The 57,671-nt window shown below is 41.5% G+C and carries 56 protein-coding genes and 1 other annotated feature (2 of these 57 running past the window's edge); of the genes, 43 read left to right on the forward strand and 13 right to left on the reverse strand.

Translation table 11 applies throughout. The annotated features are described in order from the left end of the window. From pdhA to ENLAB_RS15870, 6 genes are all read left to right on the forward strand, one after another. Window positions 1-276 carry the 3' portion of a pyruvate dehydrogenase (acetyl-transferring) E1 component subunit alpha gene (gene pdhA / locus ENLAB_RS15845; protein WP_005231936.1) on the forward strand. 834 nt of this gene lie to the left of the window's left edge, so the window shows 276 of its 1,110 coding nt (coding positions 835-1,110); its start codon lies beyond the left edge, outside the window; its stop codon occupies window positions 274-276. Between the two features lie 2 nt (window positions 277-278). Further along, the gene (locus ENLAB_RS15850) at window positions 279-1,256 is read left to right on the forward strand and encodes an alpha-ketoacid dehydrogenase subunit beta (RefSeq protein ID WP_005230047.1); all 978 of its coding nucleotides are present in this window, start codon (window positions 279-281) and stop codon (window positions 1,254-1,256) included. 25 nt (window positions 1,257-1,281) lie between these two features. Further along, the gene (locus ENLAB_RS15855; RefSeq protein ID WP_005236379.1) at window positions 1,282-2,928 is read left to right on the forward strand and encodes a dihydrolipoyllysine-residue acetyltransferase; all 1,647 of its coding nucleotides are present in this window, start codon (window positions 1,282-1,284) and stop codon (window positions 2,926-2,928) included. 7 nt (window positions 2,929-2,935) lie between these two features. Then, the gene (lpdA, locus tag ENLAB_RS15860) at window positions 2,936-4,342 is read left to right on the forward strand and encodes a dihydrolipoyl dehydrogenase (RefSeq protein ID WP_005230052.1); all 1,407 of its coding nucleotides are present in this window, start codon (window positions 2,936-2,938) and stop codon (window positions 4,340-4,342) included. A 110-nt stretch (window positions 4,343-4,452) separates the two neighbouring features. Then, window positions 4,453-4,706 (forward strand) — a binding site (T-box leader). A gap of 50 nt (window positions 4,707-4,756) precedes the next feature. After that, entirely contained in the window at window positions 4,757-6,028 is a 1,272-nt protein-coding gene (locus ENLAB_RS15865) for an O-acetylhomoserine aminocarboxypropyltransferase/cysteine synthase family protein (protein ID WP_244351960.1), read from the forward strand. A 162-nt stretch (window positions 6,029-6,190) separates the two neighbouring features. Continuing rightward, window positions 6,191-7,390 carry an MFS transporter gene (locus ENLAB_RS15870; protein WP_244351962.1) on the forward strand — a complete coding sequence of 400 codons (1,200 nt, stop codon included), beginning with the start codon at window positions 6,191-6,193 and terminating at the stop codon, window positions 7,388-7,390. A 545-nt stretch (window positions 7,391-7,935) separates the two neighbouring features. On the opposite strand, the gene ENLAB_RS15875 is transcribed toward ENLAB_RS15870, so the two are convergent. Beyond that, window positions 7,936-8,772: an alpha/beta fold hydrolase gene (locus ENLAB_RS15875; protein WP_244351964.1), complete on the reverse strand. Its 837-nt coding sequence runs from the start codon at window positions 8,770-8,772 to the stop codon at window positions 7,936-7,938. 301 nt (window positions 8,773-9,073) lie between these two features. Then, window positions 9,074-9,598: a type 1 glutamine amidotransferase domain-containing protein gene (locus ENLAB_RS15880; RefSeq protein WP_077453782.1), complete on the reverse strand. Its 525-nt coding sequence runs from the start codon at window positions 9,596-9,598 to the stop codon at window positions 9,074-9,076. A 188-nt stretch (window positions 9,599-9,786) separates the two neighbouring features. Here ENLAB_RS15880 and ENLAB_RS15885 point away from each other — a divergent pair, with 188 nt between their 5' ends. The 25 genes from ENLAB_RS15885 (at window position 9,787) to ENLAB_RS16000 (ending at window position 33,780) form a co-directional block, all read left to right on the forward strand. Continuing rightward, window positions 9,787-10,692, forward strand: a complete 906-nt coding sequence (locus tag ENLAB_RS15885) for a hypothetical protein (RefSeq protein ID WP_244351967.1) — start codon at window positions 9,787-9,789, stop codon at window positions 10,690-10,692. Between the two features lie 208 nt (window positions 10,693-10,900). Then, the gene (locus tag ENLAB_RS15890; RefSeq protein WP_008381425.1) at window positions 10,901-11,173 is read left to right on the forward strand and encodes a UPF0223 family protein; all 273 of its coding nucleotides are present in this window, start codon (window positions 10,901-10,903) and stop codon (window positions 11,171-11,173) included. 8 nt (window positions 11,174-11,181) lie between these two features. Then, a complete protein-coding gene (locus ENLAB_RS15895; protein ID WP_244351969.1) occupies window positions 11,182-11,949 on the forward strand; it encodes an inositol monophosphatase family protein in 768 nt (255 codons plus the stop codon). A 129-nt stretch (window positions 11,950-12,078) separates the two neighbouring features. Next, window positions 12,079-13,908, forward strand: a complete 1,830-nt coding sequence (gene typA / locus ENLAB_RS15900; protein ID WP_200124991.1) for a translational GTPase TypA — start codon at window positions 12,079-12,081, stop codon at window positions 13,906-13,908. A 244-nt stretch (window positions 13,909-14,152) separates the two neighbouring features. Next, on the forward strand, window positions 14,153-15,520 hold the full coding sequence (gene rlmD / locus ENLAB_RS15905) for a 23S rRNA (uracil(1939)-C(5))-methyltransferase RlmD (RefSeq protein WP_244351970.1): 1,368 nt from the start codon (window positions 14,153-14,155) through the stop codon (window positions 15,518-15,520). Between the two features lie 421 nt (window positions 15,521-15,941). Then, window positions 15,942-17,603, forward strand: a complete 1,662-nt coding sequence (locus ENLAB_RS15910; RefSeq protein WP_244351971.1) for a phosphoenolpyruvate carboxykinase (ATP) — start codon at window positions 15,942-15,944, stop codon at window positions 17,601-17,603. 74 nt (window positions 17,604-17,677) lie between these two features. After that, window positions 17,678-18,106 (forward strand): VOC family protein, encoded by a 429-nt coding sequence (locus ENLAB_RS15915; RefSeq protein WP_194195445.1) that lies wholly within the window; start codon window positions 17,678-17,680, stop codon window positions 18,104-18,106. 335 nt (window positions 18,107-18,441) lie between these two features. Continuing rightward, on the forward strand, window positions 18,442-19,272 hold the full coding sequence (locus ENLAB_RS15920) for a prenyltransferase/squalene oxidase repeat-containing protein (protein ID WP_244351972.1): 831 nt from the start codon (window positions 18,442-18,444) through the stop codon (window positions 19,270-19,272). A gap of 109 nt (window positions 19,273-19,381) precedes the next feature. Then, the gene (locus ENLAB_RS15925) at window positions 19,382-20,074 is read left to right on the forward strand and encodes a response regulator transcription factor (RefSeq protein ID WP_244351973.1); all 693 of its coding nucleotides are present in this window, start codon (window positions 19,382-19,384) and stop codon (window positions 20,072-20,074) included. Beyond that, window positions 20,067-21,050: a sensor histidine kinase gene (locus tag ENLAB_RS15930; protein WP_244351974.1), complete on the forward strand. Its 984-nt coding sequence runs from the start codon at window positions 20,067-20,069 to the stop codon at window positions 21,048-21,050. The genes ENLAB_RS15925 and ENLAB_RS15930 overlap by 8 nt, the downstream gene beginning before the upstream one ends. A gap of 93 nt (window positions 21,051-21,143) precedes the next feature. Continuing rightward, complete coding sequence (locus tag ENLAB_RS15935; protein ID WP_244351975.1) at window positions 21,144-21,902, forward strand: ABC transporter ATP-binding protein; 759 nt, start codon at window positions 21,144-21,146, stop codon at window positions 21,900-21,902. A 2-nt stretch (window positions 21,903-21,904) separates the two neighbouring features. Next, window positions 21,905-23,878, forward strand: coding sequence for an ABC transporter permease (locus tag ENLAB_RS15940; protein ID WP_244351977.1), 1,974 nt, complete (start codon window positions 21,905-21,907; stop codon window positions 23,876-23,878). A 320-nt stretch (window positions 23,879-24,198) separates the two neighbouring features. Then, window positions 24,199-24,891, forward strand: coding sequence for a M23 family metallopeptidase (locus ENLAB_RS15945; protein WP_244351979.1), 693 nt, complete (start codon window positions 24,199-24,201; stop codon window positions 24,889-24,891). Between the two features lie 134 nt (window positions 24,892-25,025). Continuing rightward, entirely contained in the window at window positions 25,026-25,562 is a 537-nt protein-coding gene (locus tag ENLAB_RS15950) for a CDP-alcohol phosphatidyltransferase family protein (RefSeq protein WP_244351981.1), read from the forward strand. A gap of 140 nt (window positions 25,563-25,702) precedes the next feature. Continuing rightward, window positions 25,703-26,686 carry a serine hydrolase domain-containing protein gene (locus tag ENLAB_RS15955; RefSeq protein ID WP_244351983.1) on the forward strand — a complete coding sequence of 328 codons (984 nt, stop codon included), beginning with the start codon at window positions 25,703-25,705 and terminating at the stop codon, window positions 26,684-26,686. A gap of 283 nt (window positions 26,687-26,969) precedes the next feature. Next, a complete protein-coding gene (locus tag ENLAB_RS15960) occupies window positions 26,970-27,317 on the forward strand; it encodes a hypothetical protein (RefSeq protein ID WP_244351985.1) in 348 nt (115 codons plus the stop codon). A gap of 171 nt (window positions 27,318-27,488) precedes the next feature. Next, window positions 27,489-27,791, forward strand: coding sequence for an antibiotic biosynthesis monooxygenase family protein (locus ENLAB_RS15965; protein ID WP_244351987.1), 303 nt, complete (start codon window positions 27,489-27,491; stop codon window positions 27,789-27,791). A gap of 59 nt (window positions 27,792-27,850) precedes the next feature. Further along, window positions 27,851-28,339, forward strand: coding sequence for a hypothetical protein (locus tag ENLAB_RS15970; protein WP_200124951.1), 489 nt, complete (start codon window positions 27,851-27,853; stop codon window positions 28,337-28,339). Between the two features lie 323 nt (window positions 28,340-28,662). After that, window positions 28,663-29,160: a DUF3788 family protein gene (locus ENLAB_RS15975; protein WP_244351989.1), complete on the forward strand. Its 498-nt coding sequence runs from the start codon at window positions 28,663-28,665 to the stop codon at window positions 29,158-29,160. A gap of 36 nt (window positions 29,161-29,196) precedes the next feature. Further along, the gene (locus ENLAB_RS15980) at window positions 29,197-29,658 is read left to right on the forward strand and encodes a DUF3788 domain-containing protein (RefSeq protein WP_244351991.1); all 462 of its coding nucleotides are present in this window, start codon (window positions 29,197-29,199) and stop codon (window positions 29,656-29,658) included. A gap of 80 nt (window positions 29,659-29,738) precedes the next feature. Further along, window positions 29,739-30,017 (forward strand): ATP-binding protein, encoded by a 279-nt coding sequence (locus ENLAB_RS16930; protein ID WP_369522135.1) that lies wholly within the window; start codon window positions 29,739-29,741, stop codon window positions 30,015-30,017. A 232-nt stretch (window positions 30,018-30,249) separates the two neighbouring features. Then, window positions 30,250-31,032, forward strand: a complete 783-nt coding sequence (locus ENLAB_RS15985; protein WP_244351993.1) for a MerR family transcriptional regulator — start codon at window positions 30,250-30,252, stop codon at window positions 31,030-31,032. Continuing rightward, window positions 31,032-31,979, forward strand: a complete 948-nt coding sequence (locus tag ENLAB_RS15990) for an ATP-binding cassette domain-containing protein (RefSeq protein WP_244351995.1) — start codon at window positions 31,032-31,034, stop codon at window positions 31,977-31,979. Before ENLAB_RS15985 ends, ENLAB_RS15990 begins: the two co-directional genes overlap by 1 nt. After that, complete coding sequence (locus tag ENLAB_RS15995; RefSeq protein ID WP_081118944.1) at window positions 31,976-32,761, forward strand: ABC transporter permease; 786 nt, start codon at window positions 31,976-31,978, stop codon at window positions 32,759-32,761. The genes ENLAB_RS15990 and ENLAB_RS15995 overlap by 4 nt, the downstream gene beginning before the upstream one ends. A gap of 158 nt (window positions 32,762-32,919) precedes the next feature. Continuing rightward, window positions 32,920-33,780 (forward strand): AraC family transcriptional regulator, encoded by an 861-nt coding sequence (locus ENLAB_RS16000; RefSeq protein ID WP_244351996.1) that lies wholly within the window; start codon window positions 32,920-32,922, stop codon window positions 33,778-33,780. Window positions 33,781-33,973: 193 nt separating this feature from the next. Here the strand turns inward: ENLAB_RS16000 and ENLAB_RS16005 are convergent, their stop codons facing one another. Beyond that, window positions 33,974-34,858: a LysR family transcriptional regulator gene (locus ENLAB_RS16005; protein ID WP_244351997.1), complete on the reverse strand. Its 885-nt coding sequence runs from the start codon at window positions 34,856-34,858 to the stop codon at window positions 33,974-33,976. A gap of 207 nt (window positions 34,859-35,065) precedes the next feature. On the opposite strand from ENLAB_RS16005, the gene ENLAB_RS16010 reads away from it, so the two are divergent. From ENLAB_RS16010 to ENLAB_RS16020, 3 genes are all read left to right on the forward strand, one after another. After that, window positions 35,066-36,163 carry an alpha/beta hydrolase gene (locus ENLAB_RS16010; RefSeq protein WP_439711690.1) on the forward strand — a complete coding sequence of 366 codons (1,098 nt, stop codon included), beginning with the start codon at window positions 35,066-35,068 and terminating at the stop codon, window positions 36,161-36,163. A gap of 124 nt (window positions 36,164-36,287) precedes the next feature. After that, window positions 36,288-36,800 (forward strand): cyclophilin-like fold protein, encoded by a 513-nt coding sequence (locus ENLAB_RS16015; RefSeq protein ID WP_244351998.1) that lies wholly within the window; start codon window positions 36,288-36,290, stop codon window positions 36,798-36,800. 22 nt (window positions 36,801-36,822) lie between these two features. Then, complete coding sequence (locus tag ENLAB_RS16020; protein ID WP_142962553.1) at window positions 36,823-37,392, forward strand: sugar O-acetyltransferase; 570 nt, start codon at window positions 36,823-36,825, stop codon at window positions 37,390-37,392. A 78-nt stretch (window positions 37,393-37,470) separates the two neighbouring features. Here the strand turns inward: ENLAB_RS16020 and floT are convergent, their stop codons facing one another. Together floT and ENLAB_RS16030 are read right to left on the reverse strand one after the other, a co-directional pair. Next, the gene (floT, locus tag ENLAB_RS16025; RefSeq protein ID WP_096742609.1) at window positions 37,471-38,925 is read right to left on the reverse strand and encodes a flotillin lipid rafts scaffold protein FloT; all 1,455 of its coding nucleotides are present in this window, start codon (window positions 38,923-38,925) and stop codon (window positions 37,471-37,473) included. 25 nt (window positions 38,926-38,950) lie between these two features. Next, window positions 38,951-39,478, reverse strand: a complete 528-nt coding sequence (locus ENLAB_RS16030) for an NfeD family protein (RefSeq protein ID WP_487007065.1) — start codon at window positions 39,476-39,478, stop codon at window positions 38,951-38,953. 428 nt (window positions 39,479-39,906) lie between these two features. Between ENLAB_RS16030 and ENLAB_RS16905 the strand changes: the two genes are divergently transcribed. Then, window positions 39,907-40,035 carry a hypothetical protein gene (locus ENLAB_RS16905; RefSeq protein WP_005236316.1) on the forward strand — a complete coding sequence of 43 codons (129 nt, stop codon included), beginning with the start codon at window positions 39,907-39,909 and terminating at the stop codon, window positions 40,033-40,035. A gap of 75 nt (window positions 40,036-40,110) precedes the next feature. Here ENLAB_RS16905 and spxB read toward each other — a convergent pair whose 3' ends face one another. From spxB to ENLAB_RS16045, 3 genes are all read right to left on the reverse strand, one after another. Then, window positions 40,111-41,844, reverse strand: coding sequence for a pyruvate oxidase (gene spxB / locus ENLAB_RS16035; RefSeq protein ID WP_244351999.1), 1,734 nt, complete (start codon window positions 41,842-41,844; stop codon window positions 40,111-40,113). Between the two features lie 126 nt (window positions 41,845-41,970). After that, a complete protein-coding gene (locus ENLAB_RS16040) occupies window positions 41,971-42,663 on the reverse strand; it encodes an N-acetylmannosamine-6-phosphate 2-epimerase (protein ID WP_223080079.1) in 693 nt (230 codons plus the stop codon). A 171-nt stretch (window positions 42,664-42,834) separates the two neighbouring features. Further along, on the reverse strand, window positions 42,835-43,323 hold the full coding sequence (locus ENLAB_RS16045) for a MerR family transcriptional regulator (RefSeq protein WP_142962549.1): 489 nt from the start codon (window positions 43,321-43,323) through the stop codon (window positions 42,835-42,837). Window positions 43,324-43,460: 137 nt separating this feature from the next. Between ENLAB_RS16045 and ENLAB_RS16050 the strand changes: the two genes are divergently transcribed. Next, on the forward strand, window positions 43,461-44,939 hold the full coding sequence (locus tag ENLAB_RS16050; RefSeq protein WP_034872230.1) for an MDR family MFS transporter: 1,479 nt from the start codon (window positions 43,461-43,463) through the stop codon (window positions 44,937-44,939). Beyond that, on the forward strand, window positions 44,936-45,643 hold the full coding sequence (locus tag ENLAB_RS16055) for a DUF4811 domain-containing protein (RefSeq protein ID WP_244352000.1): 708 nt from the start codon (window positions 44,936-44,938) through the stop codon (window positions 45,641-45,643). The genes ENLAB_RS16050 and ENLAB_RS16055 overlap by 4 nt, the downstream gene beginning before the upstream one ends. Window positions 45,644-45,777: 134 nt before the next feature. Here the strand turns inward: ENLAB_RS16055 and ENLAB_RS16060 are convergent, their stop codons facing one another. From ENLAB_RS16060 to ENLAB_RS16070, 3 genes are read right to left on the reverse strand one after another with little or no spacing between them, the layout of a single operon-like run. Next, window positions 45,778-46,932, reverse strand: coding sequence for a pyridoxal phosphate-dependent aminotransferase (locus tag ENLAB_RS16060; protein WP_077453746.1), 1,155 nt, complete (start codon window positions 46,930-46,932; stop codon window positions 45,778-45,780). A gap of 17 nt (window positions 46,933-46,949) precedes the next feature. Continuing rightward, entirely contained in the window at window positions 46,950-47,672 is a 723-nt protein-coding gene (locus tag ENLAB_RS16065; protein WP_005230134.1) for an amino acid ABC transporter ATP-binding protein, read from the reverse strand. Continuing rightward, window positions 47,665-49,146, reverse strand: coding sequence for an ABC transporter substrate-binding protein/permease (locus tag ENLAB_RS16070; RefSeq protein ID WP_005230136.1), 1,482 nt, complete (start codon window positions 49,144-49,146; stop codon window positions 47,665-47,667). The genes ENLAB_RS16065 and ENLAB_RS16070 overlap by 8 nt, the downstream gene beginning before the upstream one ends. Before the next feature lie 415 nt (window positions 49,147-49,561). Here ENLAB_RS16070 and ENLAB_RS16075 point away from each other — a divergent pair, with 415 nt between their 5' ends. The 5 genes from ENLAB_RS16075 (at window position 49,562) to ENLAB_RS16095 (ending at window position 54,519) form a co-directional block, all read left to right on the forward strand. Then, window positions 49,562-50,224, forward strand: a complete 663-nt coding sequence (locus ENLAB_RS16075) for a 2,3-bisphosphoglycerate-dependent phosphoglycerate mutase (protein ID WP_244352001.1) — start codon at window positions 49,562-49,564, stop codon at window positions 50,222-50,224. Between the two features lie 103 nt (window positions 50,225-50,327). Then, window positions 50,328-50,594, forward strand: a complete 267-nt coding sequence (locus tag ENLAB_RS16080; RefSeq protein WP_005236306.1) for an ACT domain-containing protein — start codon at window positions 50,328-50,330, stop codon at window positions 50,592-50,594. A gap of 8 nt (window positions 50,595-50,602) precedes the next feature. Then, window positions 50,603-51,952, forward strand: coding sequence for a PFL family protein (locus ENLAB_RS16085; protein ID WP_244352002.1), 1,350 nt, complete (start codon window positions 50,603-50,605; stop codon window positions 51,950-51,952). Window positions 51,953-52,092: 140 nt separating this feature from the next. Continuing rightward, the gene (locus tag ENLAB_RS16090) at window positions 52,093-53,685 is read left to right on the forward strand and encodes a TPM domain-containing protein (RefSeq protein ID WP_369522120.1); all 1,593 of its coding nucleotides are present in this window, start codon (window positions 52,093-52,095) and stop codon (window positions 53,683-53,685) included. A 216-nt stretch (window positions 53,686-53,901) separates the two neighbouring features. Next, window positions 53,902-54,519, forward strand: a complete 618-nt coding sequence (locus tag ENLAB_RS16095) for an HAD-IA family hydrolase (protein WP_244352005.1) — start codon at window positions 53,902-53,904, stop codon at window positions 54,517-54,519. 70 nt (window positions 54,520-54,589) lie between these two features. Here the strand turns inward: ENLAB_RS16095 and ENLAB_RS16100 are convergent, their stop codons facing one another. Continuing rightward, window positions 54,590-56,032, reverse strand: coding sequence for a sensor histidine kinase (locus ENLAB_RS16100; protein WP_244352007.1), 1,443 nt, complete (start codon window positions 56,030-56,032; stop codon window positions 54,590-54,592). Beyond that, window positions 56,022-56,690: a response regulator transcription factor gene (locus ENLAB_RS16105; RefSeq protein ID WP_140966298.1), complete on the reverse strand. Its 669-nt coding sequence runs from the start codon at window positions 56,688-56,690 to the stop codon at window positions 56,022-56,024. The genes ENLAB_RS16100 and ENLAB_RS16105 overlap by 11 nt, the downstream gene beginning before the upstream one ends. A 170-nt stretch (window positions 56,691-56,860) precedes the next feature. On the opposite strand from ENLAB_RS16105, the gene ENLAB_RS16110 reads away from it, so the two are divergent. Further along, a protein-coding gene (locus ENLAB_RS16110; protein ID WP_244352010.1) for a penicillin-binding transpeptidase domain-containing protein crosses the window boundary here: on the forward strand, window positions 56,861-57,671 show its beginning. The gene runs 989 nt beyond the window's last position; the window shows 811 of its 1,800 coding nt (coding positions 1-811); the start codon lies at window positions 56,861-56,863; its stop codon lies beyond the right edge, outside the window.

Below are 57,671 nucleotides of genomic sequence, written 5' to 3' on the forward strand. Positions count from 1 at the left end.
CCAACCCGTTACCGTTCAAAAGACATGGACAGCGAATGGCAACAAAAAGATCCATTGGTACGTTTCCGTACTTACTTAACTGAAAAAGGACTTTGGTCTGAAGAAAAAGAAGAACAAGTCATTGAACAAACAAAAGAAGAAATCAAAGCAGCGATCGCTGAAGCGGACCGCGTGCCAAAACAAAAAGTTTCAGATTTCTTGAAAAACATGTTTGAAGTTCAACCACAAAACATTAAAGAACAAATTGCAACTTACGAAGCGAAGGAGTCGAAATAGTCATGGCACAAAAAACAATGATTCAAGCAATTACAGATGCCTTAGCTGTTGAAATGGAAAATGACAAAGAGATTTTAGTCTTTGGTGAAGATGTCGGTAAAAACGGCGGGGTTTTCCGTGCAACAGAAGGTTTACAAGAAAAATTCGGCGAAGATCGTGTCTTCGATACCCCTCTTGCTGAATCTGGTATCGGCGGCTTGGCTTTCGGTTTAGCATTAGAAGGTTTCCGTCCAGTTCCAGAAATCCAATTCTTTGGTTTCGTATTTGAAACCTTTGACGAAATCGTTGGTCAAATGGCGCGTACTCGTTACCGTATGGGTGGTACACGTAATTTACCAATCACTATTCGCTCACCATTTGGTGGCGGTGTGCACACACCAGAATTGCACTCAGATAACTTGGAAGGATTGATCGCTCAATCACCTGGTATCCGTGTCGTTATTCCATCAAACCCATATGACGCAAAAGGATTATTGATTGCTTCTATCCGCAGCAATGACCCAGTTGTTTTCTTAGAGCACATGAAACTTTACCGTTCATTCCGTGAAGAAGTGCCAGAAGAAGCATACGAAGTTCCTTTAGACAAAGCAGCAGTCACTCGTGAAGGTTCTGATGTTTCAATCATCACTTATGGTGCGATGGTTCGTGAAGCAATCAAAGCTGCTGACAACTTAGCAAAAGAAAACATCAACGCTGAAATCATCGACTTGCGTACAGTTGCTCCTCTTGATGTTGAAACAATCATCAAATCAGTTGAAAAAACTGGTCGTGTAGTTGTCGTTCAAGAAGCACAAAAACAAGCAGGTGTTGGCGCTCAAGTCGTTTCTGAAATTTCTGAACGTGCGGTTCTATCACTAGAAGCTCCAATCGGACGCGTGTCTGCACCAGATACGATCTTCCCATTCGGTCAAGCTGAAAACATTTGGTTGCCAAATGCAAAAGACATCGAAGACAAAGTGAAAGAAATCGTGAACTTTTAATAGTTGAAGAAGGGAAGAATAGAAAATGGCATTTCAATTTAAATTACCGGATATCGGTGAAGGAATTGCAGAAGGCGAAATCGTAAAATGGTTCGTCAAAGCAGGGGATACCATCAATGAAGATGATACCTTACTAGAAGTTCAAAATGATAAATCAGTGGAAGAAATTCCATCTCCAGTAACAGGAACAGTGAAAAACATCGTTGTCCCTGAAGGTACAGTCGCAAACGTTGGGGATGTCCTTGTTGAGATCGATGCACCAGGACATGAAGACAACGAAGGCGATGCAGGTGTAGCAGCAGAGTCTCAAACACCAGCAAAACCAGCGGCAGAACCTACAACGGAAACGGCTGAAGCATCAGCTGGTTCTTCTGAAGGCGCAGGCGTTTTCCAATTCAAATTACCAGATATCGGTGAAGGGATTGCAGAAGGCGAAATCGTAAAATGGTTCGTTAAAGCAGGAGATACCATCAATGAAGATGATACGTTGCTTGAAGTTCAAAACGACAAATCAGTGGAAGAAATCCCATCTCCAGTAACAGGAACAGTGAAAAACATCGTTGTTGCTGAAGGAACAGTTGCAAATGTTGGGGATGTTTTGGTTGAAATCGACGCACCTGGTCACAACAGTGCGCCTGCTTCATCAAGCGCACCTGCAGAAGCACCAAAAGAAAAAGTGGAAACTTCTGGTTCAGCAAGTGTTGTTGAAGCAGCAGATCCTAACAAACGTGTCTTGGCTATGCCTTCTGTCCGTCAATTTGCTCGCGAAAAAGATGTTGATATTTCTCAAGTATCAGCAACAGGTAAAGGCGGCCGTGTAACAAAAGAAGATATCGAAAACTTCCTATCAGGTGGCGGACAAGCTGCAAAAGCTGAAACTCAAGCTCCTGCGAAAGAAGAAACAAAAGCTGCAGCAACTGAAAGCAAACCAGCAGCTCCAGCAAAAGCCTTCAAATCAAACTTAGGTGATTTAGAAGAACGTGTTGCCTTAACACCTACCCGTAAAGCAATCGCTAAAGCGATGGTAAACAGCAAACAAACAGCACCTCATGTAACCTTGCATGATGAAGTTGAAGTAACAAACCTATGGGATAACCGTAAGAAATTCAAAGAAGTTGCTGCTGCAAACGGCACAAAACTTACTTTCTTACCATATGTTGTAAAAGCATTGACTGCAACAGTGAAAAAATTCCCTATCTTGAATGCGTCAATCGATGATGCAAAACAAGAGATCGTATACAAAAACTATTACAACATCGGTATCGCAACAGATACTGACCATGGGTTGTATGTACCAAACGTAAAAGATGCAGATCGTAAAGGCATGTTTGCTATCGCTGATGAAATCAACGAAAAAGCAAAACTTGCTCATGACGGCAAATTGGCTGCAGATGATATGCGTAATGGTACCATCACAATCAGTAACATCGGTTCAGTTGGTGGCGGCTGGTTCACACCAGTAATCAACTATCCTGAAGTAGCTATTTTGGGTGTAGGTACAATCGCGCAACAACCAATCGTAAACGCTGAAGGCGAAATCGTTGTCGGACGTGTGATGAAACTTTCATTAAGCTTCGACCACCGTATCGTTGATGGCGCAACAGCGCAACAAGCAATGAATAATATCAAACGTCTATTAGCTGATCCAGAGCTATTAATGATGGAAGGATGATTAACAAATGGTAGTTGGAGATTTTGCTGTTGAATTAGATACAGTTGTAATCGGTGCGGGACCTGGCGGCTATGTAGCTGCCATCCGCGCTGCTGAAATGGGACAAAAAGTAGCAATCATTGAAAGAGAATACATCGGCGGCGTTTGTTTGAACGTTGGTTGTATCCCTTCAAAAGCCTTGATCGCTGCAGGTCATCATTATCAAGAATCTTTGGATTCAACAATGTTTGGTGTAACAAGTGAAAATGTTTCCCTTGATTTTACCAAAACTCAAGAATGGAAAGACAACAAAGTCGTTAAAACATTAACTTCAGGTGTTGGTTTCCTATTGAAAAAACACAAAGTAGAAACGATTGAAGGAGAAGCTTTCTTCGTTGATGATCACACATTGCGTGTCATCCACCCAGATTCAGCACAAACATACTCTTTCAACAATGCAATCATCGCAACAGGTTCTCGTCCAATTGAAATCCCTGGTTTCAAATTCGGCGGACGTGTTCTTGATTCAACTGGCGGATTAGCATTAAAAGAAGTTCCTAAAAAATTCGTTGTTATCGGTGGTGGTGTCATCGGTTCTGAACTAGGTGCAGCTTATGCAAACTTAGGTGCAGAAGTAACGATCCTTGAAGGCTCTCCTCAAATCTTGCCAACCTATGAAAAAGACATGGTCAAATTGGTTGAAGAAGACTTTGCGAAAAAAGGTGTAACAGTCGTTACCAACGCAATGGCGAAAGAAGCAATTGACAATGGCGATAGCGTAACTGTGAAATATGCCGTAGATGGTAAAGAAGAATCAGTTACTGCTGATTACGTAATGGTTACTGTTGGTCGTCGTCCAAATACTGATGACATGGGCTTAGAACAAGCAGGTGTTGAAGTAGGCGAACGCGGATTGATCACGGTTGACAAACAAGGCCGTACCAACGTATCAAACATCTACGCAATTGGTGATATCGTACCTGGTGCTGCATTAGCACATAAAGCTAGCTACGAAGCAAAAATCGCTGCTGAAGCAATCTCTGGTAAAAAAGTTGCAGTTGATTACAAAGCAATGCCAGCAGTTGCCTTTACTGACCCAGAATTGGCTTCTGTCGGTATGACGATCAAAGATGCCAAAGATGCTGGAATTGAAGCAAAAGCATTCAAATTCCCATTCTCAGGTAACGGTCGTGCGTTATCTCTAGGAAAAACTGAAGGATTTATCCGCTTAGTAACAACGGTTGAAGACAATGTGATCATCGGTGCGCAAATTGCTGGTCTAGGAGCAAGCGATATGGTTTCAGAACTTGCTCTTGCTATTGAATCTGGCATGAACGCAGAAGATATCGCGTTAACGATCCATCCACATCCATCTCTAGGTGAGATCACAATGGATGCTGCTGAGTTAGCTCTAGGATTACCAATCCACATTTAAGCTTTGTGCAACTCGTTCATCATTTGGTGAACGAGTTTTTTTATCACCAGAAATAAAGCGATCTTATGCTATTGACAGAATCTTCTGGAAATGATACGATGCTCTTAATATTTCAACCGTTGATGAGGAAAGTAAATTGATTTGGCAAGCCTAGAGAGTCTTCGTAAGGTGCAAGAAGAACTTGTAGGATCAATCGAAAATGGCCTCTAAGGTGATCTTCTGAACTTGTACGAAAGATAAGGAGATCCGGGTGCGCCCTCTATCGCGTCAAAGTATAACGACGTTTATTTGTCGCGTACTTGCTGAGAAGCATGCTGAAAAGTCTGCTTGAATAAAGGTGGTAACACGTAAACACGTCCTTTGATATTTCGATATCAGAGGGCTTTTTTATTTGCATTATTAAGGAGGAATAGTATGACAGAAAGATTTGAGACGATTCAATTACACGGAGGACAAATACCAGATCCTACCACAGGAAGTCGCGCCGTACCCATTTATCAAACCACATCCTATGTGTTTGATGATGCTGACCAAGCGGCAGCGAGATTTAGTCTTGGTGAGAGCGGCAATATCTACACCCGTATTACCAATCCGACGACCGCGGTTCTAGAAGAACGATTAGCCCTATTAGAAGGTGGTGTCGGTGCGTTAGCTACGGCTTCTGGCTCAGCAGCGATCACCTATGCAATTTTAAATCTCGCGCAAGCAGGAGATCATATCGTTTCTGCTGCTTCAATTTATGGCGGTACCTATAATTTGTTTGCCCATACATTGCCAGATTTTGGCATCACCACAAGCTTTGTCGATAGTGAAGATCTGGCAGCACTAAAAGCAGCCATCCAAGAAAATACCAAAGCAGTTTTTCTAGAGTCTTTAGGTAATCCAGATATTGATATTGCCGACTTTAAAAAGATTGCAACGATCGCTCATGAAGCCGGGATTCCCCTGATCATTGACAACACCTTTGCGACTCCCTATCTGTTTCGAGGGTTTGAGCATGGGGCGGACATCATCGTTTATTCCACGACAAAATACCTCGGTGGTCACGGGGCTGCTTTAGGAGGGGCTATTATTGATAGTGGCAACTTTGATTGGACAAACGGCAAATTTCCCAAGCTGGTCGATCCCGATCATAGTTACCATGGAATCTCATGGGTAGAAGCCGCTGGTAACGCTGCCTATATCACTCGGGCCCGAACGATTCTTTTACGGGATACAGGTGCTGCGATTTCTCCCTTTAATTCATGGGTATTGCTTTTAGGCATCGAAACGCTTTCGTTGCGGATGGAACGTCATGTAGAAAATGCGCAACAAGTTGCTGAATTTTTAGCCAAGCACTCGGAAGTTTCTTGGGTTCATTTCCCAACCCTGCCGGACAGTCCTTATTTTAAGCGGGCGCAGGAGTATTTCCCCAAAGGGACCAGTTCGGTCTTTTCCTTCGGATTAAAGGGTGGGGCAGAAGCAAGCAAAACCTTTTGTGGCGCAACCAAGCTCTTCTCTTTGCTGGCAAATGTCGGGGATGCAAAGTCCTTGATCATCCATCCAGCTTCGACGACCCATTCACAGCTTAGCGTAGAAGAACTTGCAGCAGCCAAAATTCGTCCAGAGACGATTCGCTTATCCATTGGATTGGAAAACATCGATGATCTATTGGAAGATCTCACACAAGCTTTTCAACAGCTCTAAATAGTTGGATAAGTAGGAAAAGCGCAGGATACTATGCTGCGCTTTTTTGTTGTGGGTTAGTGTTTCAAATAAAACTGCGGTTTCTGTTGATAGAAGGATAGTAAATCCATCGGTTCTATGCTATATTTAGTTGCTAAGGAATATGGATAAGGTGGGGGATGTATGCGTAATCATGCAAGTGACAAGAGGATTCGGTTTTACTACACAAGTTTGCAATTTCTTTATTGGATGATGTTTTGCTCAATCTATGGCTTTGCGACACTCTTTTTGATTTATTTCAAGGTCGATCCGGCAAAAATTGGCGGTATTTTAGCCCTAGTCAATATTGCGTCTACGATTTTGCAGCCCTTCATCAGTCAAGTCATTATCAAAAAAAGCAAAGTACCGCTGATCGTTGTATTGAAGACGATGACAATCGGCGTGGTCACGGTGCTCTTAGCAGGTGTGATTTTCCCTGCATTATCGATACTGACTTATGTTTTAGGAGGGATTTTGCTCGTTTCCATGCAGTCCTTTCTCAACGCCTTGGCATTTGAATACACGAATAGCGGCAACAAAATCAATTTTGGCTTTTCGCGTGCGGGTGGATCACTAGGATTTGCGGGGACCTCCTTTTTACTGGGGCAGCTCTTGGAGGAGTTTTCGGCAGCCCTTTTGCCAATGATTGCTATCGGGCAGGCCGTTTTGTTTCTCATTATTTTGCTTTTGCTGCCAGCGATCAAGAAGCCAGAAATGCCCGTGATGCTTACAGAACAAAGGCATTCAGGTGCCTTTTTGAAAAAATATCCTTTTTTACTCTTTCTCTTTGTCGGGTTTAGCTTTCTCTTCAGCTTCCACACGATGATCAACAGTTTTTTGGCACAAATTTTTGCCGATATTGGCGGTGGCAGTAAGGAAGTTGGCATCGCCCTGATGATTGCGGCGTTATGTGAATTGCCAGGCATGATTTTCTTTGAACAGTTAGTGAGGATACGGTCTAGTCGTTTTTGGCTGTTGCTGTCCAGTGTTGCCTTTGCCATTCGTGGGGTGCTGATGCTGTTGATCAGCTCCATCATCCTGATGGAAATGAGCCATTTGATGCAAGGGATTAGTTTTGCTTTGTTTATTCCAGCTTCGGCTTATTTGTTCAACCATAGTTTGGCAGATGAAGATCGGGTTTTTGGACAAACGATTATTATCATTGCTACCACGATCGGTGGCGTGATCGGCAATCTTTTGGGCGGGATGCTGATCCAAAGCTTCGGTGTCTGGGAAATGCTTTTGATTGGGACTGGGTTTGCCGTTTTGGGTGCTGCATTGACCTTTATCGGTGTGAAAAAAATCCCTAAAAGCGACAAGAAATTAGCGATCGTAAGCGAATGATCGATAGGTAGAAGTGTCTATGGTAAATAAATGTGGCTGAATAGGTTTAATGGTATCGTAATTAAATATAGAAGCAATTATCTGTTTAAGACTTCCATTCTCTTTCAATTAATTGTTAAAGTATAATATATAAATAGTTGGATAGATGTTTCATATTGAAAGTTAAAATAAAGATTATTTGTTACCGAGTAGATAAATTACGTGAGGTCAAAAAAAACTCTACCATTGAATCAGTTATTTGGAAAAGGCGATAAAGAAAATGTTTGAAGAAGATTTTTCTATCGCAAAGATAGCTTATGTCCTTGAGAACATTTTCGAACATGAAGAATGGGCAATTTTAGAGTGGCGTGACCTTTTAGGTTTAAAAAGTTGCGTTTTTTACAAGTAGTATATGATAAAACTTTATTTCAAAGAGACTGCTGAGACTTGCTATCTTTCTTAAAACAGCATAACGTGCCTATTGAATCAAATATGCATTAAAGGAAGTATACTGGCTCTCCGTATGATTAAAATAAATACAAATAGGAGTTAACAAAGAGAAGCGCTCATTGTTTCAAAAACCAATGATATACATGTTTGCAAAATAACTCGCTGTCTATAAAGTAGCTATTATGGATCCCATTAATTTCTACTAGCTTTTTGGGACATGTTAAGGATTGATAATAATCATCAAAGTATTGTGTAGAGAAATATCTGTCATGTAATACCTTAAAAACAAGTGTAGGTACAGTCACACTTGTTTTTATGACACTATCGGTTGCAACAAAACATTCTGTCAATGCTAACAATAGTCTTGAATCAGTTTTCCAAATATCAGGATATTTCTCTGTTAATTTTTCATAATATGCGTTGTCCTCTTCATGTCTATAGCCTTGATATTTTGGTGGTGGCAACGTAATCTTTACATTTGGCAAGTACCGTAAGAGAAAAGAAAGTACTTTTGCGATAAGATAGGGAGTTCCTCTCATACCTCTAGCTGTATCTTGATAAAGAGCACAGGAAAATTGAGCAAAGCTCTTTATTTTACTACTAGTTGTTACATAGTATTGAGCAAAAATTCCACCAATACCCGTATTACCGTACAAATGAATATTTGACGAGAAATGGGTTTCAATATAAGTTATAACAGAATCTAAGTCTTTAACTATGGACTCTCGAGAGAACTCTTTTTTACTACCTCCACTTTTTCCTGTTCCAGAAAAGTCAAAAGCAAAGACATTAACAGGATAATTTTCAAATGGTCTGTATGCTTTTTGTATTTCTAAAGTAGTCACGATTGGTGTATGGGTAACAATAATATTCATAGCCGTTTTACTTGTAACGTATGCATTACAAAACAAAGGGGTTTCACCATTTGGTATTTCTATATATTTCCAACTCATTATCCATCTCCTTTACTTTCTTTGTCTTTTTATTACATACTAACTATAAACAAATTTTATCACAAAAGCAGCAATGGAATATGTTCAACAATATGGTTTTCGCCATTGTTTAACGTAGTCTTGATAATCTTTATCACTTCTTGGGTATCTAGGAGTTACCTAAATTTTTTTACCCTATTAAGAAGCAGGTCCTTTAAAAAATTACCGTAAAATAAACACTTTATTAAAACTTAGGCTTAAAAAAAAGAGTTGCGGCCGTATTTGCTTCGGTCGCAACTCTTTTGAATCTGATCAACGGGTACTATTTCTTTTCTAATACAGCGATAAATTCCCGCATATAGTCTGGTAGATCTGGGGGACGGCGGCTGGAAACGATATGTCCATCCGTAACAACAGGTGTATCGACCCATGTGGCTCCAGCATTTGTCATATCATCTTTGATGCCTGGTGTACTGGTGACCGTCTTGCCTTGCAGGATATTCGCAGAAATCAAGACCCAGCCTGCATGACAGATTTGACCAATGATTTTTTGGTCTTTGTCCATCGTTTGCACGAAAGAGATGACCTCTGGGAAACGTCGTAATTTATCAGGCGCCCAACCACCTGGAACTAAGATGGCATCGTAGTCATCGGCATGAATATCAGAAAAAGCAAAGGCTGATTCTGCGGGTACGCCGTATTTGCCAATATACGTTTTATGCGCTTCTTCACCGACTAAATCGACTTGTGCGCCTTCTTCCCGTAACCGATGGACCGGATACCACAGTTCTAAATCTTCGAAATCATTGTCGACTAAGGCAATGATTTTTTTGTTTTCTAAACGCAAGAGAATTCCTCCTTTTTCTTGTTATTCTTACTGTAACATCATGCAAAGAGAAACACCAAAAGTATGCTTCTTAAAAAATGCCAAGGAGCTATTTTGAGAATGGTCATTCAGAGCAATGGTAATGATGTAAGCGTTGTAATCACAAGGAAAGTAAGAGATAATGAGAGAAAGCCAAAGGAGGCGAAGATGTGGAAGCATTCGAAAAAGCTCGAAAATTTATTTACAAAAACGCGCGCCCTGTAGACCTTGCTCGTTGGCAGTACCATTTTGAAAATGGATCTCGCGAGGCTGTCTTACAGGCGTTACAAGTCTACCAAAATGAAGATGGGGGGTATGGGCATGGTTTGGAACCTGATCATTGGAATCCCAACAGTACACCAATTGCAGTGTGGGAGGCATGTCGAATTTTAAGAGAGCTTGAATGCCTTCATTCGACAAATCCACAAGTCCAAGGGATTCTAAGGTATTTAGCTAGTGGAAAAGAATTTTCTGAAGGGAAATGGTTCAACCAAGTGCCGTCAACGGTATCCTATCCGCATGCGATTTGGTGGGAGAGTCCTGTGGGCGTGCCAGCAGACAACCCAACGGTCAGTCTAGCTGGTACGATCTTAAGAACAGGCGAAACGACCCTCTACCAAAAAGCACAAGCAATCGCCGAAACAGCAGTTGCAAGTTTTCTTAATGAGCCAACCAGTGAAATGCACACATTAGTCGTCTATCTAGAATTATTACAAGACTGTGAAGAAATCCAGTATCAGCCTGTTTTAGCAAATGATCGCTTTCGCGAGATCTTATTCCAGCAAATTCGCCATACAGTCTCAAACGAGCCAGAAGAGTGGTTCACATCTTATGTCAGCAAACCTTCAAATTTTTTCTTTACAAGAGAGCAGCTGCTTGGGATCTTTAGTGAAGAATTATGTAAAAAAGAAGCTCAAAAAATTTTAGAACACCAACAAGCAGACGGATCATTTGTCATTCCATGGCAATGGGGAACGGATTACCCAGAGTTTTTCATTAGTAAACAGTGGTGGAAATCAATTGCTATCATAAAAAATTTTTTGTTTTTGCGGGCTTTTCTAGACGAACCTTTTTGAAATCGGCCATCTTTTAATCAGCGATCTCGTTGAAAGAACAAAGGAATTTCCTTCTTATTTGAGATTCATGGAGTTCAGCTTCTAAAAATCCCAATAGTTTGTAAACAAGAGGTACATTCATTGCCAGGATGTACCTTTTTTTGCAGTGGAGGCTCTGACCTATTTTCAATTTTGTGGTACACTGAATAAGATGAATAGGAGTGGTAATATGCGGGATTATCAATATCCTCTGGACTTAGATTGGTCGACAGATGAAATGGTCGTCGTCATGAAGATGTGGGAACGGTTAGAACAAGCCTATGAAAAAGGCCTTCCTAGTAGTACGTTTCTTGAGGCGTATCAAGCCTTTAAAAAAGTCGTTCCCAGCATTGGCGAGGAACGCCGTTTAGGTAGAGAATTTGAAGAACTATCAGGCTATTCGTTATACCATGCCGTGCAGGCAGCGAAAAAGACTGAGGGAAAACTAAAAATGAAAGGATAGATCAACGAATGCATGAAATCGTTAATGAAGTTCGCCAGTGGATGATCGCTGCAGGTGAAACGATCAAAGACAATTTAAATAAAGAAGACTTAGTGGTCGAGACAAAATTAGGACGGAAAGACTTAGTGACAGAATTGGATAAAGCCACGCAAGATTTTCTGATTGGTAAGATCCAATCCTATGATCCGGATGCCAAAATTTTAGGTGAAGAAAACGGACTGGACACACTTGCCGACATGAGTGGGCGGGTCTTCATCATTGATCCGATCGATGGAACGATGAATTTCGTGTTAGAAAAAGAAAACTTTTGTATCATGATCGCGATTTACGAAGAGGGCAAAGGGCGCTTTGGCTTTGTCTATAATGTCATGAAAGATGAATTCTTATGGGGTGGTCCAGAGATTGGTGTCTATAACAATGGCAAGAAGATCGAACCGCCGAAAGATATTGCCTTATCCGAAGGTCTCGTTGGCTTGAATTCACCCATGTTGATCCATAACCGCCACCACGAAACCGAGGTCAGTGACAAAGCATTAGGCATTCGTATGACTGGCTGTGCTGGGGTAGAGCTGATCGCCCTCGCTAAAGGACAAAGAGCAGGCTATCTTTCTCATCTTGCGCCATGGGATTATGCGCCAGGGGGCGTTTTGTTAGAAACCCTTGGATTAAAAATGGCAAACATCAAAGGTGAGCCATTATCCCTGAATGGACGGGAATTGTTTGTCGGCGGTACACCGAAAGCTTTTGAAGAATTATTGGCGATCGTCAATCAATAAGAAAAAACCAGATATTTTTTTAATATCTGGTTTTTTCTGTAAAAATGAAAACTTTGCACTATATTTCAGAAAGAAATTCTGGTATAATGGCTTGTCGAGTGCAATGTCACCAAAAAAGGAGTTTATAAATTGAATATTAGAAATGATATCCGCAACGTCGCTATTATTGCCCACGTTGACCACGGAAAAACTACATTAGTTGATGAATTATTGAAACAATCTCAAACGTTAGATAGCCATACCCAATTACAAGAACGGGCGATGGATTCAAATGCGATCGAAAAAGAACGTGGTATCACGATCTTAGCGAAAAATACAGCGGTTGAATACAACGGTACAAAAATCAATATCATGGATACCCCAGGACACGCGGACTTCGGTGGTGAAGTAGAGCGGATCATGAAAATGGTCGATGGTGTTGTTTTAGTTGTTGATGCTTATGAAGGAACGATGCCTCAAACACGTTTCGTATTGAAAAAAGCGTTAGAACAACACTTAGTGCCAATCGTTGTTGTTAACAAAATCGATAAACCATCTGCTCGTCCTGAGCATGTTGTCGATGAAGTCTTAGAACTATTTATCGAATTAGGTGCCGACGATGACCAATTGGACTTCCCAGTGATCTACGCTTCAGCGATCAACGGAACTTCAAGTGAATCAGATGATCCTGCTGATCAACAAAAAACGATGGCACCATTGTTTGATACGATCATCGAACATATTCCAGCGCCAATCGACAACAGCGATGAACCATTGCAATTCCAAGTATCATTGCTTGATTACAATGACTACGTTGGACGTATCGGTATTGGCCGTGTCTTCCGCGGATCAATCAAAGTCGGCGACCAAGTTGCATTGATGAAATTAAACGGAGAAGTTAAAAAGTTCCGTGTGACGAAACTTTTCGGTTTCTTCGGATTGAAACGTTTAGAAATCCAAGAAGCCAAAGCCGGTGATTTGATTGCTGTTTCTGGGATGGAAGATATCTTCGTTGGTGAAACTGTTACACCAATCGATCATCAAGATTCATTACCTGTTTTACACATTGATGAACCAACATTGCAAATGACCTTTATCGTGAACAATTCACCATTTGCGGGTCGCGAAGGAAAATTCGTAACCGCTCGTAAAATTGAAGAACGCTTAATGGCGCAATTGCAAACAGACGTTTCATTGCGTGTGGATCCAATCGGACCTGACTCATGGATCGTTTCTGGACGTGGCGAACTTCATTTGTCAATTTTGATCGAAAATATGCGTCGTGAAGGCTTTGAATTGCAAGTTTCTCGTCCAGAAGTTATCGAACGCGAAATCGATGGCGTGAAATGTGAACCATTTGAACGAGTGCAAATCGATACCCCAGAAGAATACATGGGATCAGTAATCGAATCATTGGGAATGCGTAAAGCAGAAATGCAAGATATGATCAATACAGGGAATGGACAAGTTCGAATCATTTTCTTGGCACCAGCTCGTGGCTTGGTTGGTTACACGACTGAATTCCTCTCAATGACTCGCGGTTACGGCATCATGCACCATACCTTCGATCAATATTTGCCAATGATCCAAGGACAAATTGGCGGTCGTCATCAAGGCGCACTTGTATCGATCGACACAGGAAAAGCAACGACCTACTCAATCATGAGTATTGAAGAACGTGGAACGGTCTTCGTTGAACCAGGTACCGAAGTGTACGAAGGAATGATCATTGGTGAAAACTCTCGTGACAAAGACTTAACGGTCAATATCACGAAAGCAAAGCAAATGACCAACGTCCGTTCAGCAAACAAAGACCAAACCTCAGTTATCAAGAAACCTCGCATTCTTTCATTGGAAGAATCGTTGGAATTCTTGAACAAGGATGAATACTGTGAAGTGACGCCTGAAAGCATTCGTTTGAGAAAACAAATCTTGAACAAGAGCGAACGGGAAAAAGCACAGAAAAAGAAAAACAACTGATAACTAAAACAGTGATCGAAAGTTTTAAACACTTCTGATCTGTTCGATTTTCCGAAGGATGGAAAAGGGATTGCTCCTGTGTTGCAGCGGCTCTTCGCCGCAGGACCCAGAAAAAGCAATCAGCCGATTTCCCTCCTTCGGTTCTTTTTTGCTCGAAGTCAAGTTGAACCGTTAGAATAAGCACCGCTTGCAATTTCGACCATTCCTTTTTAAAATGAAGAAAGCAAGCACAAAGGAGAAATCTATGAAAAATTATCCTGTAAAAAAGAATCAGGAACTTGAAGTCGATATTTTGGATCTTTCCCATGAAGGAAATGGGATCGCCAAAGTCGATGGTTACCTATTGTTTATTGAAAACACCCTGCCAAATGAACGTGCCTTAGTCAAAGTATTGAAAGTCGGCAACAAATTTGGTTTTGCCAAAGTGATGAAACTGTTGCAAGCAAGTCCTGATCGGCAAGAATTACCGAATGAAGCATTGTTGCGCACCGGGATCGCTCCATTGAGTCATTTGAGCTATGACAAACAATTAGCCTTCAAACAGCAGCAAGTAGAGAATGTTTTGGCTAAAATCGCCAAATTGCCTGAAATCACAGTCAATGCGCCAATTGGGATGGAAAAACCATTCGGTTACCGTAACAAGGCGCAAATCCCTGTGCAAAAGATTCATGGAAAATTAACGACTGGATTTTACCGTAAAAACAGCCATACTCTGGTACCGATCGAAGACTTTTATATTCAAGATCCAAACATCGATCAAGCAATCATCAAAGTCAGAGATATTTTGCAGCGTTTCAATGTCAAAGCCTACAATGAAGAAGCCCATGAAGGGTTCTTACGCCATATTGTCGTGCGTCGTGGGCATCACTCAGGTGAAATGATGGTCGTATTAGTGACACGTAAACCGAAATTCTTCAAAGGAGAAGAAATCGCGGAAGTGATCCACGAAGAGATTCCAGAAGTTGTTTCTGTCATTCAAAACATCAATGAAGAAAAAACCAATGTGATCATGGGCGAGTTCGAGCGTGTCTTGTATGGCAAGTCATCGATCGATGATCAATTATTAGGCAAAACCTTCCAAATCTCAGCGAAATCTTTCTACCAAGTCAACACAGCGCAAACGGAAGTCTTGTATCAAACCGCCTTCGAGATGGCACAACTGTCTGAAAATGATATCGTTGTGGATGCCTATGCAGGAATCGGAACGATCGGGATCAGTTTGGCTGATCGCGTGAAAGAAGTGTTAGGGATGGAAGTCATTCCTGAAGCAGTGAACGATGCCAAAGCCAATGCCAAAAGAAATGGTGTCGAAAACGTGCATTACTTTATCGGTAAAGCCGAAAAAATCATGCCGCAATGGCTACGTGAAGGCATTCAACCAACGGTCGTCTTCGTTGATCCACCTCGCAAAGGTTTAGATGCCAGCTTTATTGAAACGACCGCTGCAGTTAAACCAGAGCGCATCGTTTACATTTCCTGCAATCCAGCAACCTTGGCTCGTGACCTCGCGTTGTTTGAAGAAGAAGGGTATGTGACAAAAGAAGTCCAACCTGTTGATTTGTTCCCACAAACGACCCATGTGGAGTGTGTCGTGTTGTTAGAACGTCGTTAAGAAATAACAAGTTTTTTCAGCAATTTTGACCGTGAGTTCTTTTTATGGTAATTGTCATAAAGTCTTACGATAACAAAGTTACTAGAGAAGGCGAATCAATTGAGAAATAAGCAACTATAACCCATTTGTCTCTCTAATTACGTCGATTGTGACGTTTAGAATGGATGAAAGATAAAACCAAAAACTGGAACTGAAAGACACTCTTTCTGTTCCAGTTTTTTTGTTCTTTCTCACTATTGATGAGCAGGGAAAAAATCAATGCAAAAAGCAGTGAAGCTTCAAAGATGCAGACAGCCAAATCCTTTAACAAAATGGTTTGTCGGCAATTTATAGTTAATGTGTATAAAAATATGGCATGTGGTGATTAGAAAGTATTATAATAAACGTAGTAAACAGAAAATTTTGTTAGGAGGGATTGCACATGGCAACGATTCGTGCATTTTCACACAAAGAGATTACACCGCAGAATACGCATTTGTCTAGTTTTAAAGTGTTGATAGAGTCAGCTTTTTATGGGAACAATGTCACTTGGATTGATGATCTAGCCACTGCCTATCACTTAGCAAAAGAATCTTCTGGCGCTATTCTTACGGATATGCCGGTCACCCACACCGAAGAGCTAGGTTTACCAGAGGATGCAAAAGTCATCGTGTTCAATGACGGAAAAGTAGTCGGACGGACAGCAGCAGCTCGACGCATCATCGAACATCCCGGCATTGATCGAAAATTGTATGAAGGGATTTTAAGAGATGCTTTATTTCAAGGGACACGTAAAAAATTTTATGGCAGTGAAGTTGTTGTAGGATTAGACGAAGCATTTATGGTCAAAGCACACCTGTTGTTACCAGAGCACTATGAAACCAATTTTTACTCTTATTTGTTGAATTTTCAATTGATGACGAAATCATGGGAGGAAAGGTATCAACGTTCCAAAGAATATCCAGAGACGGACATTTTTTTGTACGCTGATCCAGATTGGTCTCATCCTGATTTTCCTTATGGGCTGTCTCTCTTTGATCCTGAACACAATGTTGCGGCAGTCTTAGGCTTAAACTATTTTGGTGAATTGAAAAAAGCGACATTAACTTTGGCTTGGGCTACCGCGCATCGCAATGGCTTTGTGGCGTGTCATGGGGGAATGAAGCAATATCAGTTACCGAATCGAACATTTACGATGGCTGCTTTTGGTCTTTCAGGATCAGGAAAATCGACTATCACATTGGCGGAACATGATGGCAAATATGAGATCAAGGTTCTGCATGACGATGCATTTGTGATTAATCAAACAAATGGTGCAACCACTGCTCTGGAGCCTTCTTATTTTGATAAAACGCAAGACTATCCACTAACCAACCCAAATGTCCGCTACTTTATCACCTGTCAAAATGTTGGGGTTACTTTGGACGAGGAAGGAAAAAAGGTCCTCGTGACCCAAGATATTCGTAACGGGAATGGCCGAACCGTCAAATCACGGTATGTCACACCCAATCGGGTGGATCATTTAGATTCGCCGATCGATGCAGTATTTTGGATCATGAAAGATGACACGCTGCCTCCTGTAGTAAAAATTGACGATCCGATTTTAGCCGCTGTTTTTGGTTTGACCTTAGCTACGAAGCGTACGACAGCTGAACATGTTGTCGAGACCACGGATATAGATAAACTGGTCATCGAACCTTATGCCAATCCATTTAGAGTTTATCCTTTAGGAGAAGATTTTGCTCATTTCATGCACTTATTCAAAGAAAACCAAACGGCTTGTTATATTCTAAATACAGGCTTTTTCAAAGACAAGAAGGTCACACCTGAGGTCACGCTGACATCGATTGAAAAAATCGTAGAAGATGAGGCTGAATTTAAAAATTTTGGCGGGATCACAGAGATGAGTTTCCTGCCAGTAACAGGCTTTGATGTTGATTTTCAAGATGCTTCTTATGTTGCTCATTTAAGAGAGCGGATGCAAGGACGGCTGGACTTTATTTTGGCTCAGGAGACAGAAAATGATGGCTATAATAAGTTGCCTAAAGAAGTAGCAACGGCAATGGAAAAGGTGATTTCTAAATTAAGTGCGCTTCCTAGTTAATTCAATTGAATCAAACTTTCGCAAGCGGCTTTTCTTCCTGAAACACTTATTTGGTTAGCCAGAAAGGAGCGATTATGAGCATTCAGTTTCACCATATCCAGATCACAGTCAATGATGTAAAAAAAGCAGAAGGCTTTTATGACCAATTATTTGCACTATTAGGTTTCGACCTTCAGAAGAAATATTCTGGGTATTTAGAACATGCCGAGATGGAAGTAGTAGAATATATAGGCGATTCATTTGATTTCGGCATTTGTTCCCCACGAAAAGAATGGAAGAACGAGAAAATCGATTCAAGAAAACCGGGCTCTATTCAGCACATGGCGTTTAAGGCGGAAAGCCGTGAAATAGTAGATGCGATCTTTCCCCAAATAAAAGCCTTAGGGGTAAAGATCCTTCACGATCGACCAATGGAGTACAAAGAGCGCATCGCCCCTAATTACTATGCCTTATTCTTTGAAAGCCCAGAAGGCATTCGTTTTGAATTATTTCATTATGCCTGATTCCTTTCACTAAAAGAGTGGGGAATGAACGTGTTGCATGAGCGTGTTCTTATTCAGGTGATCTTTCATTATAGGTTCGGATGACCTTGCGATTTCAGAGAGAAACTTTTTTCGAACCGGTTATCAGGAAAACTAGAACACTCTTTTTTTAAAGTACGTCCGTTTGGAAAAAACTATTTGATTTCTAAAATTCATTTGGACAATTCGAAGATGAAAGTCTAACTCATGTGTTGAAAAACGTCGATTTTATCATTCTAGAAGCTGTTGCACTGTGGGTCAATAAGGATTGTTGTTGCGTTGATCGCAGGACACTTAAGAGATGGAGGAAGATCAATATGGATCAGAGGGTTCAGCAAGACATCGAAGCAATCATTTCCCATCAATATGATCATGGCGCCGATTTATGGTCGACGCCAGACCATAAATTACTAAAAGGAGCACCCTTTACGACCTTAGAAAGTCCTCTTTATTTACTTGAACTTGGCATGTCACGTGAGGAGAACTTATTAAAAGAGACAGCTGCATTGATCTTTCAAGGATGGAGAGAAGACGGCAGATTTAATATTTCTCCGTCAGGGGGGATCTATCCATGTCACACAGCACAGGCTTTGCGAACGCTGTGTGCTCTTGGTTACACAAGGGACCAGCGGCTGCAACAGACCTTTCACTATTTTCTTGCTACTCAGGAAGCAGATGGCGGCTGGAAGTGTAATAAGTATAGTTTTGGTCGCGGACCGGAGACCCACTTTTCTACTCCAATGACGACGTTAACGGTCCTTGATGCCTTTCGATATACTCATGATCGTGAGAAGATGGAAACGCTTCATCAAGCAATCGAATTTTTGCTTGCTCATTGGGAGATCCGGCAGCCAATCAGTCCTTGTCATTATGGGATGGGCACATTATTTATGCAGACAGAATATCCCTTTAGAGGGTACAATCTTTTTTATTATCTGTATGTCTTGTCTTTTTATCCTGCTGCCAGAAAAGACGCACGGTTTTTGGAGGCTTTGCAGCAGTTTGAATCAAAAGTTCAAAATGGCAATGTCATCGTAGAACGGGTCGTACCAAAACTGGGGAAACTGAATTTTTGTAAAAAAGGACAAATCAGTCCCTTTGCTACACAGCGTTACCAAGAAATCCTTGCTCAATTGGCAGAGGATTGAGGGAAAAAACAGCCCTTTGAAAGTTTTCCCCCATCTAGACGATTCTTTTTCTTTTCTGGTACACTGTCTGTAAAGAAGCAGTTGATTAAACAACAGAGAGGAGAAAGACATGCAAAAAATATATCTTGTTGAAGATGATGCAACGATCGTCTCTGTTTTAGCAGAATATTTGCAGCAATGGGGGTACGAATGTGTTTCGGCGAAGAATTTTGCTAGTATCTTGCAAGAGGTTCATGAGATCAAACCGGATCTCGTTCTTTTAGATATTTCGCTGCCTTATTACAACGGGTATCATTGGTGCCAAGAAATTCGCACGACGTCAGAAGTGCCGATCATTTTCCTTTCGTCGATGGATCAACAGATGAATCAGATCATGGCGATGAACATGGGGGCGGATGATTATTTAACAAAACCCTTTGATTTAGCCTTCGTTTTGGCAAAAATCCAAGCGTTGCTGCGGCGCAGCTATCAGTATAGCCACCAACAAGCGCTGACCTTCGAGATAGGGCAAGTAACCTTTTATCCCACAGAAAATGTATTAAAAAAACAGGGGAAACAGTTACCACTGTCTCCAAATGAAGCTCGGATTCTTTCCTTGCTTTTGCAACATCGAGGGAAGATCGTAGCCAAAGAGACCATCATTGAAATGCTCTGGAATAGTGAAGAATTCATCGATAACAATACATTAGCAGTCAATATGACTCGCTTGCGAAAAAAATTGAGCCAGATCGAACTATCCGATTTGATCCAAACGGTAAAGAATAAAGGCTATTTGATCGAAAAGGAACACGCCTATGACTAACGTGAAAGAATATTTCGTGCTTTATGGAAAGTTTTATCTCGTTTACCTGCTATTTAGTGCGGGCTTATTTGGGCTATTCTTTCTCCATAGCCTTTCATTGGAGCCCTTCATTGACTATGTGGTCTTTTCAGGGGTGATCTTAGGGGGACTTTCCCTTTTTCATTATTTTCGTTACGCACAAAAAAGAAAGCAGCTGCAGCATTTATTAAGAAAAGAACGTATGACGGAAGCGGCGTTGGCTTTCTTGCCTGCCACTCGAAATCGTTTAGAAGACGAATACCAAGCCCTTCTAAGGCAGCTGGCAAAAGAAAAAACGCTGTCCGATTACAAAGCAACCATGAAAAATGAAGAAATTTATGAAGATTTCGGTTTGTGGCTTCATCAAATCAAAACGCCTCTAGCGGCGCTAGATCTTTTGGTGCAAAGCGATTCGTTGTCACCGACGGAGGTCAAAGCGGAATTATTTAAGGTGAATGATTACTTGCAAATGATGTTGAATTATTTGCGACAAAATTTAGCGAATGAAGATTTTGTCTTTGAGTCGATTGCTTTAGCGCCCCTTGTTCGTCAAACGATCAAAAAGTATGCCTTGTTTTTCTCGAAAAAGAATCTGCAACTGGACATGGCGGTGGATTTAACGGTGACATCCGATCGAAAGTGGCTCCTTTTTATTTTTGAACAGGTTCTTTTCAACAGCTTGAAGTATACCGAAACCGGTGGCATCACTGTTTTCACTAAAGACAATGCCTTGGTGATTCAAGATAGCGGCATTGGTATTCGTAAGGAAGACTTGCCAAGGGTTTTTGAGAAAGGATATACGGGACAAAATGGTCGCTTTCAGCAACGAGCGAGCGGGCTCGGCTTATATATGAGTCAACAAGCGGCTGAAAAAATCGGCTGCCGTTTAGCGATTGATTCTGAAGTAGGACAGGGAACCATCGTCACGCTTCATTTTCCCACCACAAATAACCGATAGCCGCAAACTTTCAACACTGTAAGTTTGCGGTTTTTATTGTAAGTCGCTTTTTTCTGCCAGTCAGCTTATTCTAAAAAGGAAGGAGGGAACAAGATGACACTTTTAAACATTCAACAAGTAAAAAAAATCTATCAAAGCCAGTTGAACGGACAACCCGTTGAAGCGTTGAAAAATATTACCTTTATGGTAGAAGAAGGGGAATATGTCGCTATCATGGGGGAATCAGGTTCGGGAAAGAGTACGCTGCTGAACTTGATGGCAACGTTAGACCAACCGACAGTGGGTGAAATGCAGCTGAATGGCATCGATTTGACCACGATCAAAGAAAAAGACGCAGCGAGTTTTCGACGGGATCACTTAGGCTTTGTTTTTCAAGACTTTAATTTGTTGGACACCTTTTCGGTAAAGGACAATATTTTATTGCCATTAGTTTTATCGAAAGTTTCCGTCAAACAAATGGAAAAGCAGCTTCAGCCCATCGTACAAACTTTAGGGATCGCCGATTTATTGCAGCACTATCCGTATGAATTGTCTGGCGGACAAAAGCAACGGGTCGCCGTCGCACGAGCGATCATCACAAAACCAGAACTGCTTTTAGCAGATGAGCCAACCGGAGCGCTGGATTCGAAAACCTCTGATCAACTGCTGACATTATTTCAACAGATCAATCAAAATGGACAGACGATCGTGATGGTCACTCACAGTTCGATCGCAGCCAGTCGCGCACAACGCGTCTTGTTTATCAAAGACGGGTATGTGTTTCACCAGCTGTATCGAGGGGATCGCAGCAATACCGCTTTTCTAGAAGCAATCGCCGAAACAATGACTGCTGTCTTTGCAAAGGAGGAGTAACGATGTTCTTTCAAAAAATCGCCTTCTCCAATTTGCGTAAAAATGCCAAAGCTTACACACCCTTTTTATTATCCATGAGCTTCTTGGTGGCTGTTTTGATGATGACGCAAATCATCGTAAACAATCCGGGAATGAGAGAACTTCCAAGTAGTCAAAGCGCCATCTTCATGTTTCGTTTAGGAAATATCATCCTCATGATTTTTGCGGCGATCTTTTCCTTTTACACCAATAACTTTTTGATCAAGCAGCGAAAAAGAGAATTTGGTCTCTACAATGTTTTGGGACTAGGAAAACGCGAGATAGCCTTCGTGATTTTTTGGGAACTCTTCTACAGTTTTCTCATTAGCCTTGCCGCCGGATTGATCAGTGGCTTATTGTTTGCACGATTAGGATTTTTGATTTTGAAGAAAATAATAGCTGTAGGCGAGTTCTTTGTTTTTAAACTGTCATTTGAGAGTATTGGCTTGGTGATCCTGTATTTTATATTCATCTTTGGGTGTTTATTTTTATTTGACCTGTTGCAAGTACGCAAAACCAACCCACTTCAACTGCTACAGGGAAGCAAACGTAATGAAAAAGAGCCTCGTGCGAAAGGCATTTTAGCACTTTTGGGTGTCCTTTGTTTAGTGGCAGGATATACGATTTCTGTGACAATCAAGTCTCCCATAAGTGCCTTAGGACTCTTCTTTGTCGCAGTTATCCTCGTGATTTTAGCCACCTATCTGTTGTTTATTGCTGGCAGTATCAAAGCATTGCAGTTTTTAAGAAAACGAACGACCTATTATTATCAAACGAACCATTTTATCAATGTCTCTACCATGTTGTATCGGATGAAACAAAATGCGGCTGGTTTAGCGAGTATCTGTATCTTATCAACGATGGTGTTAGTGACAGTTGCTACGACCGCCAGTCTTTATTTTGGACAAAAGAATGTGATCGAAACCCGTTATCCGTACGATGTTCAAATTGAATCAGCAGCTGATTCCCAGCAAATCAACACAGCGATTGATGGACTTGAAGAGAAGCTAACGATCAAAGAGCGCCAACAAGTCACTACAACAAGACCGTTGCTTTTTACCTTTGAGGAACCAAATTTTGTTCCCTCAACCACTTTTGAAGAAAATAGCGGTAGCTTAGATAAAGCCGTGTATCTTATTTTTCTTACCAGTTCTGAATACCATGAAATCACCGGGAAAACAGGACCCGCTAAAGATGAACTATTCGTTTTTCCGGCAACCTGGACGCAACAAGCATTACCAGAAAAGGCCACAATCGATGATCGTCAATTTCGCTTGCGGGAATTGAAAGAACTGCCAACATTCACGAAAACAGAAAACCCCGTTCAGCATCTTGTTCTTGTGGCGGATGATCAGTGGCTTGCCGAAAAGCTAAGCTCTTGGTATCAAAACGAAGATTTCCAGCTTTACCAGCAACCAGTAACAACAACAGTCTTCAATTTTCAAACAGCAGAAGCAAGCGATCGTGAAATCATCGCAAAAGAGATTCGCAGCGAACTTCTGGCAGCAGATGCTCATGCGAGCGTTCAGTCAAAAGATCTTTTTGAAGATGAGACAAAAACCTTTACCGGTGGTTTTTTCTTCTTAGGCTTGATTTTTGGTGTGATCTTTATTTTAGCTGCCGCGTTGATCATTTATTATAAACAAGTCTCCGAAGGAATGGAGGACAAAGAACGTTTCGAGATCTTGCAAAAAGTTGGGTTAAGCCATAAGGAAGTCAAACAAGTGATCCAGCAGCAAGTCTTGATGATCTTCTCGTTTCCTTTGGCTGCTGCGATCATCCATTTAGCGTTTGCTTTTCCGATGATTCAGAAGTTGTTGCTTCTTTTTGGTCTAACAGATCGCAACTTATTGATTACGGTATCGATTATTTCTGTCCTATTGTTTACAATGATTTATCTGCTGGTGTATTTCATCACCGCAAGGGTCTACTATCGATTGGTGGAGCGCAAACAGTAGAAGATGGACAAACGCTATTTTGTCAGATGATAGCTGGATGGATTAGCCGTCACCGACAGGAGCTACAAAAATAAAATGTAAGAACACCCCATTCGTGAAGCGACGCTCAAAAGTTAGAATTTTTGGTCTAACATTTTGGAATTGCTACATGATTGAGGTGTTTTTTTGATAACACGCCCGTTAGCCCACTTTTTTAGAGTTGAAAAAAAGCCTTAGGTGACCTATAGTGAAAAGGAGTAAAGCGCAGGTGTAGAGTGCCGTGCGGATGATAGTCATTTCCAAATAAAAGGGATCATGTGATCCAAAAAGGAGAAAGCCTTATGAAAGAGCAGCCGATAACCATTGGATTCCCCTTAAGAGGTGAGTGGCTTGCGCCGACTACACCAGCCGAAAAGATTCCTAGCCATGGTACCGATCGAATGGGGTTGCGTTATGCCTTTGATTTTTTACAAGTTAATTTTGAGGGGAAAACCAAGGCTTTTCATGATCGAAGCTTTCTGCGCTATTTCTTCTTAGGGGTTCCGCTGGAGAGCTGTTATTGTTGGGGCGAAAAAATCTATGCACCTTGTGATGGCGAAGTAATTGTTGCAAGAGATGGCTATCGGGAACGGAAAATCGTTCACTGGATCAGAGACTTTTCGATCGCTGTAAAAAATGGTTTGTTTTATAATGAACACAAAGATGATTATCAACAAATAGCTGGCAACTACATTGTGATAAAAGCTTCTGAGGGCGTTTATATGGCATTTGTCCATCTGCAGAATGGATCTGTCACTGTTTCCGTAGGACAAAACATCATCAAAGGGATGGTGATCGGAAACGTCGGCCATTCAGGAAATTCGACTTCGCCTCATCTGCATTTTCAAGTGATGGGCACCAGTGATATCGCTCATGCGAAAGGTCTTCCTTGCCGCTTTGAAGAATACGAGGTTTACCGAGAAGGACGATGGATAAAGGTTTGGAATCAGATGCCAGATAGTACAGAACGGATAAGATTTTTGCAGGAGCATTAGGGACAAGCTGTGAAACATTCATAGGGGGCATCGCCGAAATGATTAGAAGAAAGAACATGTAAACGTTTCTGAGCTTCTTTAAAAAATGTGCAACAATCTTAGGTATTCAGAAAATGTATCTCTGGGGGAAACAAATGAAGCAATTACCCAATATTCTTACCACTTCTCGACTAATTCTAGCACCATTTTTACTATTCCTTCAGCCAATGTCTGGCTGGTTTTGGCTGCTTTATTCTTATTGTTTTTTAAGTGACCTCGTCGATGGGCTACTTGCAAGAAGGATGAAGCTCACCAGTGAGGTCGGTGCCTTACTAGACAGTTTCGCAGATGTCAGCTTTTTTCTCGCCGTTTTTCTTTCTTTACTACCACGGCTTCTGGAAACCCAAGCAATCATGGTTTGGATCTTGATGATCGCTATCATCCGTTTCGTCAGTGATCTGATTGGCTATGTAAAATATCGGTCTTTTAGCAGTCTGCATACATGGCTCAACAAAGCAGTCGGATTTCTTTTATGTATTTTCCCGTTGTTGCTCATCATGTTCCATGAAAAAATTGTTGTCTTGATTTTGGGGATCATCGCCACTATTTCTGCATTAGAAGAATTGCTGATAACGATCCTCTCAAAAAATCTGGATAGAAATCAAAAATCGATATTCGAAAGCTTTAAGTAAGGTACCTCTATCATTGAGGGCCTTTTTTTGCTTATTCAAAGCTAACAGTCTTTTAAAAGATTCGTTAAAAACAATTTTAAAAATAACGTTGAAAACAATTTTTAATGGCCTTATGCTTATCTTTAAAGGGAGGCTTACAAATGAATAGACAAGAACTGCATGCATGTATCAGTAAAAACCAGCCCAATATTTGCCAAATCTCTGCCTACCAAAAAGGAAAGGAAGTTTACTCGGATGAATGGCATGAGTATAAGCCAGAGGACACTTGCCACCTTATGTCCGCTACGAAAAGTATCGTTTCTCTACTAGTCGGGATAGCGATAGATCAAGGCTTCATCAGGAGTGTCAACGACAAAGTCCTCGATTATTTTCCAGACTATCAAGTAAAACGGGGCGAAAAAACGATTTACGACATTACCATCAAACACCTATTAAAGATGCGAGCACCGTATAAATGCAAAGGTGATCCATGGACAAAGGTTTGCTCGAGTGACGACTGGACCAGCGCCTCCCTTGATTTATTGGGAGGAAGAAAAGGAGTGACAAATGAATTCAATTATCAAACCGTTTGTCTGCAGATCCTCACTGGTTTGTTAGCGAAAGCTTCTGGAATGACGACTGTTGATTATGCGAACCATTATTTATTTCGACCTCTTGGCGTAGCCGAAATGACCAGCTATTATGCGGAAACGGCAGAAGAGCATAAGCACTTTACGATGGACAAGGCACCAAAAAAACCAGTTTGGTTTTGCGATCCTTTAAATATTGGCACTGCAGGTTACGGGCTTTGTCTTTCAGCAAAAGATTTAGCCAAAATCGGTGAGCTATGCTTGAACAAAGGCATCCATCAAGGACAACAAGTGATTTCTTCACAATGGCTCACTGAAATGGTCAATCCGCTAGAGACAAACATAGAGAAATTTCAAAACATGAGTTATGGATATTTGTGGTGGATCTTGGATACTGAGAAAAGCTCCTATGCCGCCATCGGCAATAGTGGAAATGTCCTTTATATCGATCCCGAATCAGAGATTGTTATCGCCATTACGGCTTATTTTAAGCCAACTGTCTTTGATCGAATCGACTTTATCGAGACAGAGCTTAAACCATTTCTTTTTCAATAACGAGCAATAAGTAAAAGCAGTCCGCTGTCATAAGCCGACTGCTTTTTTGTAGGTAACAGCTTTATGAATCCTTTCTTGATCGCGACAAGCAGAGACCTATTGAGAAAAGTTGGCTACTCGTTTTATGAATTTATAATCTAGCAATTTGGTACCACATATAGATGGCTATATGAATAATAAACGGAAGATAAATAAGAAATGAATAAAATGACCAAACAATCACTGGCGTAAACTTGGTATACTATGATTGAGAAGTAAATCGCAGGCGAAAGGAGCGGTAGGAGTGTTTTCAGAAATCAGTATCTATCAAGTGAAACCAAGTAAAGTCGATACCTTTGAAGCAATCATGCAAGAAGCAACAGAGGCAATGAAGGTCATGGAGGGGGCTATGTTCTTTCGATTAATGAAACGAACCCATTACATTAAAGAAATGAGCACCATCAAGGAAGGGCGCCTGCCCGATCCATTGACAAGAGTCATAAAATGTGTGAAATATGCCCACTATTGGGAGTTTGATACCGAAGAAAACTATGGCAAAGCTCAAAAAAGGTTGTATGAAAGTTATTGGAAAGCAATGGAGAAATGTTTGATCGTTCCCCACGACAAGCTATTGGGGGAAGTTGTTGGGTGATCGATTCAGTATCGAAGGCTCTCCAATTGAACGGACTTTTTGTTGCAACTGTCTAGAGATTACAAGTGGAAATACAACAGGACGTTAATAAGTCATTTGAAGGTTGAATCGACAACTATTCGTTTTTTAAGCGCTCTATTTCTTAAGGGAATCAGAAAGGAGGGGAACACGATGGCACAGGTTGCTTTTCATAACTCATACAAATTAAAAAAGGGTGTTTCAACAGCGGAATTTGTTCGTGTTGTTGAACAATTAAACCGAGAATACATTTCCAAACAAAGAGGATACCTTTCTTTTGAATTATTCGTAGATGGAGAAACTTGGGCAGACATCACCAAGTTCGAAACGAAAGAAGATGCGGAAACATTTGCCCGATGCGGCACGCCAAATGCCTTTGCACAAGTGTTTTATTCGTTCATCAATTTAAACAGTTGCCGCTCTCATCTATATACGATTGAAAAAACGTTCAAATAACTTAGCCACCATGGAAAGAACAGCGCAAAAAACAATTCATATGAAAAGAGGAACTTCTTATGACAAAAACAGCAGAATGGTATCAAGGGAAAGCCGGTCGGGCAGAACATTTGGTCTATTTAAATAAGGAAGCCCAAGAGCTTGAGAAACTGATTCAAGGTGACAAAACAATGATCATTCGGGGGGCAGCCGGCAGAAAATCACCATTAGGAGGAAGAGCCAAAATCAACGATCTTGTTTATTTTGTGGAGACCGGCGGCGATTTGACCATCACTCATCGGGGCATCCTTGCCAACGTGACTGAATCTGAAAAGATGACGAAAGAAGAATCCATAGATTTTGTAAAACGCTATGAAAAAGAGTTGAATTTATCGAAAAAACAAGTCGATCGTTGGGCAGGGAAAAAGTATCTAGCGGTCTATGAAATCGCTGAATTAGAAGAAATAACACCATTTCAGTACAATCGAGAAAAAAATATGGATGATTGGGTCATCACTGATGATATCAATAAGATTAAATTAGCATGCAGTGGCTTGCTGGAGCGTTAGGTAATAAAGATACGATTTAACGACGTTTGAAAAAGAGCGCATTACTCTTTTGGATACGCTACCATCAAAATGAAAAAGGATTCTACAAAGAAAGATACAAGTGGTCAACGAACGAAAGAACTTGGATTTTTACATATTTGAATATCAGCGTTTTTATTCTTTCAGAACCTTATATTAAGAGTGCTCAAAGAAGCCTATGTAACAGCTGATTTGACAAATTTATGTAAACAGGACTGGGTTGCTTATTTTGTACTGTAGTTTTATCAACATTTAGTGGGAAGGATTTTTTGAAAACTATGAACTTTTCAAAAGGAGGTTTGTAAATGAGTAAAGAAATAAAATCATATGATGAGGTTAAAACCATGCTTGGATCAGCAAGTGAGGCTTGGGAAATGTTAGTCGGATATATCCGAAACTATTATATAATGGATGAGTTATGGGCTGAAGGAAATCCTAATCATAAGCACTATCACAATTTGCGTTTTAGGCGGGGTGGTAAGACATTGATTACTCTCTCAATTCGTCAAGGATATTTTATCGCTAGTATTGTTCTAGGTAAAAGGGAAAGAGAGACATTTGAAGAAGAACGGGAACTGTTAAGTAAAAAAGTAAGTTATATATATGATCAAGCCAAAACTTACCATGACGGTAAATGGCTTGGTTTTGATATCTATGATAACTCGCTTTGTGAAGATATCATTCGCTTGCTTTCTATAAAGCGTAAACCTAATCGTAAAATATTACCTGATGACAGGAACAAGTCTGGCCAACTAGATTTAGGGATGTCACACGAAGAGATTACAACCTGTCTTTTTCAATAATTAAATATGAAGACAGTAAAGGAGTTGAGTGAACGGATGGAAGGCAAAGAGCAATTGTTTCGAGACAGAAACGTGAAACCAACAGAGCAGCTGATTGCTGAATCACTGGGAGAGGAATATGCCATTTATCAACGTTTTATCGAAACCCTTGAAAACGAGGGCATCTCTCTTATGGATTGGCGCTATTACCAAGATGGAAAAGCGTGGTTGTCCAAAGGCGAATACAAATGGACAACGACTCGTGGAACGAATAAAGTGAAACCGATTTTTTGGCTCTCGATGTGGGAGGGTTTCTTCAAAGTCTCCTTTCACTTTAGCGAGAAAGTACGAACACAGTTATTGTCTTTACCAATCAGTGAAGAGACAAAAGAAAGCATTCATAAGGCGCCAACTAATGGCACGAAAATGAAGTTTTTCTCTGTGATTTTTGATGTTGCTAGTGATAGTCCTTTGAATGATATTTATGTTTTAGTCAATTTCAGAAAATCATTTATCTAAAGGGATTCGGAGATAACGAAGAAAGTAAGGTAAGGTTTTACTGATCGTTGCTGTAGAGGTTACTCTTTATAGAATGAGGGATTACCGTTTTAAGTAATGTTATTAAGTATACTGATGGGGATTTGGAAATAACTTTGTCTGAAGAAGGTGAAATCGTTTTTTGCAATACAGCGAAGGAGCTAGATCAGGTTCAAGTGGCGCAACTCTTTCATCGTTTTTATACAGTAGATACTACTAGGAAATCAACTGGCTTGGGTTTGGCCATATCACGATCACTTATTGAAGAGATGAATGGAACCATTATGGCTAATTATGAAAATAGTCGCTTGAGCATTCGGTTGCTACTTCCAGATAGATGATTTAATGAACAAGCATAAAGGATATCCATACGTATATTTGAAAGACGTTTCTTTTAAAAGGAGACGTCTTTTTTAGGTTAAAAGCTGGAACAGACATTTCCGTTTTTACTAGTTGATGAGATTTGCATAGAGAAGAAAAAATGCTGATAAGATAGCTTGTTCATAACGTTAGGTCATGAGCTATACTGAACACAAGAAGAGCGTAATGCAAATGAGAGGAGCAAAATCAAAGATGGATGAAAAAAGCAATGGGATTCCTCATGGCTATATGACAGTAGGTCAATTGGCGAAAAAAATGGACGTAACGGTGCGAACACTTCAATATTATGACAAGCGAGGAATCTTGCCCCCTTCCTCAGTGAGTGAAGGGGGCCGACGACTTTATACAGACAAAGACTTCGTGAAGTTGCACCAAATTCAATCGTTAAAATATTTAGGATTCTCTCTGGAACAAATCAAACAAGTATTGCCAACGATGAGTAATCCAGAAGAGGTGTCCAGTATTCTTGTCAAGCAAATAAAGCAGTTGAGAGATAAAATCAGTTCTTTAACAGATAGTTTAGAAGCATTGGAAGCATTTGCTCAGGAAGTAACAACGATGGAAAAAGTAGACTGGGCTGCCTATGCAGACATTATCATGTTGTTGCAATCAAACAGTGAGTTGTATTGGACGAGAAAACATTTTTCTGAAAAAGTAACGACACAAGTTGCGAACTTATATGAAGCAGAGATTGGCGAATTGGTTCAAGAACAAAACCTTCTACTGGAAGAAGCGGAACAATTGCATCTTGCCGGTGTTGCTCCTGACAGCACGCAAGGACAACGATTTGCTCAACGTTTTTGGCAAGTAGTGATGCAGATCGTTGGTGATAATACGCATTTACTCAATGAGTTTGCGGATATCGCTACTAAATACGGCGACAAAAAGTGGAAAGCGAAACAGTCGTTTATCGAGAAGGCTCTAGATTTCTACTTAAGAAACAATCAGGAACAAGTAGAAAGAGGTGAAATATGATGAAAAATAATCGACTTCCAGCTGTTGTGGTGAAAGACTTAAAAAAGACCTTTCAGAGGCAGCAAGTGTTAAAAGGGGTCTCATTTACCGTTGAAAGCGGGAGTATTTTTGCGCTGCTAGGCTCAAATGGTGCCGGAAAAACGACCATTGTGAACATCCTTTCGACGCTTAAAACCATGGATAGTGGTTGTGTAATGATCAACCAATATGATGTCGTAAAACAACCCAATGAAGTGAGGCGACATATTACGTTGACGGGACAATACACTACAGTGGATGAGTTATTGTCGGGTCGCGAAAATTTGTATTTGATTGGAGAATTGCGAAACTTACCCCATAAAAAAACAGAAGCTACCGCTTTGTTGGAGCTGTTTTCATTGCAAGACGCCGCGGATCGGTTAGTTGCCACTTATTCTGGTGGAATGCGACGTAGATTGGATATTGCTATGAGTTTGATGGGCCAAGCATCGGTTGTTTTCTTAGATGAACCGACAACTGGATTAGATCCCCAAAACCGGCTTGAGATGTGGAGAATCATTCGAGAAATGGCTGCTCAAGGAACCACAGTTTTTCTGACGACCCAATATTTGCATGAAGCGGAGATTTTGGCAGATCAAATAGCGATATTGCATGATGGCGTAATTCTTGCAAAGGGAACACCGGCAACGCTGAAACAGGTTTTACCACAGGGAATCATAAACCTTCAAGTAAGGAATGAAGCAGATGAAAAAAAGGTTATGGAGTTATTGAAGAATTATCCACTTCGGAAATGTAGTTATGAACATGGAATAGAAGTTCAGACGGATGGAACTCTGCAACAACTCGAAGAGGTTTTACATCAGCTCAATAAAGAGAGTATTATTTTGGAAGCTTTTACACCCAAGCAACCAACAATAGAAGACGCTTTTTTCGCCTTAATTGGAGAAAAACAGGAGGAATCGGTATGAGTGTGAAAAATTCTAATCAGTCACTGTATAGAGCTACGAAAACATTAGCTATACGAAACCTAAAACTTTCCTTTCGAACGCCTGGAACTTTTGCTCTAGCACTTGTCATGCCAGCTTCAATGTTGGTTGTCTTTGTCTATGCGTTTGGCGGAGCGATGAATGTAGGAGAGGGGAACTTTATTGATTATATCGTTCCTGGAATTATTTTAGTAACGATTGGTCAATTCGCGCCATCTGTTTCAGTTCGTTTAAGTAACGATATGACAAATGGGATCATTGATCGATTTCGAACGTTGCCGATTTCAAATGCGTCAATTCTTCTTGCTCACGTCACATCTTCGATTTTACAAAACGTATTCACGGTAACGATAACAATGGGTACGGCTATTTTGTTAGGATTTAGACCAACAGCAAATTTTAAGGATTGGATGATTATCATCTTGTTAATGATTTTGTATATTAAGATGATCATGTGGCTAGCTACTTTAAATGGTATTTTGGCGAAAACACCTGAGAGTTCTTCTGACTTAATGTTGCTGATTAGTGCGTTACCTTTTTTAAGTTCTGCTTTTGTCCCGACCGATACGATGCCTCCTCTTCTAAGGATATTTGCTGAAAACCAACCGATGACTCCTATTCTAGATAGCCTTCGATCACTGCTACTGAGCGAGGACTTGCCAACAAGAACAATACAAATGGCATTTTTTTGGGGGATTGGGCTGACAATCTTGTTTGGCTGCTCATCGATAATTATGTATAAAATAAAGATGAAACGAGACTGATAGTTAATATGTTATGTAGACAAGTAGTTCCTTTATTATTAATGAAAGTGAAATTTATTCGAAAGGAGCAGTTGTTTCGGACTGTCTTATATTTTGCAAGAAATGCAAAGCATATACTGTTCATTTCTTTATAATAGTATTCAGAAGGAGATGATTGGATGGATTGGTTAAAAGGAATGAATGAAGTGATTGAATATATTGAGAAAAATCTAACAGAACCTATCGATTTGCAAACCTTAGCAACTATTTTAGGATGTTCTGTCTATGAATTTTCTCGTATCTTTTCATTCATGACTGAAATATCTATTTCAGAATACATTCGACGCAGAAGATTGTCGCAAGCAGTTTTTGATATTCAAAAGAGTGATACGAAGATGATTGACATTGCATTGAAATACTGTTACGAATCACCAGCTGCGTTTTCGAGAGCGTTTAAAGAACTCCACGGTACAACCCCGACATCTGTACGAACCTCGAATGTATCGGTAAAGACTTATCCACCCATTCATTTCTTACTTAGTATAAAAGGAGTGAGCGACATGGCGTTTAGAATTGAAGAGAAAGAAAAATTTGAGATTATAGGCTTATCAGGTGTGATTTCTGATGAAGTTACAGCAGGTGTGCATACTGTATGGTATGAGTTTTATGAAAGCTATTATGAGCAGATGGTTCAAAACTTTCAAGCGCCCTATTGGCAAGTCGCAGCGTATGATTTCCATCCTATTAAAAATGATCTAAGCATCATAATTGGAGCAGAATATAAGAATGAGTTTTCCTTGAAAGAAACCCTATCGATAAAAACCATACCTGCTTCATCATGGGCGGTATTCGAAATTGATGGCTGTATTGATGGAACTAGGGACAAAGCCTATACAAGAATCTTAACGGAATGGTTTCCAACCAGCCACTATCGGCGAAATGAAGATCTGCCCAATCTTGAAGTTTTTCCTGGAGATACGCAAGAAAGAATCTCAAACTGGGAAATCTGGATGCCAATTTTACCGAAAGAAATCGTCTGAGAAATATTTTACACACAAATGGATGTTTGAAGTCGAAGGAACTTGCAAATGAGAGATTCTCTCCCAAAGTCCTCTTTTTGACAAGAATATTTACTATACAAAGTGAAATAATAAGTAGGTGGTTGGCTCTCTAAAATATTGCCATTAAATAAAAACTGTTTCTTTCTATGAAAAAAGAAACAGTTTTTATTTTTCATATCTCTTCAAATGCTTCCTTCATCCGCTCCAAGAAAAGTCCAGAAGCCTTTGAAAAAACTTGGGTGTTTTTCCAGATGACATCAAGGTTTGATTCCAATGTAGGACTCAATTTTCTAAAACATAAAGGACTGTCAGGGGCGAAGTTGACTAATTTATCCAGGGTCAAGCCGTAGCCGACACCTTCTTCTACCAGCTTGGATGCATTGTAAACAAGGTTATATGTGGCGACGACCGTCAATTTTTTCAGGTCTTTTTTCAACCATTTAGAAAGTTCACTGCTGACCAAACTTTGTCGCGAAGTAATTAGGGGAACGTCCCAGAGATCTTTTGGGGTAATGACTTCTTTGACAGCTAGCGGACTGTCTTTTCGCATCAACACGCCCCAGGTATCTTTGGCAGGCAAGCGTAAGGAATGGTACTTTTTGACGTCTGCTGGACTGATTACGACGCCAAAATCCAACAATCCTTTATCCAATCGTTCTTTGACTTCGTCAGCATTGCCACTAAAAAAATGAAATTTGACGTTAGGGTATTCAGCTTGGATTTCTTTGATGATTGCTCCTAGCAACTGAATCACATAAGTTTCTCCAGCTCCGATCGATACATTGCCGGCGATCGTATCTCGAGGCGACAAAAATTCTGAGCGGGTCTTTTCTAATAATTCTACGATTTCTTCCGCCCGTTTACGAAACAACAGTCCGTCTTCTGTTAGTGTGATTTTGCGATTGCCTCGGGTGAACAACGTCACGCCTAATTCTTTTTCTAAGTCCATTAACTGTCGTGACAGGGATGGTTGAGAGAGATGTAGATGTTTTGCGGCAGCTGAAATCGTTTCTTTTTCTGCAACTGCTAGAAAGGTGGTCAGATTTTTTAATTCCATAGGTCTAAACTCCTTTTTCTATTCTTTATATGAATAGTTAGGTATTTGATATTAGTATTTTACATAGAAAGATGCTGCAAGTACAATAGGTTTATCCAAAAATAGCTCAATCAAGAAAAAGTGATAATCCACACCTTGATCAGTTGAGGAAAATTGGAGGATCGCCCTAAGGTACAGGATAGTTGCCCGAGAAAGAAGGCGAATGAAATGAAAAAATGGCAAAAGAAGGCCCTTGTGTCTTTAGTTTTGCTGGTACCGCTGGTTTTAGGTGCTTGTAGCAGCAATAATGAGGAGACGAATGAAGAGCCGCAAGCCAGTTCAGGAGGAGAAACGATGACAGAAAATGTATCATTTACAGATGAATGGGATAAAGTCTTCCCGGAAAGTGATACGGTGAATCACCGAAAAGTAACTTTCCAGAATCGCTACGGCATCACTTTAGTTGCTGATCTTTATGAACCAATTGATGCACAAGGACCACTTCCAGCAATCGCCGTTAGCGGACCTTTTGGAGCTGTCAAAGAGCAGACATCTGGTTTATATGCTCAAACGATGGCAGAGCGTGGTTTTGTTACGATCGCTTTTGATCCGTCCTATACAGGTGAAAGCAGTGGCGAACCACGCTATGTGGCTTCCCCAGACATAAATACAGAAGATTTTCAAGCAGCAGTCGATTTTCTATCGGTCCAAGAAAATGTAGATGAAGAAAGAATTGGTTTGATTGGAATTTGTGGTTGGGGCGGGATGGCATTGAATACCGCAGCCATCGATACCCGTGTGAAAGCGACGGTTTCGGCCACCATGTATGATATGTCGAGAGTCAATGCTCAAGGGTATTTTGATGAAATGGGAGCTGAAGGACGCCATGAATTGCGCCAGCAGCTGAACGCCCAGCGGACAGTCGATTTTGCCAATGGCAGCTACGAACGAGCAGGTGGGGTACCAGATACACTGCCAGAAGATGCGCCTGTCTTTATGCAGGATTACTTTGATTATTACAAAACAGAACGAGGCTATCATGAACGTTCGTTAAATTCCAATGACGGTTGGAACGTGACATCATCGCTGTCGTTCATAAATATGCCGCTCTTGTCGTATATCGATGAGATCCAAAGCGCCGTTTTATTGCTTCATGGAGAAGAAGCCCACTCACTTTACTTCAGTCAAGACGCCTTTGAGCAATTACAAGGCGATAACAAAGAGCTGACGGTCATTCCTAATGCTTCGCATGTTGATCTATATGACCAAACAGATGTGATTCCTTTTGACCAAATGACCGAATTCTTCCAAGAACATTTGAACTAAATAGTCACAACGGTCTTCACGACTGTTCGCTCATCTTTCTTCTGCTGAGCAGTCGTGTTTTTTTGAAACTACGCATTCAGTTGCTCGTTTCTACATCGAATCATCAGCAGAAAGGAGCGAAGCCATGCTGATAAAACTCATCCCTGCTGTCTTGCTGTTCCTACTAAGTGCCTGTGGGACAAGTGGAACAGAGGAGAGGCATGCGCTGTCTGCCAGCGAAACTTCCTCTGAGGCAAGTCAGGATCATGATCAACCGACGATAGAATCAGCAACAGCTATCGTCATTACGGTTGGACAACAGGATTTTATAGCGAAGTTTTATGAAAATGAGGCGTCTGAACACCTAATGAATCAAATGCCCTTCACGTTGACAATGAGTGACTTGAACAACAACGAGAAATATTATCGTTTTTCTGAGAATTTGCCAGAAATGACTACAGAACGGCCGGAGATCATTCACGAAGGAGAAATCATGAGCTGGAATAGTCATACGTTGGTGCTGTTTTATCAGACTTTCACCAATTCTTATGGTGGCTATAATCGTATCGCTGTCATTGAAGATCCGGTGGGGCTAAACGAAGCACTGGGAGCGGAAGACGTAGAGGTTATTTTTTCGTTAAGAAATCCTCGTGAATAACGAATGAATAGGAGTAAAACACATGACGATCGATCAATTAAACAAACTCATGGCAAGTGGCGAACCCTTACTTGGCGGTTCGCAAGCTTCCAAACAAATGGTGACTTTGAGTGCTGAGGCGAGAAAACTCACGATGAAAATCAATACAGTCTACCATGAGTCTGATGAGTTACAAGAACTTTTTGCCCAATTGACAGGAAAACCAGTTGAGCCGACATTTTCGCTGTTTCCACCCTTTTATACAGATTATGGCAAGAATATCAGCATTGGCAAAGATGTCTTTATCAATGCTGGGTGTCATTTTCAAGACCAAGGAGGGATCACGATCGGTGATGGTACCCTAATTGGGCATAACGTTGTTCTAGCTACCTTGAATCATGGACTTCACCCTGAAGATCGTAGCACGCTTTATCCAGCACCCATTACGATTGGGAAGAATGTCTGGATTGGTTCAAATACAACGATCGTTGCCGGTGTGACCATCGGTGACCATGCGGTTATTGCTGCTGGGGCAGTGGTGACCAAAGATGTCGCTGAGCGCACGATCGTGGCTGGTGTACCTGCAAAATATGTCAAAGAGGTCACTGAGTAAGCATAATAGCAATGAGTAAGAAAAAAACTGCTGTTCGCCTTGTCGCTTTTGAAGCGATGAAGACTAACAGCAGTTTTCTTATTCTTGAGGTGGCTCGCTCGTATTGGAACCGGCGAAGTTTTCGATCAACGATTTCACATCAAGACCGAGGGTTTCTTTCAACGTTTCTTGTGTGGTCGATAAGAGATTGGTGGCGTAATTAGTGACACGATTGGCACCGCCGCCTTCACCTGATCCTGTATCAACGACTGAAATTTTATCGATATTGCCCAATGGTGCGGCAGCTTCTTTGACTAATTGCGGCATGATCTCAACGATCATGCTAAGGATCGCTGCTTCATCATATTTCTTGAAGGCTTCGGCGATTTTTTCTTTCGTTTCGGCTTCTGCCGTTCCTTTCGCCAAAGTGGTCTCGGCTTCTGCCAAACCAATCAAACGAATTTTATCGGCTTCGGCTTTTGCCAGGGACTCTGTTCGGAATTGCTCGGCTTCAGTGGTTGCTAACGCAGACGCTTTTTTCGCTAATGCTTCTTGCTCAAGCGCATAACGATCCGCATCAGCTTTTTTCTTGATCTCAGAATCAAATTGCTTCTCACGACGTAAGATTTCTTTTTCTTCCAATTCGATTTGTTTTTGTCGTTCAACGACTTCGACTTCAATCTCTTGTTCTCGGACTTTTTGTTTCATGATGGCACTTTGTAGATGATAGGCTTGATCGGCATCGGCTTTGGCGATGTCTTGTTCTTTCTTATAAAGCGCCAGTTTCAATTCTTTTTCCTTCAACGCTTCAGCGATTTCCGTCATGCGTTTTGATTCCGCTGTTTGCGATTCTTGTTCCGATTGGGCTTTTTTGATGCGGGTTTCTTTCAGTGCTTCAGCTTCCGCAATTTCAGCATCCCGTTTGACTTGGGCGATTCTAGGTTTTCCAAGAGAATCCAAATAGCCGTTTTTATCGCGGACTTCTTTGATCGTAAAGGAGACAATGATCAAGCCCATTTTTGCTAAATCGACAGAGGCAACTTCTTGCACACTTTGACTGAACTTGTCACGATTTTGATAGATTTCTTCTACAGTCATGGAACCAAGGATCGAACGCAGATGACCTTCTAGGACTTCTCGCGCTTCATTCTCCAATTCTTCCCGGGTTTTTCCGAGAAACTGTTCTGCTGCTGTTGCGATTTCTTCCACGGATGAGCCAATCTTAATAATGGAAGTTCCGTCACACATCACGGGAACCCCTTGTTCTGTGTAGACTTCCGGTGTGGAGACGTCTAACTTACTGGAGAGCAAACTGATTCGATTCGATCGTTGAAACACTGGCAAAACAAAGGCTCCGCCACCACGCACGATTTTGATTTTGTTGTTGCTTTCATCGGCGTGTACATTTTTGCTACCAAGATAGCTTCCGCTGATGATCAACGCTTCATCGGGCTTGGCTGTTTGATATTTCGTGACAAAGACGATCAAAAGCATTAGCAAAATAAATGCCACGATCGCAATCGGAAAGACAATTGGTGATAATATAATATCCATAGATACACCTCTTTTGTGATTTTGTTTAGTGATTCAAAAATTTTTCTGTGTAAGGAACGACGTAGCAAATGCGTTCTTTGACTTCAATAATCAAAACCTTCGATCCTGCTGCTAATGGCTCATCGATCGGCTGGAAAGCCGTAGCTGGTCGATTACTTGAACCAGTGACACTTGTAAGTTGAATTTCGCCCATTCCTTCACAAGGGATTGGCGTCAGCACCGTTGCGATGCGACCCTCAAAGTCCTTCTCGGAACTCGAAAGTGTTGCTTCGGCATTCCGCATGGGGATCAGTACGTAAAAATTCAAGAGGAAAACGAGCCCTGTCGAAAGACAGCCACTAATGACGAAAAGCAGGAGCGAATAGCCAGGCAGAAAAGTTTCTCCTAAGTAACCGAAGAGACTTGTAAAGGCAAACCATGGGATGATCAACATTGGATCTACTGGACCATCGAAATCGAAGATATCGCCAAACAGAAGCAGCAAAAAAGCTAAAATGGCACAGCCAATCAAAACATACAAATAAATTTGCTCAGGTGCATAAGTGTGCAGCACATATCCACCTCCTTTCATATAGTGTGATTGTGAGTACGACGAAAGCTAGGAGAAAGTTGGAAGATGATCGAGGGAAGCAAAAGAATAGAATAGGTATTCTATTATAATTATACCAATAAATAAGAAAAATAATTCATATAATTAGATAATTTGATTAAATAATATAATAATGGTGGGTTTGTTATGATAGGAGAAGCCTCAAATACACATGATTTTTTCAACAACCATTGACAAACAATGAAAATCAAAGTAGATTAAATCAGGGTAGTAAAAAGGTCAAAAGCAACTGCTGATTGTAGACACATCAAGAGGCAGATTTTGTTCTCTAACCCAATCGAAATAAAGTAGTTGTTCGCAAACATAAAAGAAGTCAGGGACACTTCTTTTCAACCGACAGATCGTATTGCTAAGAAATAGAGGTGGAATCGATGGATCAAAAAGAAAAAATGTTAGAACTAATCAAGAAAAAACAAGGCGGCGGCCGTTCAAAAAAGATGGAATCCCCAAAAAACGATCGGAAAAACATGCGTAAAGGCCCGAAAATTTATAATAAGTAGGGCGATAGTTTATTAATACGAAATGATCGATTAAAAAAGAGAGAAGGACAGGGTTGCTGTCTTTCTCTCTTTTTTTTATTCTTCAGAATCCACGTACAACTCACTCAAAGCTGGCAAATCATGGACTTGGTATTTTGCTTTAAACGCTGCGATTTCTTCAGCACTGAAGCGCTTAGGATCCAGTTTCAGTTCTTCGACGGGAAGAGGTCGTTCGTTGGCGATCTTGACATCGATCACGACGGGTCCGTGGCTTTCTTTTGCTTGTGTGAAGACGGACGCTAATTCTTCTTCCTTCGTTACCGTAAAGCCTTTCGCACCTAAGGCTTCCCCAACTTTACCAAAATCAGCACCGGCTAGTTGCACACCGAACTTGGTTTGCTCGGTATCTTCTTGTTCCGCTTCAATGAAGCCAAATGAGTCATTGGAAAAGACCACATTGATGATCGGCAAATTGTATTTTACTTGAGTAATGATGTCTTGCATTTGCATCGCGAAACCGCCATCCCCACTAAAGGTGAATACTTGACGATCCGGATAGCTCAATTGAGCGGCGATCCCACCAGGTACGCCATTGCCCATCGTCGCAAACCAGCCAGACGTTGTGAAACGCTGTTCACCTGTCATTTCTAAATGACGGATACTGTGAATGGTCACATTACCGACATCTGTGACAAACAGGGCATCAGGAGCTGCGATACGGTTGATTTCTCGATAGACAGGTTCGGGACGCAAGGGCTCTTGCGAGTCATGGTCAAAACTATGACGCCATGCATGCCAATTCCGAGCGTTTTCTTGATTGGCTTTTATCCAAGCATCTGCAGGACGAGGGGCAGCCATCTCTGTCCATTTTCTAAGAGCGGTCGCACCATCTCCTAAAACAGAGACATCTGTCTGATGACGACGACCAAATTTCGAGGCGTCGATATCAACTTGAACAAAGTTGGCATCAGGATTGAAAAAGCGGCGGCCGAAAGGGAAGTCACTGCCGACAAACACGATGAGATCGGCTTCTGCTAAAGCTTCATTGGCTGGTTTTGTCGCAACCCGTCCGGCAAATCCAAGAAAGTTTTCATAAAGATCAGGCACGATGCCTTTGGCTAAGACAGAAGCCGCTACAGGCATTGAGAAATGCTTAGAAAAAGCATCGATGGCATCAAAATGGCCAAAGAGACCTTGTCCGATATAAAGGACAGGTTTTTTTGCTTGTTCAAAATAAGAAAGGGCAGCCTGTAAATCGTCTTCATCCGGCTGGAGAACACCCGTCTTATGATTTTTGGCGGTTGCAATCTCCTGTTCGTCGATTTCTGCAAACCCGTAATCGACCGGGATCGTTACCACAGCAACGCCTTTAAATTTGTAGGCGGCTTTAATGGCTTCGTCCACCACGTGGGGCAAACTTTCAGGGGACATGACCGTGCGATTGTAGATACTGACATCTGCGAACATCGGATTTTCATTCATTTCTTGAAAATCATTGTAGTTCATCGAGCTCGAAGCTACTTGTCCTAACAAGGCAACGACGGGCACGTTATCCATTTGAGCATCATATAAGCCATTGATCAAGTGGGTGGCACCGGGACCAGCAGAACCAAAAACCGCACCGACTTTTCCCGTTAGCTTGGCATCAGCCGCCGCTGCCAGCGCACCCGCTTCTTCATGACGTACTTGAACATATTTGACCGATTGCCGTTCATGGTACAACGCATCCATCGTTGAGTTGAAAGATCCACCGGGGATTCCATAGATATGGTCGATGCCCCACGCTTCAAAAACCTTGATCATTGCTGTACCAGCATTGATTTTTGTCATTTTCTTCACTCGCTTTCTCTGTTGTCATTCGTTCTCTTTAAGTATAAACGTTTCTCAAAAAGACAACAAAGAATGCGCCTTCTGTCACAAGGCGCATAGAAAAACTTATTTTAGGAAATGAACGACTCAGTTGCGAAGCTCTTGCACGAATCGGCTGGCGATCTCTTTTGGTCGGGTGATGGCACCACCAACCACGATACCCGTCACACCCATTTCGTGGATTTTCTTTGCTTGTTCCGGGGTGTGGATCTTGCCTTCGGCTATCACCGGAACCTTCGCCGCAACCAATTGCTGGATCAACTGATAATCCGGTTCGTCATTGGTAGGACTATTCGCCGTGTAGCCGGACAAAGTTGTACCAACAAAATCGACACCTGCTTCAAAGGCATTGATGCCTTCCTCATAGGTGGCGATATCTGCCATGAGTAGTTGATGGGGGTAAAGAGCTTTGATTTGCTTGATAAAGGCATTGATCGTCAAGCCATCATGACGTTTGCGCAAGGTACAGTCCAAAGCGATCACCGCAATATGTAAAGCGGCTAATTCGTGTACCTCTTTGATGGTTGCTGTGATAAATGGTTCTTCCGGTGGATAGTCTTTTTTGATGATTCCGATGATTGGCAGATCAACAGCTGCTTGGATCTCGCGAATATCGCGAACGGAATTGGCACGAATGCCAACAGCACCGGCTTCTTGAGCCGCTTTTGCCAATAGGGGCATGACACCGCCGTTTTCAGTATATAAGGGTTCTCCAGGTAAGGCTTGACAAGAAACAATTACTCCGTCCTTGATTTGTTGGATAAAAGCTTCTTTTTCCATATATATGACACTTCCCATTCTTGTAAAGGTTCGTTTCTCCCTTCGACTATATCATGAGGCTTTTTCCTTGTAAATGAAAGGACACCTTCTTTAAAAGGAAAGCGAACACCAAAAAGAAGCAAGCACCGTCATCAAGGGTGCTTGCTTCACTGCGAAGTGAGGATAGGGAACTCATTCTTTCGCTTGTTTTGATGTGCATTGCTTGAACTTTTCAAAATCGATCGTTTGATTAGCAGGCAACACTTCATATTGCAATCGTTCTGTTTCTTCATCGTGAATGATATGGAGGATTTTTCCGTCTTCGTCTACTGGTCCCAGACTGATGATCGTAAACCGTTCATTGATGACTTCTAAATTCTGTAAAACCCCAGAAAACACTTTGCGAATATGATGGGCGGTCTTGATTTTTTTGTCGGCTTTTTCTACAGCCTTGGCTAACGTAAAGCCTTCATCTAAAAACGTTTTGATCATTTCCACTTTGACGACCGTGGGCAGTCGGTATTTTCGTGGGGCATTTTCTTCTTGTGGGACCGATTGAATAAATCCTTTTTGTTCCCAATAACGCAATTGGCGAGGGGAGATAGCACACATTTGACTAAGTTCGCTGATGCCGACCAACAAGTTTTCATTATCAACGAGTTTTCGAAAAAGATGAGACATACGGACTCCATTCTTGTAAAGGTATTTGTTAACATTGTAACTTGTTTTACTTTTATGTCAAGTAGGTTGACAAATGTTAGGGAAAGATTTAAAGTAAAGAAGGTTTTATGAAAAATATACTGAAAAGAGTGTGAAATATGTCAACGAGTCGTCCTTTAGATATCTACGGCAAACCTTACAACCGTTCCTTATTGGTTATGGTTTTGCTGATCGGTACGTTTTGTACTGTTTTGAACCAAACATTGTTAACAACGGCTTTTCCAACCTTGATGGATGCCTTTGACATCTCAGCATCTGATGTTCAATGGCTAACCACCGGTTTCTTGCTGGTCAATGGGATCATGATCCCGATCACCGCATGGCTGATCAATAAGTTCAGCTCAAGAAATCTTTACTTAACCGCAATGAGCATCTTCCTGGCTGGAACGATCGCTTGCTTTGCTGCACCGAACTTTTCTACATTATTGATTGGCCGCTTAGTGCAAGCTGCTGGTGTAGGGATCTCCATGCCGCTTTTGCAAAATATCATGTTGTCGATCTTCCCACCAGAAAAACGCGGTTCAGCCATGGGTATGTCCGGAATCGTTATCGGGTTGGCACCAGCCTTAGGCCCAACGTTATCTGGTTGGATCATTGATCATTATGACTGGCGTTATTTGTTCGGAATGGTCATTCCGATCGTCGTTTTAGTCTTAGTCTTAGCGCTCTTTCTAATGAAGAGTGTGATTGAATTGTCGCATCCGAAAATCGATCTGTTCTCAGCGATTTTATCAACGCTTGGTTTTGGTACATTGCTCTATGGCTTTTCAAGCGTTGGTGACAAAGGGTGGGGCAGTATTGAAGTAATCGGTTTTCTTGCAGCCGGTGTCTTTTTCATTGCTTTCTTTGCATGGCGTCAATTGCACATTGAGCATCCGTTCTTAGAGTTGCGCGTGTTCAAATCAACGACCTTTACCTTGGCATCGATCCTTTCTGGGGTCACGAATATGGCGATGATCGGTGCTGAAATGGTTCTCCCATTGTATATCCAAAACATTCGTGGTGAATCAGCGTTCCATTCAGGATTGATGTTATTACCAGGTGCGCTGATCATGGGGATCATGATGCCGATCACTGGTGCGATCTTTGATAAGTATGGTGCAAAACGTTTAGCCATCACCGGGATGTTTATCTTGACCGCCGCAACCTTACCATTTGCTTTCCTAACAAAAGATACACCGATTTTGCATATCATTATTCTTTATGGGATTCGGATGTTCGGGATCTCAATGGTGATGATGCCAGTAACGACTTCAGGAATGAATGCCTTGCCTGGAAACTTGATCAGTCACGGTACCGCAGTAAACAATACTTTCCGTCAAGTAGCCAGCTCGATTGGTACAGCTATCTTGATCAGTGTCTTGACAAACGTGACTAAAGGCAATTTGCCAAGTGATTCTTTGTTGGATAAAACGCCTTTGGCCTACAAAGACCAAGCAATCGAAGCGACTTTATCCGGCTACCATGCCGCCTTTTATGTGGCAGCGGTCTTTAGTTTCTTAGGTTTCTTGATCGCCTTCTCCTTAAAGAAAAAAGAACCACGATTGACGGTTCTTGAAGGAGGTGCGGACAAATGATCTTGCTTTTGATCGTTCTTAGCGTGTTAGGATTTGCGGTATTGAATGTCTTTGCCAAAAACAAGCGGCAAACAGGTTTATCATTGGTCTTAGGTCTCGTCTTCGTAGCTAGTGTCGTCGCATTGATGGCCAATTTGACTTACCATTTTGGAATGGAAAAAGAAACGACTGCTAAAACAACCCCACTGGTTTCTAGTGCCGATAACGAGAATTTTGATTTGCTATTGTATCAGCCATTAGGAGATGGTACGGAAAAAATCTACCTGTATAAAACGGATGCTGATCAAGAGGAACCAAAACAAACCGGTACTGATAAAGTGACCAATGTCGTGGAAACAGGGGCTGATTCAGCTCAATTAGAAACAAAAACGACCCGCTGGGTTTATAAAAGTGACCTATCACGCTTCTTGTTCGGAATCGCTGATAACGATGGCCAATATGTCAGCCGTACCAATACGTTCTCATTGCCAGATTCATGGGAAGTCTTGAGTGTGGATCAAGCAAAAAAACTGGCTTCTTTAGCGAAAGAACAATCGGGCACCATGAAAGCACAAGGACAAGCGTATGTCCAAGAAAAAATGCAAGCTGCATTAATGGCTGATCCAACTATGGATGAGGCAGCCCAAAAAGCAAAAATCGCTGAATTGACAGAAGCTTATCAAAAAGAAGCGATGGCAAAATTGCTGGAAGAAGCAAAAAAGTAAAAACGAGTAGATAGTCATGGGATGGAAGAATCAAATCGGATTCTTCTGTCCCTTTTTTATATGGAACGTGATACTTTTGAAAAACGGCTGCCACCAAAAAAAATCCCACTCACTTCTAGTGTGTGGGATTTTCTTTAGTCAAATGAGCACGCGGCAATCCGGTCGAAAGCTTCTTTTAACAAGTCCAACGATTGGGTGGCAGCTAAGCGAACATAGCCATCGCCGGTCGTTTCTCCAAAGGCTTTCCCAGGAATCATCAGCACACTGGTTTCCTTTAATAATTTCTCGACAAAGCTGACAGAGTCCAACCCCGTTTGTTCAATGTTGATGAAGGCATACATGCTTCCTTTGACTGGAGATAAGGAAAGGAAGGGGATCTCAGCAACCCGTTGTTCAATGTAAGTCAGTCGTTCCTTAAAGACAGCAACCACTTGCGGTACGAGGGTATCATAGTGATTCAATGCGTAGATACCTGCCCGTTGTGAAGGGGTTGGTGCCGAATAGGCGATCGCCTCATTGATCAGTTTTGCCGTAAGATTGATCGATTCAGGTGCAATCATGTAGCCGATCCGCCAGCCAGTCATGGCAAAGGCTTTTGAGAAACTGCTGAATGTGATGGTGTTCTCAGGTGCGAAGGCTGCCATCGGTACAAAGGTATCATCAAAGCAAAAGGCTTCATAGACTTCATCTGAGAGGATCAGCAAGTCATGTTCAATGGCAACTGCTGCGATTTTTTCAAAAGTTTCTGGAGAAAAAACAGCACCAGTAGGATTGTTTGGTGAATTGATAATGATCGCCCGAGTTTTCTCAGTGATGGCGGATTTTAAGACTTCGACATCGATTTGAAAGCCATCTTTTTCAAAGGTCGGGATAAAGACTGGCACACCACCGACTAGTTCGACTTGTTGTTTGTAAGGTGAAAAGTACGGTTCATGAATAATCACTTCATCACCAGGATCAATGATGGCAGCCAAAGCTAAGTACATACCATGCAATGCACCGACTGTTCCTCGTACTTGGCTAGGAGAAAAAGTAAGTTGGTATTGCTTTTGATAAAAATCAACGACAGTTTGGATAAAATCAGCACTGCCGTCTGAAGCGGTGTATTTTGTATGACCCGCTTTGACGTCAGCAAAAGCTGCTTCAATGATTGTCGCATCTGTAATCAAATCAGGATCACCAATCGACAAATCAATCAAATTTGGGGTTTTCTTCGCAAGAGTGGCGATCTCCATTAAAAGATTTTCTTCTGGTTGTAAAAAACGTTCTGCAATCAACGGACGGTTCATTTTGTCATCTCCAATTTCTATAAAACTTTGCTTAAAAAATCCTGTGTCCGCGCATTTTGCGGATGCTCAAAGATCTGTTCTGGTGTTCCTTGTTCTTGAATGATACCGTCAGCCATAAAGATGACACGATCGGCAACTTCTTTGGCGAAGCCCATTTCGTGGGTAACGACCACCATCGTCATGCCTTTTTCTGCTAAAGCTTGCATAACCGTCAACACTTCTCCGACCATTTCTGGGTCCAAAGCCGATGTTGGTTCGTCAAAGAGCATTACATCAGGATCCATTGCCAACGCTCTAGCAATAGCGACCCGTTGCTGCTGCCCGCCAGAAAGGCTAGAGGGGTAACTATCTGCTTTTTCAGCTAAGCCAACTTGTTCCAGCAATCCTTTCGCTGTCTCTTCGGCAGCGGCTTGCTCTTGCTGTTTGACTTTGATCGGGCTGATAGTCAGATTTTCTAAGACCGTTTTATGAGGGAATAAATTGAAGCTTTGAAAAACCATTCCCATTTTTTGACGAATCTGATCGATTTTCACCCCTTTTGCCAATAAATCATTGCCTTCGAAGGTGATTTTCCCACCAGTCGGCTGTTCAAGAAGGTTCAAGCAGCGTAAGAAAGTACTTTTCCCACTTCCTGAGGGTCCGATGATCACAACGACTTCACCAGGTGTCACTTCAAGATCGATTTCTTTTAAGACGGTATTCTCGCCAAATGTTTTCACTAATTTTTCAACTTTAATCACTAGTTTTCATTCTCCTTTCAGCAACACCCAATAGACGTGAGAGGGCGAAGGTCAATACAAAGTAGATCAATGATACGATAACGTATGGTAAAAATGGTTTGAAGCTGGCCCCTTGAACGACGCCTGTTTGGAAAATCAGTTCAGACACGCCGATCACCGATACGACCGAAGACTCTTTGATGACCGTGACAAATTCATTTCCTAGAGCAGGCAAGATGTTTTTGATGGCTTGCGGGAAAATGATGAAGCGCATCGCTTGGATCTGATTCATTCCTAGTGAACGAGCGGCTTCCAGCTGTCCTTTATTGACGGCATTGATCCCGGCACGAATGATTTCTGCCACATAGGCGGCACTGTTTAGTGCTAAGGCAATACAGCCGGCAGCTAATTTCGAAAGCTCTAAGCCTAACACGCCTGTTCCAAAGTATACAATAAATATTTGTACTAACAAAGGTGTTCCCCGAACATATTCAATATAGACAGCGGCAATGACTTTCAATGCTTTTGACTTAGAAAGCTTCATAAAGGCTAACAAGCTGCCACCGATAGAGCCGAATAATACCCCAACCAAGGCTAGGAAGATCGTATAGCCAGTTCCAGTGATGTAAAAAGGCAGATATTTTTCCCAAAAGCTTTGCTCTTCATCGATCGTGCCTTCTTCGGTAAACATCAATCGATAGGCATCTTCTTTGTATTGGCTTAAAAGATCATTACTAATGATAGTTTCAATGGAGGAATTGAGTTTTTCCAGTAAAACTGGCGCTTCTTTCGAGATGGCGATCGCGGTCTCCTTCACGCCGTTTTCAAACGTGACATTTTCGGCTAATGCCAAGGTATCATTCGCCGTCACATAAGCTTCGGCGACGGGGCCTTCCATCACGATCGCATCGATCTTGCGTGATTTTAGATTGGTGATCAAATCAGGCACCCTTTGCAAAGAGGTGACGGTGGAGCCAGTCAATTCTGTATTTGCCAGCTCTTCTTGAGTGGTTTGACGTTGTGCACCGACAGCCACACCATCAAAATCAGCTGTCGATTGGAAACGATCCGCGTCTTCTGCTCGAACTAAAACGGTCTGTTGGACTTCCATATAAGTGTCAGTGAAATTGACTTCTTTGCGGCGCTCATCCGTAGCAGCCATTCCAGAGATGACGACATCGATTTTGCCCGTTTTTAACGCTCCTAACAACGCATCAAACCCAAGTTCCTCAATTTTCAGGTCGACCCCTAAGTCATCTGCAATTTTTTGGGCAATGGAAATATCGATCCCGACGATTTCATTTTTTCCGTCAACATTGGCACGGAATTCATAAGGTGCATAATCGGCAGATAAACCCACGACCAATACACCATTTTCTTTGACTTTTTCATAGATTGGATCGGTTTCTTCTGCATGTGCTTGTCCGACAAAGAAAAACGGCAGCAACGCTGTGATGATCCCTAATAAAACAGTTCCCTTACTAAACCTTTTCATGTAAACGCCCCTTTAACTTTTTCTACGCATCTATTAAAAATGCAAATAATAACTAATAAATGTATAAAAATACATATAAGTGATAGAAACTATCATAGCATAACATCAGTTGAAGTCAATAAGTCAGAGAAAAAAAGTCAAAAATTGTTGTAGAGGGTAAAACCATTTATTCAAATTATTTGCAATCCAAGCAAGAAGAAAGTGGTGAAGGAGCAGCAGCCATTTTCTAAATACGTCTATTTGAAAGGATGCTTAGAAAATAACGGATAATGAAGAAAGGAAACAGCTTCGCTTAAACGAGAACCAGGATCTGCAATGACAAAATGAGAAGTGGGTTGAAACAAAGCGACAAAAACGAAACATAAGACATTTTCTAGATTTCTTGCGATAATAAAAGAGAAGAGGAGGCGATAGAATGAAGGTCGTATTGATTCGACATGGCGAAAGTGAAGCAAATTTCGAAAATTATTGGACAGGGTGGCTGGATGTTTCTCTGACCGAAAAAGGCCGACAACAAGCTTTGGCTGCGGGGGAACAAATCAAAGAATTAGGGATTTCCTTTGATTTTGCCTTTGCATCTGTGCTGCAGCGAACGATCATCACCTGCGATGCCGTTCTGGAAGCCAGCGATCAACTTTGGGTTCCTGTGAAAAAAACATGGCGCCTAAATGAACGTCATTATGGCCAATTAGTAGGGGTCAATAAAGATGAGATGGTCGCACAATATGGAAAAGAACAGGTGCAAAAATGGCGTCGAGGATATGATGAACCGCCTTTATATGTGGAGGAAAATGATTTCGATCGACGCTACGATTCTTTGGATCCTCGCTTGATTCCTAAGGGAGAAAATCTGGGAATGGTCGTGGCGCGAGTAGTTCCATTTTGGCAAGATCAGGTGGTTCCGTTACTTAAAGATCATAAGAATATTCTCATTAGAGGTCATGGGAACAGCTTGCGGGCGTTAGTCAAATACTTGGAGGACGTGCCAAAAGATGCCATGGATACGATCGATATTCCTAACGCACAGCCGATCATTTATGAGTTTGATAGCCAAGCAAACTTGATTGAACGGGCGTAATAACGAACATTTAAAGAATAAACCACATTTTCGTTTGATGTTACATCGAAAATGTGGTTTTGTTGTGCTATAATAAGAAAAATTTAATGAAAGGCGGGAGAATATGAAAGCCGTATTAACCGTTATTGGAAAAGACAAGGTTGGGATCATCGCTGGTGTCAGCCAGAAATTAGCAGAATTAGAGATCAATATTTTAGATGTATCCCAAACGATCATGGAAGATTACTTCACGATGATGATGCTTTTAAACATGGATGCCAATCAGGATTTTGATGGTGTTCGTGAGGAGCTTCACCAAATAGGTCAGGCATTAGGTGTGAAAATCAGCATTCAAAATCAAGAGATTTTTGATACCATGCATAAATTATAGGAGGCACTATGGAGACAAATCAAATACTTGAAACCATTCGCATGGTGGAAGAAGAAAATTTAGATATTCGTACGATCACGATGGGGATCTCATTATTGGATTGTATTGACGCCGATATTGATCGTACCTGTGAGAAAGTTTTTCGAAAAATTACAACAAAAGCCAAAGACCTTGTCAAAGTCGGCGAAGAGATCGAAAGTGAATATGGTATTCCGATCATTAACAAGCGGATTTCGGTTACCCCTGTAGCGATCGTAGTGGCCGCTTGCCAGCCGGCACCTGAAGACTGTATCAAAGTTGCGCAGACCTTGGATCGAGCGGCGCAAGAAGTTGGGGTCAATTTCATCGGCGGCTATAGTGCGCTAGTAGAAAAAGGCTATCAAGGCGGCGACCTTGCATTGATCGAATCGATTCCAGAAGCCTTGGCACAAACCAATTTTGTCTGTTCGTCGGTCAATATTGGATCAACGAAAGCCGGAATCAACATGGATGCAGTGCGTTTGATGGGAGAAACAGTCAAGAAGACTGCTGAAGCATCAGATATGGGCTGTGCAAAGCTGGTTGTTTTTGCCAATGCAGTGGAAGACAACCCCTTTATGGCGGGGGCTTTTCATGGGGTCGGTGAATCTGATGTGGAAATCAACGTCGGTGTCAGCGGACCTGGTGTCGTCAAACGTGCCTTGGAAAAAGTCAAAGGCGAGTCCTTTGATGTCGTGGCGGAAACCGTTAAAAAAACAGCTTTCAAGATCACGCGGATGGGGCAATTAGTCGGGCGCGTGGCTTCAGAGCGCTTGGGCGTTCCATTTGGGATCGTCGATCTTTCGCTGGCACCGACTCCTGCAGTCGGCGATAGCGTGGCATTGATTTTAGAAGAAATGGGCTTAGAATCTGTCGGTACCCACGGAACGACAGCTGCTTTGGCATTGTTAAATGATGCAGTCAAAAAAGGCGGCGTAATGGCCTGTAACCATGTTGGTGGTCTGTCGGGTGCTTTTATCCCCGTTTCTGAAGATGCAGGGATGATCAAAGCAGTAGAAGCTGGTTTATTGAATTTAGAAAAACTTGAAGCCATGACGGCGATCTGCTCTGTCGGTTTAGATATGATTGCGATTCCGGGAGATACTTCGGCTGAGACGATCGCCGCAATGATCGCGGATGAAGCAGCGATCGGTGTCATCAACCACAAGACGACAGCTGTCCGAATCATTCCAGCGAAAGACAAAGAAATCGGCGATCGCATCGAGTTTGGTGGTTTATTAGGGACGGCGCCAGTGATGAAAACCAATCCTGCGCAGTCTACCGATTTCATTTTGCGTGGCGGCCGTATTCCCGCACCGATCCATTCATTTAAAAACTAGCTCGTGTTCATTTTGTAAGAAAATATGATGAAGTGACCTTTAAAAGACTAATCAGAATGCTGTCTTTTAAAGGTTTTTTGGTCCTGTTACTATTTTTTTCATTCCTAAGACGGATGTTTTTTTGTTTGGAATCGAATACAATGAAAGATAACACGATAAAAAGGGGTGGTAAAATGAAGAAAATCTTCCAACTTGGGATGTTGGTTTTTATTGGTTTGATGGGATTTTTTGTCCTTCAACCATCAATTGCCTTTGGACAGACATTTGTTCGTGATGATGCCGGGGTCCTTTCACAAGAGACGATCGAACAGATCGATGCTTTGAATAAAGAGGGGTTCCAATCATTGACCGGAGCGCCAGAATATGCTGTGATCACAATCCCTTCCTTAGATGGGCAATCGATTGAAGAGCGTAATTTGGAACTGTTCAATGAGTATGGTTTAGGAAATCCAGAGGATAATAATGGACTATTGTTTCTCTTTGCTATTGATGATCGTGAATTTCGTCTGGGTTATGGCGATGGACTATCCTATGTCTTCAGTGAGCTATCGGAAGATGATTTAGTGGATGAAGATGCCAAAGACGCATTACGAGATGAAGATTATGATACAGCGATATTGGCAGCTTCTAATGAAGTCTATCAGCGCATGAAAGAAGCGGATGAAACGATTGGTTTAGGGACGATCTATCAAGATGGCAAGCAAATGTTAGCAGAAAAACAGGCACAAGAAGCAGAAGCCAACAAGCAGATGTGGTTCACTATTGGAAAAATCATTAGTGGTGTTGTAGCGGCAGCAGCTGCAGGCCTTGTCGGGTTCATTAGTTTTCGTCATCTTAAAACCAAACAGCGTTTTGCGGAGCACCTGCCGTTGCCGAAACATCTGTTAGAAGATAGTCACTTCCAACAGAAAGATTTCTTGAAATGGGCTAGCAATAGAAAGAACTATCAGCGTTACCATCAGTATCAGACAGCCAAAGATTGTCAACAAGCATTTACGCAGTATGTGACGAGTACTTACGTGCCAGCGAAATTGAGTTCGGTCACTGGATTGTCGACAGCAGATAAACGAGTCATCCAACATGCCTTGACGAATCCGGCAATTGGGGCCTATTTTTCAAATCTGCTGATGAAGAAAAAAACCACGGTCAAACATTTCGGTCAGGTGATCCTTACACAACATGACACCTTAAAAACCTATGAAGCCCAATTAGGCAGGGAAGTGTCTGAACGGATGGCAGACTATGATTTATCTGATGCGGTGTTACCTGAGAATTTGCCTTTAGCAGATGCGTATCGAGCAGAAATAGCTAAGCAAGCTAAAGAAGAGATCAGAAGACGCAATGAGCAGGGGCGTTATTTAGCTCAACTTGTGACGGAAAAAGCGACCTATCCTGAGATGGTACAAGCCATTCCGAAAGAAGTTTCTAATGTTCTAGCGGAAGTGAAAACAGATGCCTTGTTCCAAGTTGACTTGAAACAGGTTTATCAAAATCACCCAGATTTAGCAAACAAATTATCCTCATTTGATGCTTCTGATCGAGCAGCCGTTTTAAATAATGCTCGCCAAGAGTATGACCCGCATGGGATGAATATGGCGTTGTTCTTTGTGATGATGAATAATCATGTGACCCATCAAGAACAAGTCATTGCCGATACGCAAAGTTCTTCGAATGATTTTGGCGGTTTTAGCGGAGGAAGTAGCAGCGGTGGCGGTGTTTCTGGTAGCTGGTAATTTTTCGTAGTGAGGAACGTTCATTGTTCTGCAATACATTCGCTTGCATGTAGGTTTGTGCAAGCGGAAGGATTGCATGGTCAATGGCGTTTTTTCTCGTGGAGGAAATCCCTTGATAAAAAAGACAAACCTAACAAAATGTGGTAAACTTTTTAGAGTTACAGAAAATGAATGGAAGTTTCATTCATCTGAAAAAGGGAGAAAACGAGGGATATCATGTACCAATCTTACATATGGGATTTTGACGGAACACTTTATGACAGCTACCCAATCATGTTGAAAGCTTTTCTGAAGACATTGAAAGAGTATGGCTTCGATCCAGATCCAGCGGAGATTTATTATATTTTGAAAGATTCATCTTCCAAAAAAGTTGCTGAAAAATACAACTTAGATTTCCAAGAGTTCACTAAAGCATTCAAAGCAAATGAAGCATTAGATGATCGACTGCCTCTTTCTTTCGATGGGACAAAAGAGACATTAGAGGCTGTGGTTGCTGCTGGTGGCAAGAACTACATTTTGACCCACCGTGATGTTATCTCAACGAAAGAACTGTTAGAAAAAGAACAGATGGCAGACCTGATCGTTGAGATTGTAGGACCGGAAAACAACTTTCCCCGTAAACCTGATCCGACTTCATTAATTTATCTTGTCGAGAAATATCAGCTGGACAAAGATCAAACTGTCATGATCGGCGATCGTACGATGGATGTTTTTGCAGGACAAGGAGCAGGTGTTAAGACAATTTTTTATGATATAGAAGGTATCTTAAAAGATGTATCTGCCGACCATACCGTCCAATCAATGGCTGAAATACAGGAAATCATTAAGTCTTGAGAAATCAAGGCTTTTTTTGTTCAAAAAGTAAGTCACCCATTACTTATGATGGACTGTATAAAAGTGGTTTTCATGGGTTTTCTAGTCTCGGCACAACAAACCAAAAACAAGTCACGCCATTTTTCGACTCAGCGCCATAATTGAAGGCATGAGAAGTCAAAATGGTTTTCACGATCGCTAAGCCGATGCCTGTTCCTTCTTTATGGCCTGCTTGATGTTGGACGCGTTGGTATCTTTCCCAAATAAGTTCGAGTTGTTCTGGAGGGATATCTTTTCCAGGATTGATGACAGCAACTTTTGTTCCTGCAGCTGTATTCGTCAATTTGATCAAGAGTCGTTCATTTTTTGGTGTGTGGTTGATGCCATTGTTTATTAAATTACGCAAAACTTGTTCCATTTTGATGCGATCAAAAAGAGCATTTCCATTCGTACGATCTGCTTCAAAATCGACAGTGATGTCATATTGATTGGCGATCCCTCTTGCGTAAGCAACGACGGAGGAAACCACCTCGTATGTATTCCAAACTTCACTTTTTAGTTGTGTATAGCCTGCTTGCATAATAGAGAAATCCATGATGTCATCGACCATGGCACTCATACGGTGGGCTTCGCTGATAATTAGGTCCATATGTTCTTTTCGAAGTCGTTCATCGCTTCCAGATACATCACGGACCATCTCCCCATAACCAGTGATTAACGCAAGGGGGGAGCGTAGTTCATGAGAAACGTTGGCAATCACTTCTTTTCGCAACACGTCTACTCGCTGAAGTTCTGTGCTTAAATCCGCAACTGATTCAGAAAGTGTTCCTAATTCATCTCCACGGTTGAGTTTTGGCACTGAATAAAGTTCACCCTTCGTTAGGCGAACGATAGCTTCTTTGATCGTTTTGATTGGACGAATAAAATGTTGTGCCAAAAAAAAGGAGATTGTTGACGCAAAAATAGTTAATATGATGGTGAATAGAAAGAGCTGTTGACGATTCAACCTCTGAAGCGCTTCGATTTGAGTGATGGTATTTGAAAGCAAAAGGGCAGCTGGACGTTGGAAAAGAGTCATAGGGACGCCAATAAGAATGGCAGAAGATTTTTCAAAGTCTTCTACGGTACTAAGACTCTCCCCATTGAGGACAGTTGGCGCATGTGATAATAACCAGTTGTATTCGTTTTTCAACCCGTCTATGTTCAGTTTCTGTCCATTATTATATGCAGAAAGGATTTCACCGGAATCATCAATTAAGAAGAGAGTTCCAACAATTGTTTTACTGAGGAAAAGTAATGGCTCATCTGGTAAACCAGTAGGATCTACTGCCATATCTTCAAGAGAAGTAGCTGTTTCTTGAACGGTTTCCAGAAGTGATTCTTTCGTTGTGTTGATATAATTTGGTTCAAAGAGTAAAATTTGAACGGTCCATAAAAAAGCGATACCAATGATGACCAGCAACATATTGGCGGACCAAAGTCGAATAAGTAATTTGCTTTTGAAATAATTGAATCCTAACCGACTAGTCTTCATAATCAAATTTATACCCTACCCCCCAAACCGTCTGGATTAATTCTCGATAATCGCCTAGACGCTCTCTTAACGATTTGATGTGTGTGTCCACTGTCCTGGTATCACCAAAATAATCAAAGCCCCAGACACCTTCCAAAATAGATTCTCGGCTCAATGCGATATGATTGTTTTTCGTTAGATAGACCAGCAGGTCAAATTCTTTCGGTGTTAGCGGCAAAGGTTCCCCTTTGATCGTCACGGTATGTGAAAAAACATTGACCTCGAGATCACCAAAAACGATCTTTTCGAACTGAAACTGAATGCTCCGTTTCAACACAGCTTTGATGCGAGCCATTAACTCTTTAGGACTAAATGGCTTAGCGATGTAATCATCGGCACCAAGATTGAAGCCAAAGAGTTTATCGTACTCTTCTTTTCGAGCGGTAATCATGATGACGGGCGTGTTACAGCTCCCTCTGATTTCCGAAAGCGTCTGAAAGCCATCTTTTCCCGGCATCATGACATCTAAGAGGATCAAATCAAATGAACGATTGGCTAGTTTTTCCAGTGTTTCATTTCCATCTGATGCTTCAAAACAAAGGTAGCCTTCGATCTCCGCATAGGTTTTCACTAAGGCACGCATATGGGTGTCATCATCAACAATCAATAATTTTTGCAATTTTGGTCACATCCTAATAAATAAATTATATTTTTTAAATTATATCACAGCGTACTGGTTAGTTTGACAGGGAAATGCCCTTTTGAAAAATAATTGTTCTTTCCCTCACAGGATTATCACAAATACCCAATACTATAGAGATATATTCGATCGAAAGGGGCGCTTTTACGATGCATGACTCAAGCATGCTAAATAAGAATAAAGCGAAAAAAAATCGTAAGCTAGTCGGTCATTGGTTGTACATCATCAGTTTTGTACTTTTTATGGGGTTCTCTGCACGTCTGATTTACATTGTTCAAATTGGCGTCATTGCAGGCGTCTCTTTGTCTGAAAGAATAGAACATTTGTATTATCGTTCCAGACCGATTGAAACAAAGCGAGGCTCAATCTTTGATCGACAAGGGTCTGTGATTGCACAAGACGTTCTTTCTTATACTGTTCGAGCAATTCTTTCTGAAGATTACATTGATAATGGACGACCTATGTATCTAGGTAGAGAGAATTTTGAGGAAACAGCAACGATTCTTTCAGAGTATTTACCTATTTCAAACGATCAAGTTTTGACTATTTTGACAAACGGTGTGAATCAAACGGAACCACCTGCATATCAAGTGGAATTTGGCAGTGTGGGGAGTGGTCTAAGTGTGACTATTAGAAATCAAATTCAATCGGCACTTGATGCAGCTGGAATCAATGGCATTTATTTCGATGCTCGTACAAGTCGCAGCTATCCGAATGGCATCTTTTCTTCACATTTGATAGGCACGACCTCAGATGATGAAGAGATTCGTGTCGGTGTATCTGGGTTAGAATATGTAATGAACGATTTCCTGAGCAATCAAAACGGGCGAGAGTCCTTTCAAGTCAATGCTTCAGGGAATCCTGTTCCTGCAACCAATCAAACGGTTGAAGAAGGCATTGACGGACAAGATGTTTGGACGACATTAGATGCGCATTTGCAGTTATTCACTGAAGCTCTGA

It is taken from the genome of Enterococcus innesii, from assembly GCF_022846515.1.
Taxonomy (GTDB): Bacteria; Bacillota; Bacilli; order Lactobacillales; family Enterococcaceae; genus Enterococcus_D; species Enterococcus_D innesii.

Excerpts from the sequence above, each read along its gene's own strand:
- ENLAB_RS16020 (WP_142962553.1), top strand. The coding sequence starts at position 36,823 with ATGACGATCGATCAATTAAACAAACTCATGGCAAGTGGCGAACCCTTA.
- ENLAB_RS15965 (WP_244351987.1), top strand. The coding sequence starts at position 27,489 with ATGGCACAGGTTGCTTTTCATAACTCATACAAATTAAAAAAGGGTGTT.
- ENLAB_RS15895 (WP_244351969.1), top strand. The coding sequence starts at position 11,182 with ATGCATGAAATCGTTAATGAAGTTCGCCAGTGGATGATCGCTGCAGGT.
- floT (WP_096742609.1), bottom strand. The coding sequence starts at position 38,925 with ATGGATATTATATTATCACCAATTGTCTTTCCGATTGCGATCGTGGCA.
- ENLAB_RS15920 (WP_244351972.1), top strand. The coding sequence starts at position 18,442 with ATGGATCAGAGGGTTCAGCAAGACATCGAAGCAATCATTTCCCATCAA.
- ENLAB_RS15985 (WP_244351993.1), top strand. The coding sequence starts at position 30,250 with ATGGATGAAAAAAGCAATGGGATTCCTCATGGCTATATGACAGTAGGT.
- ENLAB_RS15955 (WP_244351983.1), top strand. The coding sequence starts at position 25,703 with ATGAATAGACAAGAACTGCATGCATGTATCAGTAAAAACCAGCCCAAT.
- ENLAB_RS15940 (WP_244351977.1), top strand. The coding sequence starts at position 21,905 with ATGTTCTTTCAAAAAATCGCCTTCTCCAATTTGCGTAAAAATGCCAAA.
- ENLAB_RS15935 (WP_244351975.1), top strand. The coding sequence starts at position 21,144 with ATGACACTTTTAAACATTCAACAAGTAAAAAAAATCTATCAAAGCCAG.
- ENLAB_RS15925 (WP_244351973.1), top strand. The coding sequence starts at position 19,382 with ATGCAAAAAATATATCTTGTTGAAGATGATGCAACGATCGTCTCTGTT.
- ENLAB_RS16055 (WP_244352000.1), top strand. The coding sequence starts at position 44,936 with ATGATCTTGCTTTTGATCGTTCTTAGCGTGTTAGGATTTGCGGTATTG.
- ENLAB_RS16015 (WP_244351998.1), top strand. The coding sequence starts at position 36,288 with ATGCTGATAAAACTCATCCCTGCTGTCTTGCTGTTCCTACTAAGTGCC.
- ENLAB_RS16060 (WP_077453746.1), bottom strand. The coding sequence starts at position 46,932 with ATGAACCGTCCGTTGATTGCAGAACGTTTTTTACAACCAGAAGAAAAT.
- ENLAB_RS16040 (WP_223080079.1), bottom strand. The coding sequence starts at position 42,663 with ATGGAAAAAGAAGCTTTTATCCAACAAATCAAGGACGGAGTAATTGTT.
- ENLAB_RS15865 (WP_244351960.1), top strand. The coding sequence starts at position 4,757 with ATGACAGAAAGATTTGAGACGATTCAATTACACGGAGGACAAATACCA.
- ENLAB_RS16000 (WP_244351996.1), top strand. The coding sequence starts at position 32,920 with ATGGATTGGTTAAAAGGAATGAATGAAGTGATTGAATATATTGAGAAA.
- ENLAB_RS16905 (WP_005236316.1), top strand. The coding sequence starts at position 39,907 with ATGGATCAAAAAGAAAAAATGTTAGAACTAATCAAGAAAAAACAAGGC.
- ENLAB_RS16095 (WP_244352005.1), top strand. The coding sequence starts at position 53,902 with ATGTACCAATCTTACATATGGGATTTTGACGGAACACTTTATGACAGC.
- ENLAB_RS16090 (WP_369522120.1), top strand. The coding sequence starts at position 52,093 with ATGAAAGATAACACGATAAAAAGGGGTGGTAAAATGAAGAAAATCTTC.
- ENLAB_RS15890 (WP_008381425.1), top strand. The coding sequence starts at position 10,901 with ATGCGGGATTATCAATATCCTCTGGACTTAGATTGGTCGACAGATGAA.
- ENLAB_RS15875 (WP_244351964.1), bottom strand. The coding sequence starts at position 8,772 with ATGAGTTGGAAATATATAGAAATACCAAATGGTGAAACCCCTTTGTTT.
- ENLAB_RS15990 (WP_244351995.1), top strand. The coding sequence starts at position 31,032 with ATGAAAAATAATCGACTTCCAGCTGTTGTGGTGAAAGACTTAAAAAAG.
- ENLAB_RS15870 (WP_244351962.1), top strand. The coding sequence starts at position 6,191 with ATGCGTAATCATGCAAGTGACAAGAGGATTCGGTTTTACTACACAAGT.
- ENLAB_RS15975 (WP_244351989.1), top strand. The coding sequence starts at position 28,663 with ATGAGTAAAGAAATAAAATCATATGATGAGGTTAAAACCATGCTTGGA.
- ENLAB_RS16085 (WP_244352002.1), top strand. The coding sequence starts at position 50,603 with ATGGAGACAAATCAAATACTTGAAACCATTCGCATGGTGGAAGAAGAA.
- ENLAB_RS15930 (WP_244351974.1), top strand. The coding sequence starts at position 20,067 with ATGACTAACGTGAAAGAATATTTCGTGCTTTATGGAAAGTTTTATCTC.
- ENLAB_RS16070 (WP_005230136.1), bottom strand. The coding sequence starts at position 49,146 with ATGAAAAGGTTTAGTAAGGGAACTGTTTTATTAGGGATCATCACAGCG.
- ENLAB_RS15950 (WP_244351981.1), top strand. The coding sequence starts at position 25,026 with ATGAAGCAATTACCCAATATTCTTACCACTTCTCGACTAATTCTAGCA.
- ENLAB_RS15970 (WP_200124951.1), top strand. The coding sequence starts at position 27,851 with ATGACAAAAACAGCAGAATGGTATCAAGGGAAAGCCGGTCGGGCAGAA.
- rlmD (WP_244351970.1), top strand. The coding sequence starts at position 14,153 with ATGAAAAATTATCCTGTAAAAAAGAATCAGGAACTTGAAGTCGATATT.
- ENLAB_RS16010 (WP_439711690.1), top strand. The coding sequence starts at position 35,066 with ATGAAAAAATGGCAAAAGAAGGCCCTTGTGTCTTTAGTTTTGCTGGTA.
- ENLAB_RS16100 (WP_244352007.1), bottom strand. The coding sequence starts at position 56,032 with ATGAAGACTAGTCGGTTAGGATTCAATTATTTCAAAAGCAAATTACTT.
- ENLAB_RS16080 (WP_005236306.1), top strand. The coding sequence starts at position 50,328 with ATGAAAGCCGTATTAACCGTTATTGGAAAAGACAAGGTTGGGATCATC.
- ENLAB_RS15910 (WP_244351971.1), top strand. The coding sequence starts at position 15,942 with ATGGCAACGATTCGTGCATTTTCACACAAAGAGATTACACCGCAGAAT.
- ENLAB_RS15945 (WP_244351979.1), top strand. The coding sequence starts at position 24,199 with ATGAAAGAGCAGCCGATAACCATTGGATTCCCCTTAAGAGGTGAGTGG.
- ENLAB_RS16005 (WP_244351997.1), bottom strand. The coding sequence starts at position 34,858 with ATGGAATTAAAAAATCTGACCACCTTTCTAGCAGTTGCAGAAAAAGAA.
- ENLAB_RS15850 (WP_005230047.1), top strand. The coding sequence starts at position 279 with ATGGCACAAAAAACAATGATTCAAGCAATTACAGATGCCTTAGCTGTT.
- ENLAB_RS15980 (WP_244351991.1), top strand. The coding sequence starts at position 29,197 with ATGGAAGGCAAAGAGCAATTGTTTCGAGACAGAAACGTGAAACCAACA.
- lpdA (WP_005230052.1), top strand. The coding sequence starts at position 2,936 with ATGGTAGTTGGAGATTTTGCTGTTGAATTAGATACAGTTGTAATCGGT.
- ENLAB_RS15995 (WP_081118944.1), top strand. The coding sequence starts at position 31,976 with ATGAGTGTGAAAAATTCTAATCAGTCACTGTATAGAGCTACGAAAACA.
- ENLAB_RS15915 (WP_194195445.1), top strand. The coding sequence starts at position 17,678 with ATGAGCATTCAGTTTCACCATATCCAGATCACAGTCAATGATGTAAAA.
- spxB (WP_244351999.1), bottom strand. The coding sequence starts at position 41,844 with ATGACAAAAATCAATGCTGGTACAGCAATGATCAAGGTTTTTGAAGCG.
- ENLAB_RS16075 (WP_244352001.1), top strand. The coding sequence starts at position 49,562 with ATGAAGGTCGTATTGATTCGACATGGCGAAAGTGAAGCAAATTTCGAA.
- ENLAB_RS16050 (WP_034872230.1), top strand. The coding sequence starts at position 43,461 with ATGTCAACGAGTCGTCCTTTAGATATCTACGGCAAACCTTACAACCGT.
- ENLAB_RS16045 (WP_142962549.1), bottom strand. The coding sequence starts at position 43,323 with ATGTCTCATCTTTTTCGAAAACTCGTTGATAATGAAAACTTGTTGGTC.
- ENLAB_RS15855 (WP_005236379.1), top strand. The coding sequence starts at position 1,282 with ATGGCATTTCAATTTAAATTACCGGATATCGGTGAAGGAATTGCAGAA.